This window comes from Methanoregula sp. (genome assembly GCF_028679125.1).
Lineage (GTDB): Archaea > Halobacteriota > Methanomicrobia > Methanomicrobiales > Methanospirillaceae > Methanoregula.
This window is the reverse complement of the sequence record NZ_JAJRCG010000012.1, coordinates 1-56,082: the sequence shown is the minus strand read 5'-3', so window position 1 is coordinate 56,082 and position 56,082 is coordinate 1. Positions and strand designations below refer to the sequence as shown.

The following is a 56,082-nucleotide window of genomic DNA, read 5'->3' as shown; positions in this document are numbered from 1 at the left end:
TGGCTTTCTGCGGCAAAATGGACGATCGCATCTACCGGGATTTTTTTGAGGGTTGCGTCAACCAGCGCCTGGTCGCAGATATCCCCCTTGATGAATGTATACCCCGGTTGTTTGTCGATTCCCTTCAGGTTATCCGGGTTACCGGCATAGGTAAGAACATCATAATTGATAATTTCCAGATCCGGATGCGCATCGAGCATATGTCGGATAAAATTGCTGCCGATAAATCCTGCGCCACCGGTGACAAGGAGTTTCATGGTACTTCTCTCCATATGCGGAGTTATCCGTGCTTCAGTCCCGGAATGAGTCCCCAGTCATAGGGAATTTCCGGTGAATCCGGAGGAAGACGGTACTCGTCAGGCTCTTTGTAGTTATACGGCATCGTGGGAATACTCATAAAAAAAGCAGTCTCGGTTCCGATCGCCTTGAAGCCATGATAGACCCCGGGGGGCACACTGATGAGGATCGGATTTTTCTCACCAACAAAAATTTCCATCAGTTCCCGGTATGTCGGGGAATCTTTTCGGGCATCGTATAATGCGACTTTCATCATGCCATGGACACAGGTAAAATTATCGGTCTGTATCTTGTGGTAATGCCATCCCTTCACAACATTGGGATAGGCTGTGGTGATATACACCTGGCCGAATTTTTCAAAAATAGGATCATCGCACCGCAGGATCTCCATGAGCCAGCCCCGCTCATCCGGAATAACCCGCAGGTTTTTTAAAATGACCCCTTCAATGGATTTTCCCATAGTGTATTGTTTGACGTGAGTACATAAAAATACTAATTACAAAAGAATCCGTTCAGTTCCACTTAAAACAAATTATACAATTCTTGAGATCTCATGTACCTTTTTACACAGTTTTTCTGCAAACACTGATATATCAAATTCCTGTGCCCTGGCGATACATGCATCATGATACTGATCCGGTTTTTCAGATATCCGGCGGATTGCAGAAACAATGGCCAATGCATCAGGATTTACCAGCGTGCCGGTATCAGGAGTTACGGTCTCCCGGAACCCCCCGGAATTCACGGCAACGACCGGCTTACCGCTCGCCATTGCCTCAAGAGGGGTGAGACCAAAGTCTTCGTCCTTTGCAGTGCAAATTATTCCCCGGCAGTGTGCAAGCAGGTTACGCAATTCCGCATCGGGTATTTCACTGAGAAATGATACGTTAGTCGGCATATCCGATTGAATTTGTTTTGCATACGGTGCTGAATGATCGCCTTGGGCAAAACCCCCGGCAATCACAAGTTTTTGTTCCGGCATGACCTGGAAACTCTCAATTTGCAATTCAATCTGTTTCTCCGGGTACAATCGGTTTACGGACAACCAGAAATTACCATATTCTGAAAAATAAAATTTTGATGAATTTATCGGGGGATAAATAATATCCGATTCCCGGTGGTAAAATTGCCGGATTCGCATCTGAACATTATGCGAATTTGCAACAATGTAATCGATATGCGAGACAGACCTCCGGTCAGCAATACGGAAAATCCATACATATCCCCGGAAAAACACCTGTTTGAAAAATGACAATCCTTCCAGAAAGGTTGAATAATTGTCGTAAAATGCCCTTACTGGAGTATGGCAGTACCACAGGTTTGGATGGTGCCGGTTCGAAGCATAATGTGCCCAGTTGCCACTGAAAATGAACAGGTCATAGTTTTGAGAAAAATTACAGAAATAAAATTTCAGTGTAGCGGAGATCTGCTTGAGCCCGGGAAATTTCACCGTCTTCCCCAAACTGATAACCCGAACGCCAGCATCAATCTTTTTTACCGCATCGGTATCGGTAGTGATGATATCCGCATCGAGGATCTTCGCCATCTCGATAACTACTTTCTCGCCCCCGCCAATGGCTCCGAAATAATCATGGAAGATGGCAATTCTCACGGTTCATTCCCGGGACCTTAGTCCCCTTTCCACCATTTCGTCGGGAACTTCTTTGCAATGATCGCATCGCCTTCGCCGGGCACTTCAAGGCCCGCGACCCGGAGGTCGGCATCGACCATGATCTTCACGAGATCGCCGAACTTTATCTGGGGTTTCCATCCAAGGGTCCTGTCGGCTTTACTGGCATCGCCACTGAGCACGTCAACTTCCGTGGGCCGGAAATATTTCTGATCGATCTTAACGTGCACATCCATATCCAGGCCGGCATACGCAAACGAGGCCTCCAGGAACTCCCTGACCGAATGTGTCTCCCCGGTGCCGATGACAAAATCATCCGGAACTTTTGCCTGGAGCATCCTCCACATTGCCTCCACGTACTCCGGTGAGAAACCCCAGTCCCGCTTTGCTTCCAGGTTCCCCAGGTACAGGTGCTCTGCTTTCTTTGCAAGGATGGCTGCGATCCCCCGGGTGATCTTCCGGGTCACAAACGTCTCGCCGCGACGGGGGGATTCGTGGTTGAAGAGAATACCGTTTGTGACAAACATATTGTATCCCTCGCGGTAATTCCGGACCATCCAGTACGAATAGACTTTCGCACAGGCATACGGGCTTCGCGGAACGAATGCGGTCTGCTCGTCCTGGGGGGGTTTGGCCCCGCCAAACATCTCGCTGGAGGATGCCTGGTAAAACTTGATGGGCAATCCACTCCGACGGATCGATTCGAGGATACGCGTGGTGCCAAGCCCCGTAACATTCCCGGTGTACTCCGGGATATCGAAGCTCACCCTGACGTGACTCTGCGCCCCAAGGTGGTAAACCTCATCAGGCTTGGTATTGTAGATGATATTAGCGATCTGTTCGGAATCCGAGAGGTCCCCGAAATGCAGGAAAAATTTGGCGCCGGATTCGTGCGGGTCGACATAGATGTGGTCAATCCTTGAAGTATTAAACGTCGATGCCCTGCGGATAAGGCCATGGACCTCGTAGCCTTTTGAAAGCAGTAACTCCGCGAGATAGGATCCATCCTGCCCTGTAATGCCGGTGATGAGTGCTTTTTTCTGGCGCGTCATGCAATCATTCCCTATTTTACTCTCAACATATTCAAAATGCAACAGATCACGAGTATTGTACCCGTCATTCAATTATTTTTCCGTGTGGCAATTCCTGCCGCATGCGAAGATCCCAGTAATGATACATGGACTCCAGGCTTTTCTCAAACGGGATCTCCGGCTTCCAACCCAGATCACGCCGGATCTTCTCGTTGCTGCCGATGATGCGGGGGTTATCGATCGGCCGCATCTGTGCCATCTCCTCATGTACCTTCACGTCGATTCCTTTCATAGCTGAAAGCAGGGTTATAATCTCATTAATGGTCCTGCCTGTACCGCTACAGACATTGTATATTTCACCGCGTTTCCCTTTCGAGAGGAGGAGATCATATGCTACCACGACGTCGTGAACATCAACAAAATCGCGCACAATGGAGCCATTACCAATATGAATTACCGGATCCTGGAGTCCGTGGGCAATCTTCACAAATTGTTTCACTATTGCGCTTACCACGAAACGGTCTGTCTGGCCGGGGCCGCAGTGGTTGAAGGATCGCGTGCAGCAGATATCGAGACCGTACCCATCCGCATAGATTTTTGCTAATTGCTCTTGGGCAACACGGGCAACGGCATACGGATTGGCAGGATGCTGGGGGGTCTCTTCAGAAAGGGGCAGGTTCTCTTCGGATACTACGCCATACTGCTCCGAGGATCCGATCGAGAGCACGCGGGCCCCGTTGTCATTGAGCCGGACCGTGTCGATAATATTTAAGAAAATATTGGTATTGTTCATGAACGAAAAGACCGGCGTTTTCCAGCTCTCTGCAACGGAACTCTGTGCGGCCATGTGGAGGATATAATCCGGCTGGACCTTTTCAAGAAATGATTTTATTTTGGGGATATCTAGCAGGTCAGCTTTGTGGAAATAGTGGTTTGTAAGAAGTTTCGGTCTGGCAGGAACAAAATCCCATGCCGGCTGCGAACGGCTGATGCCATGGATCTCGAGATCCTGCCGGTTACGCGTCAGGAAATCCACCATGTGGCCCCCGACAAACCCGCTGATACCGGTGATGAGGAGTTTCTTCATGAGTGCTCTCGGTGCATCAGAAAAATGAATGTACTCATCTCTTGTGTATTGAGAGGTGTCTTCATTTTTCAATACCATAAATATTATTTTTTTCTCACATGAACTTTGGCATATTCTGACAGGATCTCCGAAAAACCCGTATGAATCCCATGGATTTATTCAATACGAAAACTATTGTTTTATACAATTCAGACTCCTGCCTGCTGGATCTCTCATGATACCCTCATCTATTCCCGGTTCTCCGGTTGATATCTCCGTTGTCCTTCCCGCGCTTGATGAAGAACGCGCTATCGCAGACTGCATCCGTAAGATCCAGACTGTATTCCATGATAACGCAATCAATGGCGAGATCATTGTTTCGGATTCGTCCACCGACAAAACCGGCTCAATCGCCCAATCCCTCGGCGCAATCGTCATAAAACCGGAAAAATCCGGATATGGTAATGCGTACCTTGCCGGGCTCCACCATGCCAGGGGCCGCGTCATCATTCTCGGTGATTCCGACAATACGTATGATTTTTCCCAAATCCCACGCCTGCTTGCCCCGCTTGACAATGGCGCAGACTTTGTCATCGGATCCCGGTTCAAGGGGACAATCCTCCCCACCGCCATGACACCGCTCCACCGCTATATTGGCAATCCCCTCCTCACGTGGATGATCAATGTCATTTTTGGAACGCAGTATTCCGATACGCACAGTGGCTTCCGCGCGATCACCCGCGAAGCGCTCGATCGTCTCGCGTTAAATACCGGGGGCATGGAGTTTGCCTCGGAAATGCTGGTGATGGCAGCAAAAGAGCAGTTGAAGGTCGTGGAAGTGCCGATCGATTATTATCCCCGGCTCACTCCCTCAAAACTGCATAGTTTTGCGGATGGCTGGCGGCATATCCGGTTCGTCCTGCTCATGAAACCCCTGCCGTTTGTCGCAGTTCCCGGCCTCTTGTTCTTACTTATCGGAGCGCTGCTCATGGGCTTCTTTTTCTTCGAAGGGAATGTCGAATCCTCGCACCTACACACGTTCATTCTCGGTGCAATTCTCGTCATGGGCGGCCTCCAGGTCATCCTCACCGGCTTCCTGATGAAGACCTATTCGGTTGTCCACGGGTACGAGAACAAAGCCGGTATCATCGTGAGCCTGATGCAGTACAGTAACCTGGAAAAATTCCTTGTTCTTGGATCCGGCCTGTTTATTGTCGGGGTACTCCTCGGGATCAACATCGTGATCCAGTGGTTCTCGGTGAGTTTTGGTTTCCTGTCGGAGATATCCACCGCTATCGTCGCATTAGTCCTTATCACGAGTGGCATCCAGGTCTTTCTCTTTGCAGTGTTCCAGAGTATGATGCTCTTAAACGAGAACAATGGCCATGCATAGGGAGCAGGGATGAAGATCGCACTCGTCTACGATGTCATCTACCCCTATGTGAAAGGCGGCGTGGAGAAGCGTGTCTGGGAACTGGGTGTGCGACTCGCGTCGCGGGGCCATGAAGTCCACCTGTTCGGCATGAAATACTGGGATGGAGATGATATCCAAAAAAAAGAGGGGGTGATCCTGCATGGTGTCTGCCCGTCATATCCACTCTATTCTGACGGACGGAGAAAAATTCCTGATGCTTTGATATTCAGCATCCGCATCTTCCCTGCGCTGGTACGGGAGAAATTCGATATCATCGACTGCCAGCAGTTCCCGTATTTTTCCTGCATTACCGCCCGGGCTGCGGCAGCGATACGGCATACACCCCTTGTCATCACCTGGCATGAAGTGTGGGGCGAATACTGGTACACGTATCTCGGGTGGAAAGGATGCTTCGGGAAACTGACGGAACGGGTTGTTGCCCTGCTGACACAAAATAACGTGGCGGTATCGGAAACGACCGCACAGAATGGCAAATCTCTTGGGATACCGGTGGCCACAATCATCCAAAACGGGATCGATCTCTCCCGCATGGACTCCATACCGCCCTCTCCGGAAGATTCCGACCTGATCTTTGTCGGAAGGCTGATCAGGGAGAAACATGCCGACATCCTGGTGGATGCAATGGCGATCCTCATCCGGGATCATCCGGATCTCCGGCTGCTGATCGTGGGTGATGGACCCGAATGGGATGTGTTACGGCAACAGGTCCGCGTGCAGGGACTCAAGAGAACTATCCGGATGGCGGGTTTTTTTAATAATCACGATGACGTTCTCGCAGCAATGAAATCCTCGCGGGTTTTTGTTCTTCCCTCGACACGCGAAGGGTTCGGCATTGCTGCACTCGAAGCGCTCGCGTGCGGGTTGCCCGTGGTGACCGTGGATCATCCCGAAAATGCGATCTGCGACCTGGTCACGGAAAAGACCGGTTTTCTCTCGTCATTGTCCCCCGACTCTCTTGCAGCATGCATAAAAAAAGCGCTTGTATCAGGAATAATAATAAGACCGGCATGTATCGCTGCCTCAAAATCATTTGACTGGGACGCGGTGGCTGTCCGTGCGGAACAGTACTACATGACCGTCATCAAAGGATACCGGGATGAATAATTGTTGAATTTTTTTCTCTGTAGAAACGCACATGAACTCCCGGTTCGCACCCGAATCATGAAAATTGTGAGAATGTAATTTGGGGAGGGCTCCCCCCACAGGGGTATCTCCTCGCGCCGATCAGTGACCATAGGTAAATAAAAAACGCATCGCGCTCTCAAAAGAGATCAAAACGTAGTCGTTGCACCCTTGCAACAGAACTGTTTCACGAAATTCCGTGAGGGGAATTCGTGAACGCTGGTGACAACAATCGTTCCCTTCCCGTACCGGTGCTCAAGGATTACCGGCGCAGATCCGTCTGTCCCGACACAGGTTCCCTCATATTCCGGGAACGACCCGTCGCATTCGATATGGGCAGGATCATATTCATCGGCAATGCACCGGGCAACCGAGTCTCCCAAGAACGAGATGCTTCGCGGGTGACAGTCGTGACGGTAGGTCACCCTGAATGGCAACCAGTCGTAGGCATCCGGCCTGGTATCGGCAGCGCCATACACAAGGAGATTTCCGCCCTGTTCGACAAACCTTTCGATACGGGGGGATGATGCACGGAGTGCCGGGAGCAGGTTCGAGTACCGGGCATTGCCAAACCCGGTCGGGATGACCAGGCAGTTGAATGACCCCCGGAAGAAGGGGGCCGCAAGCATCTGTGGTGTGACAATCTCGCAGACGATCCCGCAGTCTTCGATCAACCGGCTGAAATGCTGGGGCGAGTCCCAGACAAACCCGGCCCGGCAACTCATCCCTTGATCACTCCGACCGGCGTGAGGCGGGCCACGAGCCGTGAGATACCGGCCTCATGGACAACCCCGACCACCTCGTCGCTCGGCTTGTATACATCCGGTGCCTCATCGGCAATCGCATTGTCGTGCGGGGCCCGGACAATGATTCCCTGCTTCAACAGGTTCTCCGTTACCTCCTTTCCGGTCATTTTCTTCTTTGCCTGCGAGCGGCTCATGACCCGGCCGGCTCCATGGCAGGTACTGCCAAAGGTCTTCTCCATGGCAGTTGCGGTACCCCGTAGCACATAGGAGGATGTCCCCATGCTGCCGGGGATGATGACCGGCTGGCCGATCGTTGAGAGTTCCGGGGGAATATCTGCCGAACCCGGGCCGAATGCCCGGGTGGCGCCCTTGCGGTGGACGCAGACCCGCATGGATTTGCCATCGACGACATGGTCCTCGAACTTTGCCACATTGTGGGCAACGTCATAGACAAGCGGCATATCTTCATAGGCGATCCGGAACATCTTTGAGAGCACCCTGCGCGTCTCGTGTGTGATCATCTGGCGGTTGGCCCACGCATAATTGGCCGCCGCTGCCATGGCGCTGAAGTAATCTTTTCCCTCAGGGGAGGTGAGCGGTGCGCAGGCAAGCTGCCGGTCGGGGAGCTTGATCTGGTACTTTTTCGTTGCGGCTTCAAGGAGTTTGAGGTGATCGGTGCATACCTGGTGCCCGAGACCCCGGGATCCGCAGTGGATCATGCAGCAGACCTGTCCCTCCCGGATCCCGAATGCTTTTGCAGCAACGGGATCGAAGATCTCGCTGACAACCTGCACTTCAAGGAAATGGTTGCCGGATCCGAGGGTGCCGCCCTGGGGAATGCCCCGCTGGCGTGCCTTATCCGATACCGTACTGATGGATGCCCCTTTCATGCAGCCGCTCTCCTCGCACCGCACGAGGTCACGCGGAAGACCAAACCCGTTCTCAACTGCCCATCGGGCCCCTTTCACCATCATCTCTTCAAGAGCGCGGGCCGGCAGTTTCTTTGCACTCTTCGCGCCAACTCCCGTAGGTACGGCGTTGAAGAGCTGATCGATTAAGTCCCGCCTGCCGCTGACATCCTTGAGCGAGAGGGGCGTTGTGATGAGCCTCACGCCGCAGTTGATATCGAACCCGACGCCGCCGGGCGAGATGACCCCGGACTCAAGGGAAAAGGCAGCAACGCCGCCGATGGGAAAACCATAGCCCCAGTGGATATCCGGCATGGCAAGGGAATGTCTGATGATCCCGGGCATGGTAGCAACATTGGCAAGCTGCTGCAATGCACCGGGTTCAAGCATGTTCCCGAGGGATTCTGAAAGGAAGAACCTTCCCGGGACCCGCATGTCGGGAATATATCCCACCGGCACCTCCCATTCGATGTTACTGATTCGTTTCACGCCTTCTATCATCGTCTCACCCTGCCGCAGATCTATACATCAAATATGATATCCAGCATATATCCGTTCGTATCGCGGGTAATGGACAACCCGGAATAGGAGATCCCCTTCACTTCACTCCCGCCGGCGTGCCGGACCCGGTCAAACAGTTCCCCGTCAAGAACCGCGTGCAGCGTGGTTCCGTGGATCCTGATATCTGCGCCCGCAAAGACCAGGCCGTCGACTTCCGAGATGAAGAGGATCTCAGAGAGGAAATCCGCGAGGAGTTCTTCATCATCAGGAGCTTCAATATCCACCTCCCGCAGGATACCGCCCTCCCGATCATCCCCGTACATCACCTGCATCAGCGCACGGAGGGCCTCGGAAAAGAGGGTTTCAAGCGTCGGCGCATGCGCCCGGATCTTCACATCCGCCGTATGCGGAAGTTCCTCAAAACTCATTCACGGTCATACCCGGCAAGATCATTGTCATCAAAGAACGGGATCATATCCATATGGATGTGGCTGAGAAACCGTGCCTGGTGGATTGAGACATAGATAGTGTGGTTACCCGCTTTCAGAAGAAGATCGGTATCTTTGGGGGGCTTGACCTTGACGGGCAATAATACCGGGCCTCCGCATGAAGTGCTGATACGGAAATCACAGTCCCGTTTATTGATATAAGAGATAACTTCAGGAACAACCATGACACCGCTCATGTCGGCGTTGTCAGAAGAATGCATGTGCATGATGCTAATAGCATAGGAATGGCAGAGTAAAAACCATTGTGGATCCGAAAAGGGAGGTTATACAACCCCGACAATTCCGGTCACAATGTCGACATACTTTTCCTTGAGCTCGTAACTGTTCACTCCATCGGTTTTCCGCGTTGCACGGAGAATGCCGATGCGGGAAGCAATGATACCGACCATGGAGGCAATCGCATGGAACGTAACGGAGAACTGTTTTTGCAGTTCAGATACGATTTCCGCGATCGTGATCGATTGGTTTTTTACAAAGAGCCTGAGGACTTCGCGCCGGATCCCGGTCCTGTCACGGGACAGGTATGACCGCAACCTGCCCTCAATCACTCTCTTGATCTCGGAAGGAGATCTCATAGTTGTAGTGTCAAAGGTCACGGTATATATATTTTGTCATTTTGCGCGATTTTAAATCCCCAATAGCAGATTGGAGCATTTTAAAAAGAAACAAAAATTTTCTGCGCAATCCGGAAAATCTGTGTCCGCGCGAATCCGGTTATGACGGTATTTATCGGTATATCATGGGGTGATTTCCTGATAACTATTTAATCGAACATTAACAGATGAATACGCTATGGGATTGATCAACTACAATATCGAGAAATACACTCCCAAACAGTTGGTAGTAATCCCGCTTGTACTTCTGGTAATCTCCGTTGTCTTCATCGCTCTCAACATGATGACAACAGGGATGCCGGTTACGCCCGGCCTGGATTTTTCCGGAGGTACAGCGGTAACCATCAGGACAACCGAAACGCATGAACAGCTGCAGACCGTGTTTGCCGATTACCCCCTGGCAGAGATCAGCGACATGAACGATGCCAAATTCCTGAAATTCGGCACCATGGATGATGCCAAGTCCCGGTCCCTGGCAGCACTGGTCAGCCAGAAATACCCGGATGCCAGCATCAACCAGATCAGCGAAACTTTCGGCAAGACGTTGCAGTACCAGGCATTCATTGCCCTGATCTTTTCGTTCATCGGCATGGCAATCGTTGTCTTTATTTCGTTCCGTACCTTTGTCCCCTCAGTTGCCGTCGTCCTGTCCGCATTTGCCGACATGGTGATGACCGCAGCGGTGATGAATGTCCTGGGAATCACCCTTACGCTCGGTACAACCGCGGCGCTCCTGATGCTCATCGGTTATTCGGTGGACAGCGATATCCTGCTCACCAACCGCGTGCTGAAACGCCAGGGCAAGCTGAATGACAAGCTTACCGGGGCATTCCACACCGGTATCATCATGACGTCAACCACCCTGGCCGCGATCTCGGTCCTGTTCATCGTATCATGGATCGGGTCCATCCAGATCCTCATCGAGATCTCAGCCGTCCTGCTCATCGGTCTCGTTGCCGATATCATGAATACGTGGCTGACAAACGTGGGCATCCTTAAGTGGTATGTCCTGAAAGGAGGCGGGAAATGAACTCAAAGGAGATTAAGGGGATCTTCACGGACTGGAGAGTTGCCATCCTGATCATCCTCATCGTCCTCTCTCTTGTCGCAATCTACCCGCATATCGACGAGAAGGGCGATCTTGCAACCAACCTCCAGTACGGGCTCGACCTCCAGCAGGGGGCATGGATCCAGCTGGAACTCCGTGGAGAAGTTGTCGGGTACACCACGGATCTCCCGGTCAATGATTTCGTCACCAACCTGTCCACAAATCTCAATGCTGAAGTCGAACAGGTTGATGCCAACCATCTTGAGATCCGGAAATCGTTCACCCAGCAGGAACTGGAAACACAGTTCAGTAATGCCGGCGGGAAACTCACCAGCTACCAGCAGGGTGTTTCCAAGACCACGGCCGGAGATGTGAAGACCGTTCTTGAGACCAAGATCAATTCAATGGGGACCAAGGACGCCAAGGTCAACACGCTCGCCGGTCTCAACAATGTGGTCCGGTATGTCCGGATTGAGCTGGCCGGTGTCAATATGGATGAAGCCCAGCAGATTGTCGGAAAGCAGGGCAAATTCGAGATCCGTATCCAGTCCGAAGGAAACCAGACCGAGCACGTGCTGTTCGGTGAACAGATCTCCAGTGTCCAGATGCCGGCCCAGACACCTGCCGGAAGCAATATCTGGGGTGTCCAGTTCACCCTGAACGAGGCAGGGTCCACGGCATTCCAGGATGCTGCGATCAAGTACGGCGCAACATCGGATCCTGAAAAACACGAACTGCTCATGCTCCTCGACAACAAGACGGTCTATTCCGCCCCCCTGAACACGAAACTTGCCGCGTCCCTGAAGACCGAACCGGTCCGCGAGCTGGTTGCAACGACCGGGAGCGGAACACAAGGATCCCAGCAGGCAACCAACCTTGAAGTCCATCTCCGTGCCGGGGCATTACCGGTTGATGTGAATATTGCCGGTTCCGGCAGCACATCGGCTCCCCTCGGCGAGCGGTACAAGATGTTTGTCATCATCGCGGGTATCCTCGCCCTGATCACCGTGGGACTGGTCATCTATTACCGGTACCGTGAAGCGGGCATCGTGCTCCCGATGGTGCTGATCAATGCATCTGAAGTGCTCATCCTGCTCGGGTTCATTGCGGCGATCAAGTTCCAGCTGGATCTGCCGACAATCGCCGGACTGATTGCCGTGGTTGGAACCGGTATCGACCAGCTCGTCATCATCACGGACGAGATCCTGCATGAAGGAAAGGTGCCGTCACCGAACCTCTATCTCAAGCGGCTGGCCCGGGCACTCACCATCATCATTGCTGCAGCAGCAACGGTCGTCATTGCCATGGTCCCGCTGGTCCTGATGGATCTCTCGACCCTCAAGGGTTTTGCCATCATCACGATCCTCGGTGTGCTTGTCGGTGTTATCATCACCCGGCCGGCATACGGCAAGATCATCATGGAGATCCTCTCCAAGTAACAATACCATAGATTTATCTTTTTTTCATCCACAACAATTCCGGGTACGTTCGAATGAGCAAACCGGTATTGTTTGATTTTTTCGCCACATGGTGCGGTCCCTGCAAAATGCAGACCCCCATTTTAGAGGAACTGGCAAAAAAGATGGGTGATGCGGTGGAGATCCGGAAGATCGATGTGGACCAGAACATGGATCTTGCGGAAAAATACGGGATTCGCGTTGTCCCGACCCTGATCATCGAAAAGGACGGAAAAGTGATCCAGTCCCTGGAAGGGGTCACGAACGCGGCGACGCTTGAAAAACTATTATTGCCGCTGGTGGGATAAGTGAAGATCGGTATTGTCGGGGGCACCGGCGATATCGGCGAAGGTATGGCATTGCGCCTTTCGCCCCTGTTCGATGTGATGGTCGGTTCCCGGGAACCGGAGAAGGCCGAGGCAACCTGCACCATGGGTCGCGACGTGATGAAGAAACGCGGAGGACCCTGCTCGCTCACGGGAGTTACCAACCAGGGCGCAATCGATGCCGCAGATGTGGTTATCCTCGCCATCCCCTTCAAACATGTTGCCGGTACGCTGTCTACGCTGCACGGGTTCGAGAACAAGATCGTGGTGAGCCCAGTCAACCCGATGGAAAAGACGGACCACTTTATCTTTGTACCCCCGAAAGAAGGATCTGCGGCGCTCATGATCCAGAAGATACTGCCAAAAGAAGCCCGGATTTGCTCAGCGTTCAACACGATTGCCGCAAACAAGTGGAAGGCCCTTGATGAGGAGCTCAACTACTCGGTGCCGGTCACCGGTGACGATGCAGAGGCGAAGAAGACCGTCATGGAGATCGTGAACAGGGTCTCCCGCTTCAGGGCGTTCGATGCCGGTCCGCTCGCGTCTTCCTGCATGGTGGAATCGTTAACGCCGCTCCTGCTCAATATCGCCCGGTACAATAAGATGCGGGATGTCGGCATCCAGTTCATTTAAAATCCGTCAGCTCGTCCAGGCCCTGGAGAGCAGGTACGGGAAGATCCCGTGGTGGCCCGGGGACTACGACGAGGTGATGATCGGTGCGATCCTTACGCAGCAGACCCGGTGGGCGAACGTCACGAAGGCTCTTGACGAACTCCGCCGGAGGGATCTCTCAACCCTTGCCGCGATACGGGTCGCGGATATCCGGGGTATTGAAGAGGCAATCCGGTGCACCGGGTTTTACCGGATGAAGGCCCAGCGACTGAAAAATCTTGCAGTATTTGTGGAAGTGACCTGCGGCGGTATCGATATGATGGCGGCAATGTCAACTCCTGCCCTTCGCGAAGGGCTGCTGTCTGTGCACGGGATCGGCGAGGAGACCGCAGACAGTATTCTCTGTTACGGGTTCTCCCGCCCGTGTTTTGTGATCGATGCCTATACGGACCGGGTGGTGCGGTGTATTGGCGTGACCGAGCCCCGCAACCGGCTGAAGCCGTTGTTCGAGCACGTGTTGCCAAAGACTGATGAAGCCTGCCGCCAGACCCATGCACATATCGTGGAATATGCAAAAGAGTTCTGTGGAAAGAACAGGTGCGATGCATGTATACTCGTGAATTCGAACGGATAGGAAAGCGGCTCTTTGCCGAGCATCTCGTGGGTGGGAACTTCGGCAACATGAGTGTCCGCGATGCGAACAAAGGTTTTCATATCAAACAAACCGGTGATTATCTGGATGCGGTCAGCGGGCTGGTCTTTGTCCCGTTTGAGGGTACGGTCCCAAAGAATGCCTCCAGCGAGTACCGGGTCCATCTCGCGGTGTACCGGAATTCCCCGCACATGGCGATTGTCCATGCGCACCCCCAGGCCGCGATTGCCGCTTCGCTTGTCATGGACCGGGTTATCCCGGAAGACAGCGAAGGCCGGATGTTCTGCCCCGAGATTCGTGTTGTGGGGGGTGCACCGGGATCGCAGGAGCTTGCGGATAATGTGGCAGCAGTCCTTGCAAAACAAAAACTGGTGATCGTGAAAGGGCATGGTACCTTTGCCGCGGGAAAAAACCTTGACGAGGCATACCAGTTTACGTCTCTTGCCGAACACTCGTGCCGGGTGCTTGCGCTGAAACGAAGTTTCCAGTCCCTCTGACAGGGCCGGTCGGCAACCACGGTTCCGGAAAAATCCGGATTTTTTTATACGGTTTTGTCATTATCTGGTTTTTACCGGAGCATGATCGAACACGGTTACAATGGCTGCGACCCGGTTCTGACAGGGCCACTCAACCGGTGCCGGGTATCCGGCGTGTCATGGATCACGTAATCCGTTCGGATACAAGGAGCGGGTGTCTTGTTTCATGACGGATAGATACCCCCCTCTGACGTGAGATGCGAGGACTCCGGTGCCGGGTTTTGTTAGGTCCGGAAGATTTTGGGAAAATATTCTGGAAAATTTTTTCCGGATTTTTTTATTTCCCGAATTTTTTTTGCCGGGAAAAATTTGAAAATCTTTGAGTTTTTTTTTAGGATAATCAGAATCTCATGGGATGTTTTCCTTTTTTGAGCAACGTATTGCCATGGGCAGGAAGAATAAGGTGCAGATGATATTTTTTATTAAGATCTTTCGAAACTTCGGAGATTAATCTCTTGTCGAACGTAACAAAATAGTTCGCCCGGACGGAGATGGCGGTTGTCAGTAATATTGCATCCTGCGTCTTGACACGTTTGAATGTGAAGATCAAAGAAGCCACTATTTCAGAAAAATTGTCGCCTTTTTCTTCCGGTTCATCGGATAACGGTAATATCGTGTTGTTTCCGAATAAGATATCGAACTTGTTTTCGATCTCCTCAAATACAGTCTCCATTGAATCACCGGGAAGGTCAAGGGAATTTTTCTCCTCGCTCCACCGGGACAGAGGGGTACCATTTTTAAATAACAGGATACTCCGCATTTCATCACGGACTGCCGAAAAAACTTCATTCATTGCAAGATAGGAAAAATAAAACTCGTCCTGAAACCCTTCGGATTTCATGTCAATAATTCTCTGGATAAATTCGATCGATTGTTTATGACGGTTCAGATAGATCTCCCGGAAATCTGCAGGGATTCCATATTTTTTAATAAGAAGGTCCAGAACACCGGAGTCCGTTATCAGCCAGGGAACAAGAGTATTGGTGTCGATGCACCACCGGGAACCGGAATCCGCCAAATGTTATCTCCCGACTTTCTTTTTGGGTTTCCATAATCCCTTGATCTGTCCGGCCTCACCATTTACAGTCGAACGCTGCCGTAACTCATAATATTTTCCGGTGACAGGATTATGGATTCGTTTTGTTGCCATAGCACTGAACATTACTTCTGTTTCAACACTATTATTTTTTTCTAAAGATGCACGTTCCGGTTAAACGGATGTTTGAGGGAGGGGGGTGCCGGGTCATCGTATACGAATTTTTTACAGTATCTTCAAGAAAAAATGGATGGAAACCGGTTTTGAAAAAAAACCGGGATGATTCTCACGATAAAAAATTATTTCCCGCCAAACAGATTCCGGAAAAACCTGGCGATCGGATCCAGGAGGGTCTCGTGTGTTCCGGTCTTCTGGAGCGTTTCTTCAACAACGGGCGCTGCCATCGTTGCATTATCATCCGCAGCGGGTGCGGGAGCGGGCGTTGCCGTTGTCACCGGGGAGGTGGTTACTGCGGTCGTGAGACGGGTTGCCGGTGTAACCCGGGGATTTTCCCGTTCTGCAATAATCGAAATAGTGGACCGGACTCTCGGGGTGGAGGCCGTTACGTATGTCGGAGACCGGGGGCCGAGTTGCCCGATCGTCCACCGGGTACCGGATTGCCAGAGTGCGTACACCGTGCCGGACGAATCCGTGGCAATCGCAATGTTCCTCCCGCCGGTCCTGCACGATGAAAGAAATTCCCCGGCCGGGCTGAACGTCTGGATCCGGGAACTGGCATCGGATACGTACACATTGCCCCAGTAATCAAGAGCAACACCGGAAGGGGCGGTGAACTGCCCGCTTTCGGTTCCCCCGCTGCCCCAGGTTGTGATGACGGTCCCGTCACGACTGATCTTCTGTATCCGGTTGTTGCCCGTATCCGCAACATACATCGTGCCGGATGAATCGATGGCGATCCCCTCCGGTGCAATAAAATACCCGTTCAGGGATCCATACGATCCCCAGGTCACCAGGTACTGGCCGGTTGAATGGAATACCTGTATCCGGTCATTGCCCGTATCCGCAACATACACGTTGCCGGACGAATCAACAGCAATTCCGACGGGAGAGTCAAACTGCCCGCTCTCGGTCCCCTCACGGCCCCAGAGGAAAAATCCCCGCGAACTGATCTTCTGGATCGTGTGGTTCCCGGTGTCTGCAACATACACCGTGCCGGACCGGTCTATTGCAATACCCCGGGGGGCTTTGAACTGCCCGTCCCCGGGCCTCTCACTTCCCCAGGAAAATAAATACTTCCCGGTTTCACTGAACACCATGACCCGGTTGTTTGCGCTGTCAGTCACATACACATTGCCGTAGGGATGGATGGCAAAACCGGCGGCTGTTACATTGGATAACCCGTTCCACGATCGGATAACCGGGCAGGTCTCTTCTGCCAGAACTCCCTGCACCAGTACGATGAGGAGGAGAATAACGAGGGTGATCCTCCATGAACGCCAGGTAACTGAAAAAAACTGAATGATCGGTCAGCACTCCCGCATCTGCATTTATTTAAAGAGGGTAATGAACGATTAAATATATTCTGATATGTCTATGAGTCGCACAACCGGAATAGTTTCATACGGGATCTCCGCGGACAGTGCAGGGGCGCATGGGTATTTTTCACGACTGATGATGCCCTCATCAAAGTTATTGAGAAGCACGCGGATAAGATTACTGTTGAAACAAAAAATCCTGTAGAGTGGTTTATGGAGGTGACAACTGATGGAAGCAAAGACGCTCGATGAAATCCGCATTCAGGGATTCGATGTGCTGGTGAAAAATCTCGGTCCTGCGGACGCGATCCGTTTCATCCAGAGTTATTCCCATGGAAGCGGGGATTATACAAAAGAGCGCAAATCCTCGCTGGAGAAGGATTTCGATACGGTTGTTGCCGGGATCATGGAGCGCCGGAAGACAAAATCCCGGCTCTGATTTTTTCTGTTCAGTAACCGATTCTTGGCCTGATTTCACGATGGAGAACATCCCATTCGAAGATTTCTTCGGAATCTTCTTTAGACTCAATTCTCCGACGGAGAACTACCCCTCTCCGACGTGAGACCCCCTGCCAAAACAGGGCTTCTTTTCATTTTCCCGCACCAGAGCCCGTATAGAACGCGATCGGCCCTCCAATAGCGTCTATTTGCGCACTTTGAAATCTCCGACGGTGAAAATCCAATCGGAGCCCGTATAGCCCGATAAAATCTCCCCAGTTTACCGTTTTTGGCGAATTACGCACTTCCGGGCGGGTCCGGGTCAGTTAGCCGACATCATTCTCCGACGGTGAATTGTGATTAGATGAGTCTATCTTCCCCCGGGTATTCCGCAGGGATGATCTCCGACGTGAACTATGCGGTTACGTCGTAGACTATCCTGCCGGACCCCCTGTTCAGTGAAAAACTCCAGGAGTTTTGCATCAAACAGGGGGTCGTTCGATCCCAAACCGGGCTCGTATAGGGCTCCGTTCCGGAAAACTGGGGATTCGGGGCACGTATAGGGGCCGGATTGGGGAGGGTCTTCATTGCGAAACAGGGGGTCCGGGGGGTGGTTTTCTGAGAGGGTTTACGGGGGGGTGGCGGGGATTACGGTGCCCGAGTTTTGTTGGAGCCGGGCCGGGAAAATTTTTTGAAAAGTTTTCTGAAAATGTTTTGTACGCGGAAAATAGTTTCGAAAAAAAATATGCGGGAAAATTAATTTATTTCGCTGATGGCAGACGATATGGATTTCACGCTACATTCAGAATAAATTATTGATGTAAAAATTTTGTTCCGATTTTTGCAATAACTTCACGGGCATGTCTCAATTCTGCCGGTGTAGGTGGAATTTTTATTTTTGAAAGAGCAATTTCATCGGTATTCCAAAAAAACCGTTCGTTATAATCTTCCTTGGGAAGGACATATTCTGGTTTTTTTGCTTGATGAATAGCTCTCGCTCTTAACGCATGAGCGACCACAATTTTATCCTTCGCTCCTGCAATGCAACGGCCAGGTCTTTCTCTGGCAATGCGGTGGCCCAATTTATTTACTCCGTTTGACCGAGCCTGAACTTCCGTAATGGTGTTCACATTCGATTGAGTAAATGTTCTGATTTTCGCTGCCATTTTAGCCACTACTGAATATAGTTCTCTTTTTTACATAAATAAACGTAATTGTCCTGCTATCTTCTTCATAAATCCGATGTGAAATAATTCGCCACGCAGTATGTCGTGGAAAAAGAATTTCATGTGCTTCCCCGTCAATAAACAATGCCTTTTCATTTACTAAACAATCGGTGATAAAAATTATGTTGTGCTGTGATTCGGTATTTGTAAATTTTTTCAGGGCGATTTGAATATCAACAGTCCACGATTCAAATCCGGGATTCGGATCGATGGATGAAAAACCCTTGGCAAGTTTGTCTTTTATTTCTTTGGCATAAGGGCCCCAGACCGCTCGAAACAATTGTGGGTTTTCATCACTTTGAAGATCTGAAATAGTTTGAAATTGATGTTCGGATAGTACCGATTTTGCAATTATTCCGTCGAGAGATTGAACAATATACCCTACCTTTTCTCGGGATTCTTGCGGAATTGTATCAGGATTTTTCAGGTAATTATTTATGCAAAAACCAAATGTTATCCAATCCGATATTATATCTTCATCGGGGTTCATTTTTAAAAATTCCAATGTGGATATTGAGATGTGTCTTTTAAAAATGGTTATTTTAATAATAAATTCATTTGCATTTGATTTTGTCAGCTGAACGATTTTAAGATAGCAGCTCTGGAGTCCAGGATGATACCTGTCAATAAATATGGGGGGAAAGAGAGCCGACAAAGGATCACTGTCGGGAGCAGCTCAATAACCCGGATTTTAATCCCATCGAATTCGATGGGATTAGAAAACAGGCAGGACTCAACAGTTTCATCCTCACTGCACGACAATGGATCGGGAAAACAAACGCCCATGGTATCAAGGCAAAACCCGGACGGTATGGCGGTACCTATGCTCACAAGGATATCGCGTTTGAATTCGCTTCCTGGATCTCGGTGGAGTTCAAACTCTACCTGATCAAGGAATTCCAGCGACTCAAGGATGAGGAACGCAAACAACTGGGTTGGGATATCCGGCGTAACCTTGCAAAGATCAACTACCGTATTCACACGGATGCGATCAAGGAGAACCTGATCCCAAAAGAGCTCAATCCGGCTCAGATCAACCGGGTGTACGCATCAGAAGCCGATCTTCTCAACATGGCCCTCTTCGGGTTCACCGCAAAAGAATGGCGCGACAGCAACCCGGACAAGAAAGGAAATATCCGGGATTACGCCGATATCTCGCAGATGGTCTGCCTCTCGAATCTTGAGAACCTGAACGCACATTTTATTGGCGAAGATATTCCCCAGCCCGAGCGGCTGGTAAAACTGAATGCAATCGCGATCCACCAGATGACCCTGCTCACACAGGACGCGACGGCACGGTTGATCAGCGGGCGATCATAAGTCCGGAGTTCTGGGTTAGTGAGCGTGAGAACGTTCTGGGTTTGGGAATTTTATAACTTTTTTTTGGTTGCGGCAGATCCACTGCAAGAGGCGGTAGGAAGCCGAGAATAATTCTCATTTTCAAATTATTTCGATTCATTAAATCCGAGAATAAATCTATATTGTCGAAACCTTCTCGCCTCTTAAAAAACGAAGAAAATCACGTGGATCGACGAAATCACAATCTTTTTTATCAATATGAATACTTTTAAGAATTTTTCCTTTAGCTTTTTTTGCATCAGTATTTGCGTTTTTATTCAGTCTTTTTGAGACACCGCATGCTCTAACAATAATATTCTCACAATATTTCTTATTGCGAAGACAATTGTATAATGCCATTTTTTTATAAGTATTGATGATTTGATCTGCTGCTCCATCAAAATCGGTCCCTTTTAATTCAGTTAGGACTAAAAAATGTTTGCCGGTTAACAAATCTTTGTAATAAACCAGCAAATCACAGATCCGCTCTCCATCGTGATTCATATTGAATTCATTTCTGAACGGAGTTTGGATATGTCCATCCTCATCAATTCTAAAAAAAATTATTTGTTCGCGAGATGGATCAGGTGATATAGCAATTCTAGGACTATTGTCCGCATCTTTAAAGGTTGTTCCTTGATGAAAACACGAAGTCACTAATAAATTGAAAGTCACGAATGTCCCCGCCTTTAAACATCATAATAAATTTCTGCAATGTCCTCTGCGACTGAGCTAAAAGATTTTAAATTGATATTTCCTTTTTTGTCAATTATTTTCTCAACATTCTCATTATCGTTAGTAAATAGATAAACTGACACGTCTTCTTTTGAAATAAATGCATTACTGTTTTTTAGATAAAATTTTTCAATAACTTTTTCTTCAGTTTTTTTGGGATAAGCTCGCATTAGATTTTCTAAATGATTGACCATGTATGGACTATGAGTTACCATAATCACGCTAACTCCATTCTGAACCAACATAACCAAAAATTCCATAAGCTTTGCTTGGTTTTCTGGATGTAGATTCATCTCGGGTTCATCGATTAAGAGCAAATCTCGTGATTGAATTAAATAACGCAAATACAGGGTAAGTGGAGCTAAGTCTTTTACTGTAGACGAGGTGACAGCTAATTCAAGATCCAAATCCGCTGCTCGTCCATGCCTATAATAGAGAGAATCGGATAGTTGACCTTCCCCTTCTTTATATTCAAATTTGCCACCTAGGACTTGTTTTTCAAGAATATCTGCAAGATCTAAAAACTTTTTATTTGAATTATTTGTTCTCTGGTGGGTAATTTTTTTAAGTTTTTTCTCACTTTGCAAACTTGCTAGCGATGAGATCAGTTTTGATATTGGGAATGGTAATATTCGTTCATCTTCTGCAGTTTGTTTTTCTTCTTTGGAATTATCCACTATTCTCTTATCAATATGGAAGGCATCTAAAAACGCCATTATCCCTGTTCTTTCGGCCGGGAGATACAAATTGTCTATGTACAATGATCTATGAATAACTTGGAAAATTGAACCATAAACAAACATCCTAATAACTTCTTTAGGTAAATCACTAGATGAACGATTTTCTGAGAAATAGAAGTACAGTATTGTTTCATCTCTATTTTTTTTAATATTAATTAGTCCTTTTTTATCTGTCCCTTTTGGATATGAAAGGTCAATTTTTCGAGACAATACGTTTTTTTTCATCTCTTCAAAATCATCACTAATATTTACGGAAATTTTTACGTCCTCAAAAATCTTCTTATTTGTTCCCATCATAGGATTTAACCAGATCGGAGAGAATTTTGATAAATTCGAATAATATTTTTTTGCATACTCATTAAAAAAATCCACTATGTCAATTTTTGCGTTACCCTGAGCAAATAATTGATCAAGCAATTGTTCAATCGGAGGATATTTTTCCTTTAACTTACCGTTCGAAAAATGAGAACGATAGGTCAGCCAACTTTCTTGCCCAAAAAGTCCACATATTGTATATGCAACCCATGTTTTTCCAGTATTATTTTCACCGATAAATACAGTGAGAGGTTTGAGATCAATATTCGCTCTTTTTGCTGCTCCTAAATTCTGTATTTCGATTTTCATGATTTATCTTTTCCTCGCGAGAGGGGTTTGATTTTCCACCATATTAGAGTCCTCTTATACTACATTCCGATAAAACAAACGATTTACTTTCTAGGTTAAATTTTCTTTGGATGTATATAAGATCTAACGCAACAGAAATCAAACCTTCGATTAAATATTTCGAAATGTTATCGGCTACTTTTTCACTATATTTCTTGTTATTGCTTATATCCAAAAATATGCTCATCCTTTCAGCGATCATCAAGTAATCTATGGAGTCATTTTATTTTTAATCGACAATGAAAGAGATATCTCTACTAAAATATGCATAATTCTCTAAGTTTTCTGGTACAATAGATCTGACCCACCCCTCCGCTCATCCTCACGCCCGTTCCCCCACCCAACACGAAGTATCTGGCAAAAACAACCTGCACAAAAAAGGCGACATCACAAACTTCGGCGAAAAAGCATTCCAGCAAACCGACGAAAAACTTCGACGCCATCGCACAAACACCGGCAAAAGATCGAAACCAAAACAACACGTTACTGAGCTTCAAACAAACAACGGGCAACCACTCTAACAAAAACAGCCCACTCTCACTCACCGACTGTGTCCTCTGATAACGCCGGCCGTTGAACCGGCCGGAGCGAGTATGAGTCGGCGAAAAATTCCCGGAGAATTTTTTTATCCGAGTCCATGCCAGAAAATTTTCCGGCGCCCGATCATGAAGATATGTGGTTACAACCCCCCACAATCGCCAGAACATATATGGCTATAACCCATCACAAACCATCCGACAGGGGACTGCCCACGCGGCGGGGGCTGTAAGCCCCCAAGAGCGTCAAACCTCCTCATGTTTTTCCAAAGAAAAAAAGTCTCGGAAAAAATCTCTACAGCACGCACACGCTGCAATCCTGCCCCCCGCACGGAATATTATCAATCTTCCACTTCAGCGCCCACATCTTGATCCCCCGGATCACATCCACCAGCTCAAGACCGCTTGAAGTCAACGTGTACTCACTCTTCACAGGAAACGTTGAAGCATCCACCCGCCGGGTAACAATCCCCTCCGCTTCCAGTTCCCGGAGACGCTCCGACAAAATCTTCTGCGTAATATCGCCAAGCGAATCCTTCAGCTCCGAAAACCGCCGGGTATGCTGAGGCCCCTTGTACAATTCAAGAATAATCAACAAAGTCCACTTCTTTGTCAGGTACTTCACGGTCATGTTGACCGTGCACGCTTCGTCCATGGTATAGTTTCTGAAACTCTTTCCTATTTAACCATAGTATACAAAAGAAACCTTGTAGTAAAAACATACGAAGGAGTCGAACCATGTTCTGTTACCAGTGCGAGGAAACCGCAAGAGGAACCAGCTGCACCGTCAAAGGCGTGTGCGGCAAGGAAGGCGCAACCGCCGGCCTGATGGATGTCCTGATCTATGTCTGCAAGGGAATCTCCGAGCGCAACATCGCCGCGGCAAAGACCGGCAAAGAAAACAAAGACGCCGGCATCTTCATTGCCGAAGCCCTGTTTGCCACGCTGACCAACACGAACTTCGATGACGCCCGGCTCACATCGCTCATCACGAAGGCTATCGCCATCCGCGATGCGCTGCCGCCGGCGGCCGGGGAACCGGACGCCTGCACGTGGAAGCCGCGCAATGATGCGGAGATTCTCGCAAAAGCTGAACAGATCGCAAAAGACGCAGCAGGCAACGATGATATCCGGTCCTTACGGGCCCTCCTCCTCTTCGGCCTCAAGGGCGTTGCTGCGTATTACCACCACGCGGCCGTGCTCGGGTACACCGACGCGAAGATCACAGACTTCATGCAGAAAGGACTCGCGTCCACGCTCCACGATCTCCCCGCGGGAGAGATGACCGCGCTCGTGCTCGAATGCGGCGGTGTGGGTGTCAGCACGCTTGCCCTGCTCGATACCGCGAACACGAAGACCTATGGCAACCCGGAGATCACGAGCGTGAAGACCGTACCCGGCACGCGTCCCGGCATCCTGGTCACCGGCCATGACCTGAAAGATCTCCAGCAGCTGCTGGAGCAGTCGAAGGGCAGCGGGGTCGACATCTACACGCACGGCGAGATGCTGCCGGCCAATGCCTACCCGGTCCTGAAGAATTACACGCACCTCTACGGCAACTACGGGAGCTCGTGGTGGCACCAGAAAGAAGAGTTCGAAACATTCAACGGCCCGGTGCTCGTCACCACCAACTGCATCGTCCCGCCAAAGGACAGTTACAAGGACCGGATCTATACCACCGGGCCCGCCGGATACCCGGGCGTGAAACACATTGCTGCCGGAAAGGACGGGAAGAAAGATTTCTCGGCCGTCATCGCCCATGCAAAAACCAGCCAGCCCCCAACGGATCTCAAGGCCCCGGGCCGTGACCTCATCACCGGCTGCGCCCACGGGGCAGTCCTCGCGATCGCCAGCACCGTCATCGAGGCCGTGAAGAAAGGCGACATCAAACGCTTCGTGGTCATGGCAGGCTGCGACGGGCGGCAGAGCGAGCGCCAGTATTACACGGACTTTGCGCAGGCGCTCCCGAAGAACACCGTCATCCTGACCGCGGGCTGCGCAAAGTACCGGTACAATGGCCTCGACCTCGGCACCATCGGCGGCATACCCCGGGTCATCGATGCCGGCCAGTGCAATGACTGCTACTCGCTGGTCGTGATCGCCCAGGCGCTTGCAAAAGCATTCAATGTCGGGATCAACGAGCTGCCGGTCTCCTACAACATCGCGTGGTACGAACAGAAGGCAGCGCTCGTCCTCCTGGCCCTGCTGAACCTTGGCGTAAAAGACATTGCGCTCGGGCCAAAACTCCCGGCATTCGTCTCGCCCGGTGTCCTGGACGTGCTCGTAAAGAACTTCGGGATCAGGAAGAACAGCACGGTCGAGGAAGACCTTGCCCGCATGGTCCCTGCATGATCCCAAAGCATACCGCTATAATCCCCGGAGCACATATCCACAGACAAGGAACCGCTATGGCAGAACCCCGTGAGGAACAGGCAGGCGCTGAAACGAAGCGCAAGGAACTGGCAGGAAAAGTCCTGGCAACGAACGACCTCGTCCAGTACCAGGAAGGGACGGTCGCAAGCCGGATGATCGTCTTCAAGAAGACCGGCACCATCACGCTCTTTGCGTTCGATGCCGGCGAGGGGCTTTCGGAACATTCCGCCCCGTTCGATGCCATCCTCACCGTCACGGATGGCGTAGCGGATATCACGATCGCCGGCACACCGTTCACAGTCAAAGCCGGGGAGATGATCATCCTCCCCGCGAACATCCCGCACGGCGTGCAGGCAAAGCAGCAGTTTAAGATGACGCTGACCATGATCCGGGAGTAAACGATATGGCGGAATTCAGCATTGAACACGGGAACAAGCAGGATAAGAAGCGCGAGGAACTGAAAGGAAAAGTCCTGGCCCTGAAAGATCTCGTTGACTATGCGGACGGCACGGTCGCAAGCCGGATGGTGATCAACCGGAAGAGCGGCAGCATCACGATCTTCTCCTTTGACGAGAACGAGGGACTCAGTGAGCATACGGCCCCGTTCGATGCCGTGGTCACGATCCTTGACGGCGAGTGCGAGGTCTGGGTAGCGGGAAAAACATTCCCGATGAAGACCGGCGAAACGATCATCTTCCCGGCGGGTGCCCCGCACGCCCTCTCGGCCATCACGAAGTTCAAGATGTCGCTTGTCATGATCAAGGAGTGAGTGGATGGGCGGCAACGAGAGCGACGGGAATTACTGCACGATCTGCGGCGGCATTCCCCCGGACCGGATCACGACCAAGAGGGTCCTGATCGATGGGAAGGAGACCGGCATCGATCACCTCGACTGGATCGTTGACGAAGTGAAGAAACTCGGGATCACGAACGACACCCGGCTGGCCGAAGAGCTCCTGAAACGGGTGCAGCAGTTCAATTACGTGCCGACAAAGAAGACGGACGTGTACGCAAGCGGGCTGCTGGCCGAATACAAAAAGTCACGGGAAAAAAGAGATTAGATCCCCTGCGGGATGCCGAACGAGTCTTACTTTTTTGGCTCGATCTTCTTGCCTGCTTCGGCCTTTGCCTTTTCAATATCGGCCTTCGCCTTGTCCACTTCAGCCTTTGCCCGGGCAAGAATATCGTCAAAGGATTTCTGGACCTGGACCGTTGTCTCTTTCACGGTCTTCTCGATATGCTTCTTGCCCTCTTCCGTTGCCACGAGATCGTGCGTGGCCTTTGCAAGGTCATCCATGGCGGAGATGACCGATTTGGTTGCGGCGGCAAGGCGGATATCAATCGGCTCCTCTGGTTTTGCTGCTGGGGCCACGGGTTCTTCCACCCAGACGCCCTTGTCAAAGTGTCCTTTCTTTTCGGTCATGGTAATCACTGAATACTGATATGGATTATCATTCTTTTATAATGCAACTACAAAAGCCTTCCACACCGGAGGAGGGCCCGGCCATGCAGATCCCCCGGGGGATACGAGAGGATACGCCCGCACGGTCAGTCTTGTCCCCCGGATCGTTTCCGGTAATACCCGGCAGGGACAATCATCTCGAACCTGCTGCCGCTTCCCGGCTCACCGGTCTCGTACATGGTGATGCAGGTTATTGCGAGGATCTCCCGTATCAGGAAGAGGCCAAGACCGGTATTCCTGCCAAAGCCCCGGGTGAAGATCTTCTCTTTCTGGTCCGCGGGGATGCCGGGTCCGTTGTCTTCACAGATAATACGGAGCACCCGTTCCTCTTCAATGCAGGTAAACCGGATTACTGCATGGGGTCCTGCATAGCGCAGGCTGTTGTCCATGAGATTGAAGAAGACCTTCTCAAGAAGCGGATCGGCAAGGATCTCCATGGAAGAGAAGGCACCCTCGAATGCAACAGACGGGATCTTCAGGGGGTGGCGTGCACGCTGGATCGTGGCACACAGGTTCTGCCACTGGGGCGAACTGACACCTATGTTCTGGTAATCGCGGGTGAACAGGATCTGCGAGTAGATGGTATCGGAAACGTGTTCGCTGCGCAGCAGGTATTTCTTCACGCTCGCATTCTCTGACTGCTCCTCAGCAAGGGACAGGTAGGAGTTCAGGACCGTGAGCTGGTTGAGGATGTCGTGCCGGGTGATCTCGTTCATCAGGTTCAGTTTCCGGTTGATGACTTCGAGATTCCGTTCAGCGATCTTCTGCCGGGTGATCTCCGTTGATATGACCGTTACGGCAGTGATCGTGTTGCTCGCGGGATCGAATACCGGGTGGAGTTTCCGGAGGAAGTACTTCTTGTCCCGTTCGTACTCGTCCTGCACGCCGCTCTTTGTGGCAAGCACCCGGCTCACTTCCGCCCGGAATGCCGCAGTTTCATCCGGGGTATGGAAATCACCGTACGTCTTTCCGGCATAAGTCTCCGGCAGCAGTCCCCTGCGGAGGAGATGCCGGGTATTGATCAGGAGATACCGGAGATCCCGGTCAACCGTATAGATCGAGTCGTCGACCGATTCCACGAACGTGCGGTACTGCATCTCCGAGTTCCGCAGCCGCTCTTCGGCTTCCTTCTGGCGCATGAGGGCTTCCTGCGATCTCTGCTGCTCCCGGTGCATGGCCGACAGGGGAACTGACATGATGATAATGGCGATGATGCTGGTAAAACCGATCGTGATAAGATGGGATTCCCAGATCGTCACCGCCGGGAAGATGACCTGCTTGGCCAGCTCGAACATGGTCATCAGTGCGGCCATGAAGAGAAAGACAAGAGCAAGCGTCGTGTGCAGCCGGGTAAAAAGATTGTCAGGGATCGTAAGTACGCGTGGCAAAAGTATGCTCCCGGTTATCTCCCGTTACCCATGGGTCCTGTGTTCATAATACCGGTGGGTTGTTCACCGGCCGGCTGCCGGACTGCCGAGAGCCGGGCAACGCCGAACCGGGGGCTGAGGGTGATGTGGACCCGGAAGATCACCGGGCCGATCAGGACATCCCGGGATACCGATTCGGTATGGTTCTTCTCCATCCCCCGCAGGATATCCCGGATATCGGAGGGAAAGAACTCTTCCAGCGTGCCCCGGCTCCCGTAGCGGACCATAGCATCGATCGCGGCGTCGTTGAAGTACGTGATCTGGCACTCCCGGTTCAGTTCGATCACCGGCGTCAGTTCCATATGCGGAAACGGCGCCGGGTCCGGTAACCCGCGGGTCACGTCCATTCTCCGCGAGGGATCGGTCATCATGATCATGTGGCCGAAATGGAGATTTCCCCGGTCAAGGGGAGCGATGTGAATGGTGTATTCGAGCGCGATCCCGTTCTTGTGCCGGAACCGGGTGGTAATTCTCGAAGTGCCATGGTTCAGGAGGTCTTCATGGATTTTTGCACCAATGCGCTCGTAGGTCTCCTTGTTCTCATAGAGGTCCCGGAGGTGCATACCGCGGAGCTCTGCCGGCGTGAAACCGAGAACCTTTGCAAGCGATCCGTTCACCCACTGGAACGTCCGGTTCCGGACAAATGCAATGCCATTGGGCGATGCCCGGAGGATTGCCTGGAGGATCTCGTGCTTCTTCTTCAGTTCCGCATCGGCCCTCCGCTGCCGGACTGCCCGGTGTATTTTATGCAGGAGTTCAGCGTACTGGGCTTTGGGCTCCCCGCCTTTCTGGATGTAGGAATCCGCTCCCCCGTTGAGGGCTTCGATCACGACCTCTTCCCGCCCCTTGCCGGTAAAGATGATGAACGGGATGGACGCATCCGTCCTGCGGACTTCCCGGAGAAAGGCAAGGCCGTCCATCTCCGGCATCTGGTAATCGGAGACGATGGCATCGTACGGGGTATGTCTCATGAGTGCGAGTGCCTCAACAGCGGACGGGGCGACCGTGACCTGGATGCCCGGCGATCGCTCAAGAAAGACTTTCCCGACATCGAGAAGAACGTCTTCGTCATCCACCAGGAGGACGGAGATGGGGTGCGGGGCATCCGCTGATACGGCCGGCTGCCGGCTGCTGCTCACCGCGTCCTGCGGGGTAACGCCCCCGGCCTCATGCGTGATCCGGGTGCTGTCCTGAAAACTGGTTACGTGATGTGCTGCTCGTTGAAGTGCAGAGTGTAGCATGGTATCCTCTTCGCAGGATTTCTGATGGTGTCAATTGAGCCGGGGCCGGTCAGTGGATCTCGATCCGTTCGCCGGTCTGCATGTAGTGGACGTTCTCGGCGATCTTGCAGGCATGGTCCGCACAGCGCTCGAGGTACCGGGCGGCCATGATGTAGTGCGTGCAGCGCGAGATGTTCTTGGGATCCTCCATCATGTACGTGATGCCCTCGCGGAAGATCGAGTGCCGGAGCGCATCGATCGTATCGTCCCGTGCCGAGAAATCCCCGATGAGCGCGATATCCTCCTCGTCATAGGCTTTCACCGCATCGTCGACCATGTCGATGACGAGATCGGCCATGTGGGGGATGCTCATCAGGTTCGCGATGTGGGGCTTGTCGGAGATCTCCCGGACGATATTTGCGATCACCTTGCCGTACCGCCCGATCCGGAGCGATGCGGTGATGACCTTGAGCGTGCAGGCAATGACCCGCATGTCCTTTGCCATCGGCTGGTTGAGGGCAATGAGCTGGTAGCAGTGCTCTTCGATCTGCACTTCCATCCGGTGGATCTCGTCCTTCTGCGCAATGACCGAGGCGGCCATCTCCTTATCCTGCCGGATCAGGGCATCGACCGCGATCCTGAGCATTGACCGCCCGAGTGCCGCCATCGCAACCGTATCCTTCTTCAGGCTTTTGAGTTCCGTGTGAAATTTTTCTGCCATGTTCCACCTACCCGAACCGCCCGGTGATATAATTTTCCGTGAGTTCTTCCTTCGGGTGCTCGAAGATCTCCTTTGTCTTCCCGCATTCGATCAGTTTTCCGAGATACATGAACCCGGTATAATCGCTGACCCGGGCTGCCTGCTGCATGTTGTGCGTGACGATGATGACCGTATACTCGGTCTTGAGCAGCTCGATGAGGTTCTCGATCTTAGCGGTTGCAATCGGGTCGAGGGCCGAGCAGGGCTCGTCCATCAGGATCACTTCGGGCTCGACTGCGAGCGTCCGGGCAATGCAGAGCCGCTGCTGCTGGCCGCCCGAGAGGCCGAGCGCCGAATCATTGAGCCGGTCACATACTTCGTCCCAGATCGCGGCGTGGCGCAGGCTCTCTTCGACAATTTTATCGAGCTCTGCCTTGTCCTTCACGCCATGGACCCGCGGGCCGTACGCGATATTCTCGTAGATCGATTTCGGGAACGGGTTGGGCTTCTGGAAGACCATGCCGACCCGTTTCCGGAGCGTGACCACATCGGTATCCGGTGCGTGGATGTTCTCGCCATCCAGTGCTATCTCGCCGGTGATCTTCACGTGGTCGATGAGATCGTTGAGCCGGTTGAAGCACCGCAGCAGCGTCGACTTCCCGCAGCCGGACGGGCCGATCAGGGCCGTGACCCGGTTCTTCGGGATCGTCATGGAGACACTCTGGAGCGCGTGCTTCCCGCTATACCAGAGGTTGAGGTTGGTTGTGGAAATGGTACAGTTTTCAGACATACGGTTACCCCCGTGACTTGTTCTGGAAATGGGTTCTCACCAGGATCGCGACCGAGTAAAACCCGATGACAAGGATCAGCAGGACCAGCGCCGTGCCGTACTGGTTGGTGGATGCGCCGGGCACATTGGTGGCAAGGATGAAGAGATGGTACGGCAGGGCCATCACCGGCGCGAAGACCGAGTCCGGCAAAAAGCGCTGCGAGAAGACAACAGCCGTGAACATGATCGGTGCAGTCTCGCCCGCTGCCCTCCCGATCGAGAGGATGGACCCGGTAACAATGCCGGGCACGGCCGGCGGGAGGACGACCCGGCTGATCGTCTGCCATTTGGTTGCCCCGAGCGCAAGGCTTCCCTCGCGGAGGGCCTGCGGGATACTTTTTAAGGATTCCTCGGTGGTCCGGATAATGGTCGGGAGTACCATCAGGGCGAGCGTGACCTGGCCGGCCAACATCGAGACCCCCACGTGGAGATAGAGAACGATGAAGGCGAACCCGAAGAGGCCAAAGACGATCGATGGCGTCCCGTTCAGGAGGTCGACACCAGTCCGGATCAGCCGGGTGATCCTCCCCTCGCGGGTGTATTCCACGAGATAGATCGCGGCCCCGATCCCCAGCGGGAGGGCGATGGCGATCGCCCCGGCAACCAGGCAGAGCGTGCCGATGATCGCCGGGTAAATGCCCCCTGCCCGGCCGAGATCCCGGGGCGGCTGGGTCAGGAACTCCCACGAGAGTGCAGGAAGGCCGTTGACCACGATGTCCTGCAGGATGATGACAAGGATGGCAAGGACGATGACGGCCGACGCGATGATCAGGCCAAAGGAGATCTTCTCGATCTGCTTCTGCGAGAGCCGGTCCTTCCCATAATACCAGGCACCTGCGGCAAGCAGGACCAGGATGACCAGGTACCACGGGAGCGCGGCAACGAGGAAGACCAGCAGCAGGAGCACGAGCGCGATCTTCAGGAACCGGGCAAACGATGCTTTCAGGTACTCCGGGATGAGGGACTGTCTGCCGGACCGGGCAGTCTGCCCTTCATGGAGATGGCGCAGGATCGCAACGGCCGAGAGGTTGATGATGAGCGTGATGAGGAGCAGGACGACCGCGACTCCGAAGAGTGCGCTGTAGTGCTCGCTCCCCACCGCAACCTCCCCCATCTCGATGCCGAGCGTGCCGGTGAGTGTCCGTACCGGGGATAGGATGTTCCAGATAGGATCCGGGATGATCGCTGCATTTCCGGCAACCATCATGACCGCCATGGTCTCGCCCACCGCCCGCCCGATGCCAAGGATGATCGCGGCGGCAATGCCCGAGAGGGCGGCGGGCACAATGACCCGGCTGATCGTCTGCCAGCGGGTTGCCCCGATGGCGAGCGATCCCTCCCTGTACTCGCGGGGCACGGCGCTGATCGCGTCTTCTGATACGCTGATGATGGTTGGCAGCGCCATGATGCCGAGCAGGACCGATGCCGCGAGCCAGGTCTCCCCGGTCGGGAGATCGAACGTGACCCGGATAAAATTCGTGAGAATGATGAGGCCGAAGAACCCGTACACAACAGACGGTATGCCCGCGAGGAGTTCTATGGCCGGCTTGAGAACCTGTTTCACCCGGGGGGACGCAAGTTCCGATATGTAGATTGCACAGCCGATGGAAAGCGGGACGGAAAATACCATGGCACCGAGCGTGACCAGGAGTGTCCCGACAATGAGAGGGTAGATCCCGTAGAGGGGTTCTGCCGCGGTCGGGGCCCAGGTCATGCCGGACAGGAAGTCGATGATGCCAACCTGTGCAAAGGCCGGGTATCCGTCCCGTAACAAGAAGAGGAGAATGAACGTGACGACAATGACTGCAAGAGATGCTGTGCAGAAGAATACGGTTTTTATCGCCTGCTCTTTCAGCAGCGAGGCGCGGGCCGTGCGGGAGGAGACGGTATGTCCGGGTTCTTTGTAACTACCGGTGATCATGGTGGTTCGCCTCCGTTGTCAAAAATGGGTTGTGATCTCCTCTCCTTCAACTCAGGGTCACGTAGCCCTCATCGGACACGATCTTCTGGCCGTCCGCACTGAGGATGTAATTGATGAAGTCGCCGGTAAGGCCGGAAGGCTGGCCGTTGGTGATCACGTAGAGGTCACGGGAGACCGGGTAGGTTTTGGTTTTGACGTTCTCAAGGGATGCCGGAATAATCTTGTTGGCATTGTACCAGATCGGGAGTGCCTTGACGTCACTGCTGACGAACCCGATGGAGATGTACCCGATGGACCCGGGGGTCTGTGCAACGGTCTGGAGCACGGCGCCATTGGAGTTCTTCTCCAGCATCTTGCTTGTGGGTGTTGCTTTCAGGAGAACCGTCTCATCGAAGTAGGTGCGGGTGCCCGAAGCGCTGTCGCGGCCGATGATCACGATCTGGTTGTTGGTGCCCGGAACATCCGCCCCGGTAATTTCGGACCACTTGGTGATCTTGCCGAGATAGATTTTCTTTGCCTGGTCGAGCGTGATGTACGGGATCGTGTTGGCCGGGTTGACGACAATCGCAATGCCATCCTGGGCAACCGTGGTGATCACAAAGTTCGGGTACTTTGCTTTCTCGGCGCTGGTCACTTCACGCGACGTCATGCCGATGTCCACGGTCTTTGCACCGATTGCCTGGATACCTACACCCGATCCGCCCCCGGATATCTGGATGTCCGCATCCGGGTGGGTGGCCATGTACTGGTCGGCAGCTTTCTGCACGATGGGGAGGACGGTGGTAGACCCGCTGATCTTGATCGTCTGTTTCTGGCCGGTTGATGCCACGGCTGTGGTTGCTGCCGGTGCAGCGGTTGTTGCCGCAGCCGGGGAAGAGACTGCCACCGGGGTAACCGCATCCGCCACAGGGGTTGATACGGCAGGTGCCTGGGTGGCAACAGCCTTTGTCGATTCAGCGCCGGTACATCCCGCAGTGATCGCGAACAGGAAGATCGCGATGAGACTGAAGGTGATTGTCAGGTATGAACTCCGTTTCTGATTCATGGTGTTCTATCATCCATCCATCGCCTGACTATATACTGATTGTCGACATAGACTATATTAGTATATATACAAGATAGTGAGATATAGAGAGACATAGATTTATCATACTTCTCGGGAAATAGAGTGAGACCATGGAGATCCGGAGAGTGCAGGTGACCGGGGGGTCGTCATTTGTCGTGACGCTCCCTAAGGACTGGGCGGACGGACAGAAGATCAAGAAGAACGATCCCGTCGGGCTCATCGTCCAGACGGACGGGACGCTGCTCGTGACCACGAAAGTGACCGATGAGCCGGTCCACAAGGTCAGGGAGATCGACAGCACCACGATCTCCGATCCGGCATTCCTCTTCCGCATTCTTATCGGGACGTATATTACCGGCTATACCATGATCCGGATCACCACGAAACAGCGGTTCCCGCCCTTTGTCCGGGCAGTTGTCCGGGATTATACCCAGATGACCATCGGCCAGGAAGTTGTCGAGGAGACGGAGACCGTCATCGCGATAAAAGACCTGCTCAACCCGGCGGAGATGCCGTTCGACAACACTATCCGGCGGATGTTCGTGATCGTCAAGAACATGCACGAGGACGCGATCGCGGCTCTTGAGACGCAGAACAAGACGCTCGCGGAGGATGTTGTTGCCCGCGACACGGACCCGGACCGGCTCAACTGGCTGGTTGCCCGGCAGACCAACATGCTGATGCAGAACGCCAGCCTCTCCCGCAGGATGGGTGTCTCCCCCACCATGGCGATGCATTATTTCATGCTCAGCCGGATCATCGAGCGGGTCGGGGACCATGCCGTGCGGATCGCGGAGAATGTCCAGCCGATTGCCGGGTTCGATCTGGACAGGAAAATAACGAGCGCCATCCGGAAAGCGAGCACGATGTCGATGGAGATCTTCAACAAGTCAATCGTGTCCTTCTTCAATTCCGATATGAAGGACGCCCACCGGAATATCGAGTCCATCGCAGCACTGGAGAAGATCTGCGGCGACATCAACAACATGGTCCTGAAACAGGACACGATGATCGCCATCCACGTGGGCTACATTGCCGAAAGTATCCGCAGATCGGGCGAATATGCCGGGGATATATCGGAGACTATCATCAACCTGCTCATGGAGCAGGAACCGGAGATGACGAAGGGAAAAGCCCGGAAATAAGGGCCGCTCTTTTTACCCGGCATACCGGGATGAGTGACAAAAAAATAGTGACGCTGCAGCGTTCTCACGTCTGTTTGAAAATCTGCCGTGCCATGGCAACTCTCTCGTCGAAACCGGGCCCTTCGAGTTCTGCCACAACGGATTCGAGGACCGTTGGTATGTCGATGTGCTGGGGGCATTTTTCTGCGCACAGTCTGCACTGGACGCACAGGGATGCAAACTCGGGCGTTCCGATGCCAACGGCGCCGCCCGCCCGTGCAGCGTACATGAATTTTTCCTCATCGGAATTATCCACCATGTACAGGTTGTTGTACTCCTCGAAACACAACGGGATGTTGACACCTGACGGACAGGGCATGCAGTACCGGCAGCCGGTACAGCCCACTTTCATCAGTTCACGGTACTTCTTCTCCACCGTATTTACCAGCAACAGTTCCGCTTCCGTCAGCGAATGGGGGCGGGCCTGGTCTGCCACCGTGAGATTCTCCCGGATATGTGTCTCGTCATTCATCCCGGAGAGGACGACCGTGACTTCCGGATGGTCCCGTATCCAGCGGAAGGCCCATTCCGCAGGAGTCCGCTGTACCGGGGCATTGTCCCAGATTGTTTTCACCGCAGGAGGTACTGACCTCGTCAGGTTCCCTCCCCGGAGGGGCTCCATGATGATGACACCCAGACCTTTGGACGCTGCGTATTCCAGGCCCGCGGTACCGGCCTGGTTCTTCTCGTCAAGGAAGTTGTACTGGATCTGGCAGAAGTCCCAGTCATAAGCATCCACGATCCGGTTAAAATCCTCCCCTGCACCGTGGAAGGAGAAGCCTGCGTTCCGGATGCGGCCGTCGGCCTTGGCTTTGTCGAGGAAGTCCGCCACGCCTAACTTCTCGACCGTATCCCACAGGTCGCCAACAAGCGCGTGGACAAGGTAATAGTCGATGTGGTCGGTCTGGAGTTTCTCCAGCTGGGCATCCAGGAATTTATCCATATCCTCCCGCTTTTCGATGAGCCATGAGGGAAGTTTTGTCGCGAGTTTTACTTTTTCACGGTACCCGTCCGCAAGGGCACGACCCACGAACGGCTCGCTCTGCCCCATATGGTAGGGCCATGCGGTATCAACATAATTTACACCATGATCGATTGCCGAACGCAGCTGCTTTCTGGCCCGTTCTTCATCGATCGATCCATCCGCTTTTGAGGCAAGGCGCATGCACCCGAACCCGAGAATGGAGAGTTCATCCCCGTTTTTTGGCATTTTCCTGTACAGCATTTATTCACCCGGTTTTCTGGCGATTCTGGTAATCAGTGGTAATTTCCGATTCAATTATTTTGTTCTTTTAAAATCTCATCCCGCTGTCCTGCAGCCACCCGGCAACCTCATCCCGTGCATTTTTTACATCGCCGCCACGAACCGCAAGGCCTTCCTTGACGGCAGACTGCGGGCAAATCTTCCTGATATCTGAAACACTCCGCCCGAGACCACTCCCCTCGTGCGTGCAGAACGGGACGATCGTTTTTCCGGCGGGGTCATATTTCTCAAGGAAGGTGAAGACCGGCATCGGCATCGTTCCCCACCAGTTGGGATAGCCGAGAAAGATCACAGCATAGGAATCCGGGGTTTCCAGATGACGGGTAAGATCCGGCCGGGCATTGGCGCGAAGTTCTTCCTGTGCAACTTCGGTGGTTTCCGTATAGTCTGCGGGATACGCGTGTACCGCTTCAATAGGGAACAGGTCGCCTCCCGTCATTTCCCGGATCATTTTTGCTATGACTTCGGTGTTGCCAGCGGGCAGGTCCACGATCGTCCCGTTGACATAGTTGTTGCCCGGGCGCGAAAAATACGCGATCAGGCATTTTGCATCATTTCCGTTTACGTTCTTCACGTTCATCCTCTGGGGGATCTCACGTCCCCAATGGGTCACCATACATTCTTCATCGGTCACGGGTCCCGGCCATCCGGTGTCATCCGGCCATGCATTCACACACTTTTTCCCATTTCATACGCACGAGCCATCTCCGGTTTTCCCCGGATATCGCCGGCATTCGTCACGCCTTTTCCGCAGATGATCCCTGCCACCTCAGCATGGGGATAGCAGGAGAGAGCTGCCCTGAACCCATTGATAGTACCCTCCATGGCTCCCGGCCCGGTGTCCGTGCTGGTGGCGATCAGGTACACTTTCTTATTCGAGATCTCGGTGTATCGCGGACACGTCCTGTCAATCAGCACTTTCATCTGGGCATCCATGTTGTAGAAATAGACCGGGGTCGCCAGTACAAGAACATCTGCCCGAATCATTTTTTCCAGGATTTCTCCCATGTCATCGTCATGGACACATTCTCCCCCGTTGCTCTGACAGGTCAGGCAACCAGTGCAGAAATTGATGTTCTTATCCGGTACATGGATTTTCTCTGCCTGGTTCCCGGCTTCGATTGCACCTTTCATGAACTGGTCGCATAACAGATCTGAATTTCCGCCCTTCCGGGGACTGGCTGATAAAATTAACACTCTTTGACTCATTGCTCCATCCTCCAACCGATTCTGTCAGTATCGCCTGTGTAATTGTAGTATATATCAAATATGTATGACAGATATAGTGCATACAAACACATATGTGACATACTAACAGATTTGATACTATGAGCGCCACGCCGAAAAAATACAAGTACAGCTGGGGGATCGAGGCAACGCTGGACGTGATCGGGGGCAAATGGAAGCCGCTGGTCATCTACCAGCTCAGGGACGGGACGCTGCGCTTCAACCAGATCGTGGACCGGGTAACGCCCCGGATCACCCAGAGGATGCTGACCAAAGAGCTCCGCGAACTGGAGACGGACGGCCTTGTGATCAGGAAAGTCTACCCGCAGGTACCTCCCAAAGTGGAGTACTCGCTCACGGAGACCGCACAATCCCTCATCCCGATCCTCGACCAGCTCTGTGACTGGGGATATGAGCACATGAATGACGACATCGAGTTCAAGTGCGAGGAATAAAAAAGCAATTCTCTCCGGATTTTTTACCGGTTATACCGGGTGCTTTTCACTTCCGCTGCTCTTTCCATTTCCCGATATTTTTACACTCATGATCGAACGGGAGCCGGTGCCGGTCGCAATAATAGCGGCGGCAGTATTCGCAGAAGAACGGGAGGTACACCCGCTCGCCGCAGACCGCACAGGTTTCGTACAGGGGATACTCCTTCTTCTTCCTGAACCCTGAAAAGAAGCGGGCAACCCGTTCGCCAATTCCCATAAAGGATTTGTTTGCTGCACCGGCTGAAAAACGTAATCCGGTTCCCGCTGTCTGCACTCCGGCTATTTTGCGGTGAATAATCAGTTATGTATGGTTCTGATCCGGTTCTATGCAGCGCATAACCAGAACCGGTGGATAATCCGGCCCGGGCTTCCCTGCACCGGAGCCCGGGATCCGCCTGCATGGGGAGTACGGGGCTCCTGCCGGTCCCGTCACTGCCCGTTGCCGTTCCGGAACTCGTCCGGTGTCTTCTCCCGCTGCTCGTGCTCTTCGATCAGCCGGCTCACTTCGTCCTGGACTTTTTTCTTGTCATGCACGCCCGTGAACAGGATCCGGACCCCTTCCTTGTCATCCTTCAGGTAGGCAGCTTCATCGTACAGGATGAGGAGGATCTCGCCATCCTTCCCGAACGTATGCTCCTCGCATTCACCCTGCATGTACCGCGCCCGCTGCTCCTTGGTCGGTGCGGCATACTTGTTGTCATAGCGAAAGATTCCCAAAAATGATCTCCCGATCAGGATCATCTGCCGGCGGTATTAATGATATTGGCGGTATCCCAGGGTCACCCGGAATTCCGGTGGATCCGATGGTACATTCACAACGGTTATTATCCCAAAGCCAGAGAAACCACACAAGGAGAACCCATGCCGGAACCGGAGAAGAAAAAGTCCGAACTGAAGATCGCGGGTACCCACTACACCATTTGGATAGATTGATTAATAACTTAATCGTTAAGTAACTAATTGATTAACTGATATGAATATGAAACCTGCTGCCCCTGAAATGCCGGAATTGTACCGGATCTGGATACGGATCTGGCATAAAATGAATGTCATGGAAAATATCCCCAATAATTTCGGGGTTAACGAATCACTCACGTTTTCCGAGATCCATGCAATCCAGGCAATCGGGAACACCCCGGAGAACAATGTCAGGATCATCGCGGATATTCTCGGAGTTACACCATCAGCAGCATCTCAGGTAGTCACCAGGCTGACAAAACGCGGGCTGGTGCGTAAAGTAAGGGGAATCCGCAATGAAAAAGAGGTTTCACTCGAACTGACGAAAAACGGTAGGGTTGCCTATCGCAGCCACGAGGAGATCCACGCACAAACCTATGCCCGTATCGTTGGACAGATCGGTACCCTGAGTGCAGAGGAGCGGGCATCCATGGCGCGGATCTTCAGCGCGTTCGAATTGGTATATGAGGAACGTATTGAGGAACTCACACAGGTGTCAATACCAAAAATACAGCCATTGAAGGAGATCTGATTTATGCCGGAACCGGAGAAGAAAAAGGCCGAACTGAAGATTGCGGGCATGCACTGCGCCATGTGTGCCGCGGGTGTCGAGGAAGCCCTGTCAAAGGTCGGGGATGTCAAGAGCGCACAGGTGAACTTCGGGACAGAGAAGGCCCACGTGGAATTCGATCCTGCAAAAGTCTCGCTCCAGATGCTGGAGAAGGCGGTGAAGGACGCAGGCTATGATGTGGCAAACAGCGAAGTCGTGATCACGGTCGGGGGCATGATGTGCGCCACCTGCGTCGAGACCATCGGGGCCGCCCTCCGGGCCCTGCCCGGGGTTGTCGCGGTGACGGTAAACCTCGGCACCGAGAAGGCATACGTGACCTACAATCCCTCGCTTTCGGATATTCCGGACATGAAGAAAGCGATCGAGGACGCGGGCTACCAGTACCTCGGAATTGCCGGCGAGGTGAGCGAGGAGGCGGAGAAGAAAGCACGGGATGCCGACCTGCATGACAAGTTCGTCCGGTTCATGATCGGCTTTGCGGTCAGCATTCCCCTGATGATCGCAATGTACCTGCCGCTCCCGATCTCCATGCAGGCACTCTCCTACGCGATGCTCATCATCTCAACACCGGTCTTCGTCTTTGTCGCGGCCCCGATCTTCCGGGCTGCCTGGATCTCGCTCTCGCACAAGACGCTCTCGATGGACGTGATGTACGCGATGGGCACGGGCGTATCGTTTGTCGCGAGCGTGATGGGCACGTTCGGCATTGTCCTCACGCACGAGTACATGTTCTATGATACGGCCATCATGCTTGCCGCATTCCTGATGCTCGGGCGGTTCCTCGAGGCCCGGGCAAAGGGACGGACATCGGACGCGATCAAAAAACTGGCCGGTCTCCGGGTGAAGGTCGCAACGGTCACCCGCAACGGGATCGAACAGGAGATCCCGGTTGAGGATGTTATCGTGGGCGATCTCGTGATCGTGAAGCCCGGCGCAAGCGTACCGGTGGACGGGATCGTAGTCGCGGGCGAGAGCTATGTAAACGAGGCGATGATCACCGGTGAACCGGTGCCCCCGCTGAAAAAAGCGGGCAGCCACGTTGTCGGAGGCACGCTGAACACGAACAGCATCATCACCATCCGGGCCGAGAAGGTCGGGAGGGATACGGTACTTGCACAAATCATCCAGCTCGTGGAGGATGCGCAGGGCTCGAAGCCGCCGGTCCAGCGGATCGCTGACATTGCCGTGGCGTACTTCATCCCCGCGGTTCTCATCATCGCTTTTAGTTCGTTCGTGCTCTGGTATTTCGTCTTCCACGAGACAGCGCTCTTTGCCCTGACCGCCCTCATCTCCGTGCTCGTGGTTGCCTGCCCCTGTGCCCTCGGGCTTGCCACGCCGACCGCAGTCACCGTTGGCGTAGGCCGGGGAGCAGAACTCGGGATCCTGATCCGGAACGGTTCGGCACTCGAATCGGCCGGGAAGGTGACCACCGTTGTTTTTGATAAAACCGGGACGCTGACAAAAGGAACGCCCGAAGTGACCGATGTCGTACCTTCCGGTATCTCAGAAGATACGCTGCTCGCACTGGCCGCCGGTGTCGAGAAGAACTCGCAGCACCCGCTGGCTGTTGCCGTGGTCCGGGCAGCGCAGGACCGGGGCGTGAAGATCGAAGAGGCCGGCAATTTTGATACCTTCGGAGGAAAAGGAGTCTCAGCAGTGGTGCTGGGCGAGACGGTGCTAGTAGGCAACCGGGCGTTTCTCGGCGAGCGATCGGTGACGATCCCTGACGTGATCGATTCCCGCATCACGGAACTTGAACTGGAGGGAAAGACCGCGGTCCTTGTTGCTGCCGGTGGGAAAATTTCCGGCGTGATCGCAATTGCAGATTCCCTCAAGACAACAACAGGAGATGCGATCTCCCGGCTCAAGCAGATGGGAATCCATGTTGCCATGATCACGGGAGACAACCGGCGGACTGCCGACGTAATCGCCCGCCAGGCCGGGATCGAAACGGTCATAGCGGAGGTGATGCCGCAGGACAAGGAAACCGAAGTCCGGGCCCTGCAGGCACGAGGAGAAGTCGTTGCTTTCGTGGGCGACGGGATCAACGATGCCCCGGCCCTTGCGCAGGCGGACGTCGGCATTGCCATCGGGAGCGGCACCGATGTCGCCATCGAGAGCGGGGAGATCGTGCTGGTCCGGGACGACCTGCTCGATGCCGTAGCCGCCATCCAGCTCTCGAAGAAAGTGATGGGACGGATCAAGGGCAACATCTTCTGGGCCTTTGCCTACAATGCGGCACTCATCCCGGTTGCGGCCGGGGTTTTGTATCCCGCATTCGGGATTATGTTCCGTCCGGAACTGGCAGCACTGGCGATGGCCGCGAGTTCGGTTACCGTTGTCTCCCTCTCGCTCCTGTTAAAAAAGTATATACCCGATGCAAAGAAAGTCAGGTGACTGAGGTGTATCATGGCGATTGACCCGATCTGCAAAATGACCGTTGATGAGAAGACGGCAAAGTTCACGAGCGAACACAAGGGAAAGAAGTATTATTTCTGTGCCCCGGGCTGCAAGAAGAAGTTCGATGCCGATCCCGCGAAGTACGTGTGATCATCCGGGCCAGATCATCCGCGCTAGAGCGGATATTTCCCCAGATTGTTCTTTTTTTCCCGGATTACGAGGAATATTGATATAGAAATACTCAACAACCCTTTTTAAAGAGTCCATCGGAATCCAGTCACAACTACGGTGAACATATGTCGTTCTTCGTCATCAGTCCTGAACTATATGCATGGGTCATCCTTCCCCTGCTCATCTTCCTTGCCCGCATAGCCGATGTGAGCATGGAGACCATCCGGGTCGTGTACATATCGCGGGGGATCAAGTACCTCGCTCCTATCATCGCATTCTTCGAGATCATCATCTGGCTGCTCGCCATGGAAGTTGTCTTAAAGGATCTCTCGAACGTGGCGAATTTCATGGCCTACGCGTTCGGGTTTGCCTCCGGGACCTATATCGGGCTTGTCATCGAGGAGAAACTTTCGATCGGTACCGTGATCCTGCGGATTGTCACAACAGAAGAATCCACCGATAAGATCGTGGCATTCCTTGAAGCGGAACACTATGGTGCTACGAGACTGGATGCCCAGGGAACCCGGGGCAGCGTGCGGATGATCCTCTCGCTGGTCAACCGCACGGATGTACCGCGGATCACGGAGCATATCGAAGATACCAATCCCGGGGCATTCTTTTCGATTGAAGATGTCCGGTACGTAAACCAGGGCGTATTCAGGCCAAAACAGCCCCATGCATTCTCGGGACTCTTTGAATCGCTCACCCATTCCCATAAAAGGAAATAATTTTTTTTGGTTATCCGGATTGAGATCCGGTATTTTTTCATGTGCATGATATAAAAAGCAGTGAAACATAAGCTCACTGGAATAAAACCCTGGACGCGAGTGTGCCAGGGACATAACCGGGACCGCGACATGAAGACCGAGATGCCCTTATCCAAACCAATCCGGAGGTTCATCACCCAGACGGAAGAACTTCTCGACACGGAGATCTCGCTCTTGCGGCAGCCGGAAGCAGATCCGGCCGGCACCCTGGTCGATCAATATACGTACGATATTGACACGAACGTCATCATCTTTCCCGCACAGTATATCGGCCTGCTCAAGGACTTCGTCATCGCAAAACACTGCACGCACCTGCTCATGAAAGGCGCTGCAACGAAACTCTCTGCGTACAAGGTCTGTTCGTATGATCAGGATTCCGTGTACCGGGGCATGCGCCAGATCTATATCGATGCGCTCAAGGACGAGGCAAAGAAGGAGAACAAACTCCCGGTCCAGAAACTCATCCAGATGCTCTTCATCCTCTTCACCCATTTCAATGACGATGTCAACGAGATCCCGTGGAATGCGATCAACAATGCCAGCGTCTATCACCGCATGCCCAAGATCCGCAAGACCCAGCTCTACCATATCATGAAGGAGAGCAAGCATGACATGGACGAGATGATGGAGCAGGAGACCATCATCCCCCGCCGGTATTTTGTCATGAACAAGGCGATGTTCTATGCCCGCGACATGTTCCTGGCTAAGACCCTTCCCGCAGATGAACTGATGCCGGTGCTGAATATCCCCCAGATGAAAAAGTTCAACCATCTTGAGGTCAAGGAGATGCTGACGACACGGTGGACGCAGACCGCATGGTACCAGTCCAAGGTCTTTGGCGACAACATGCTCGAGATCATTGACAAGCCGCTCGGGCTGGTGAAGTGGGATGAAGAGCCAACCCTGGAGTATTTCCATGACCTCTACAAGGTCGGGGTTCTCGTAACCGACAACCTCCTCTCGTACATGACCATGCGGGACTGGTTCTCCTGGGAGACGCCAAAGCACCTGATCACTGCCAATGAGAACAAAGATGAGTACGAGAAGAAGGCATTAAAGAAAATATTCGGGGATCTCTTGTCCGATGTATGGGAGGATTCATGAGCCCTCTTCCCAAAAAACAGCGAGGCTGGTGAACTATGCCAGGCAAGGAAGTACAGGAACTGTTGAGAAAAGGAAAATCCTACGCAACGCGGACGAAATTCAAGGATGCCCTTTTTTACTACAACAAGGCGCTCGCGCTGGAACCGGGTTACCCGGAGAGCCTGGTTCTCCGGGCATCAGTCTATATCGATACCGGAAAATACCCCGAAGCGCTTGCAGACTGTGACAGGGCATTGTCACGGGACAGTAATTATGCCGATGCCTGGTCGAAGAAAGCGCTGATCATGTTCTACCTTGAACGGTTTGAGGATGCGATCCAGGCCAGTACCCGGGCAACCACGCTGAACGGCAACGATGTGTCGGCATGGTACATCAAAGGGGTCTGCCTGGACGAGATGGGCAGGAGCGATGAGGCCCAGGAAGCGTACGGGAAATCCCTTGAACTGGAGATCATCCTCGATATCCAGGCAGAGAGTAAAAAGGTCCGGGAAAGATAATTTTTTTTTGGTGATTGTGTACCATCCACCAAACGTGCGATAAACCTGAAACAAAATTTTCATTACCGCTCTTGGGGGCCCCGGCAAGCCTCCGCCCCCGCCGCTCGGGCATCCCCCGGTTGCGATAGTGCCGTATTACCTGTACCTGTGTGTGCCCCCAATTAAGGTAATGCCGAGGCATCGCAATGCTTCCTGTCCCCCTCGGGGACTGCCAGCGCAAGAGGCGGACTGTTTTTTGTGTTCTCCGGAGCGCAAATCTAAAAAATCCTGAATTGGCTCAATACTAACCATGGGTTCGTGGTGGACTTTACCTAATCACCTTTTTTTATAAGGACTGGGGCAGGCGCACGGTACGGCATCTGCTGCAACAGAAAGCATTATGAAACGCTAAACCAATGGCACTTCAAACGGAGGAGTCCGGATGATTTCCAAAACGGTAGAATCTGCACTGAACCGCCAGGTCAACCGCGAGCTGTACTCTGCGTACCTGTATCTGGCAATGTCCGCCTGTTTTGAGAGCGCAAACCTGAAGGGATTCGCGAAATGGATGCGCATCCAGGCAAAGGAGGAGCAGGCCCATGCCATGAAGATCTACGACTACCTGCTTGCCCGCGGGGGAAAGGTTTCCCTTGAGGAGATCGAGGCACCAAAGGTGAAATGGACTTCGGCCGGTAAGGTCTTTGAGGAGGTCTGTGCCCATGAGCAGAAAGTGACGGGCATGATCAACAATCTCGTTGATCTCTCCATGAAAGAGAACGATCATGCCACGTTCGAGATGCTCCAGTGGTTTGTCAAAGAGCAGGTGGAGGAAGAGGAGCATGCAAGCGCGATCCTCGCGCAGATCCAGATGACTGGCGATGTACCCGGCCATCTCTTCTATCTCGACCACCATCTCGCGAAGCGGGAATAATTTCGGAATCTTTTTCCTTTTATACCTCATTGGTCATAATTCGATGATTTGATGCACTCGGTTCTTGTCGTCGATGATGAAGAAGAACTGCTTGACGTAATGCGATTGTTTCTTGAGCGGGCCGGCAGCATGACCGTCCGGACTGCGGCATCTTCAAAAGAGGCCCTGGATATCCTGGAGGATCAGTCTTTTGACGCACTGGTTCTCGATTACTACATGCCGGAGATTACCGGTATCGAATTGCTGAAGATCCTCCGTGCAAAGGGGGATACGACTCCGGTGATCGTGTTCACCGGGATTGGCCGGGAGAATGCAGCGATCGAGGCGCTCAACAACGGGGCGGACTTTTTCCTAAAAAAGGGCGACGGCCCGGTCGTAGAACTCCGGGAACTGGTCGATATGATCAACCGGGCCGTGGACCGGAGATTCCTGGGAAAGTCCATGGGCATGTCGCAAAAAGTCATTGCCGATACGATCAGTTTTTTCCCGGAGGCCGCGTTTGCCATCGATCATGAAGGCAAAGTACTTGCATGGAACGAGGGCATGGCTGAGATTACCGGTACCGGTCCCGGGGATCTGATCGGGAAAGGGAACCTGTGCTATTCGGTTCCGATTCTCGGGCAGAAGGGCCCGGTGCTGGGCGACCTGATCTTTGAACCAGACGAGACGATTGTAAAAAACGGGTATACGATCATCACCCGGGACAAAGATACGGTGCTGGCGTGGACGTTCACCCGTGGAAACAACGGGAACAAAAAAGCATTCTGGATGAAAGCAAAGCACCTGCACGATACCAAAGGGGCATTCATTGCCGTGATCACGATGATCCGGGATATCACCGTGGAAAAGAGCAGGGAGATCCGGGAACTGGCAACTTCCGTCCCGGACCTGGGGAGCCTGCCGGATACCCCCGGTCCGGCACAAGGCGGAATGCTCGGCAGGATCTTCGGGAAAGCCAAATCAATCCACAGGGATGCGCTTTACCTCTCCTTCCGGGAAGGAAAATATGATGAAGCAATCCCCCTGTTCACCCGGGCCATTGAAACTGACCCGGCATTCGCGTTTGCATGGCATGACCGGGGGGTCTGCTTCCGGGAACTGGGAAGGGATGAGGAGGCCCTGCGGGATTTCAACCAGGCAGCGAAGCTCCTGCCGGATGACGAGGAAGTGTTGTTCAGCAGGGCGGATCTCCTGAATACGATGGCGTTGCAGCGGGGAGAGGCAAAAATTTTCAATGCCGCAATCCGGGCCCTGAACCGCACCCTCGAGGTCAACCCGCACCATGCCCGTGCATGGAACAGCCTTGGCATCTGCATGAAAGCGATGGGACAGAGCGAGACGGCTCAGCAGTATTTCGATCGCTCCAATGAACTGATCAAGATGGGCTGGGAACGGTATAAAAAACGGAATCTTGAGGGCATGGTCTGATCGCGAACCGGGAGAAAATATCTTAAGGGAATCAGCATAGCCTTAAGGGAGTGATCTCAGTGAAGAGCCCAGTTTATTTTGCCAGCATCCGTGCCCATTCCGATCATGAGAGCACAACGGAAAAAGTGCGGAGGCTGTTCGATCGTGCCGGCTTTCAAAACCTGATTGCGCCGCAGGACAAGACTGCCGTCAAGCTCCATTTCGGCGAGACGGGGAGCGACGGGTTCATCAGCCCGGTCTATGTCCGGCAGGTTGTGGAGAAGGTACAGGAGTGCAGGGGTCTGCCGTTCCTGACCGATACGAACACGCTGTACCTTGGCGGCCGCACGAATGCCGTTGAGCATATCGGGACCGCAATCCACCACGGGTTCGATTATGCAGTGGCCGGGGCGCCGGTCATCATTGCTGACGGACTCACCGGGAAAAATATCCGGAAGGTCGCCATCGGGAAGAAGCATTTCGATGAAGTGTCTATTGCCGGTGACATCGCGGCAGCCGACAGCATGATCGTATTGAGCCATTTCAAGGGGCACTGCGTTGCCGGCTTCGGGGGCGCGATCAAAAATCTCGCCATGGGATGCGCTGCCCCGGAGGGGAAGCGGGCCCAGCACAATGCCCGCCCGTTCACGATACCGGAGAAATGCACGGGGTGCGCATCCTGCATGAAGGTCTGCCCGAACAAGGCGATTACCGTAAAAAAGAAGAAGTCGGTCATCACGCAGGAGCTCTGCATCGGCTGCTTCGAGTGTATGCACGCCTGCCCGGAACATGCGATCGACATCGACTGGGAGACCGAGATCCCGCAGTTCATGGAGCGGATGGTCGAGTACGCGTACGGTGCTGTCCAGGGAAAGGAGAACAAGGTCGGGTACATGAACTTCCTCATACGGATCACGCCGGAATGCGACTGCTTCCCGTTCACCGATGCGCCGATTGTGCCGGATATCGGGATCCTTGCTTCAACCGACCCGGTGGCGATCGATGCGGCAAGTTTCGATCTCGTCAACCAGCAGCAGGGATTTATGGATTCGATGCTCACAGCACACCACCACACGGGAGAGGACAAATTTACCGGCGTGCATGCGCAGACGGATGGGTTCAGGCAGGTAACCTATGCCGGGGAGATCGGTATGGGATCCAGCAGGTATGATCTCATTAAAATCTGATTTTTTTTGAAAAACCAGTTTTTAAAAATTTCTCATTTTTTGCACTTTTACCCTGCAATATAAGGAAAAAGTAGGTGGAAATGCACTTCCATCATCGATAAAAATCGAAAATCTTATAAGAGGGTGGAAAGCAAGCGCTTATTACCCAATGAGTTTTAATAAAAATTAAGTTTGAGAATTATTATCGCTCAGACGGTACCTTCGCATTATCGAGGGAAATTTTGCAATTTCCATGGAGTGTCATTATGAATCTTAGACAACCCAATGCCAATGAAGCGACCGGGACTGTAAACCGCTCGCGGAGTGTTGCTCCGTGCTCCGGTATCTGTACCCGCTGCATGGATGGCTGCAAGGGCAGCTGTGAGATCTGGCTTTCTTCTTTCAGAGGACGGGAGGTTTTATACCCCGGCCCGTTCGGCGAGATCACCGCAGGTGCCGACAAGAACTACCCGATCGATTACTCGCACCTGAACATCCAGGGATATGCACAGGGCGCCAAGGGGCTTCCCGAAGGCACCGAGATCGGCCCGGACTCAGCGGTTTTCTCCTCCGTTGACACCGAGACCGAGTACGGCTGGTCCAAGAAAGTCCAGATGAAAGTCCCGATCTTCACCGGTGCGCTCGGCTCGACCGAGATTGCCCGGGCAAACTGGGAGCACTTCGCCGTTGGTGCCGCGATCTCCGGTATCACCCTCGTATGCGGGGAAAACGTCTGCGGTATCGACCCGGGCCTCAAGCTTGACGCAAAGCACAAGGTCAAGGAATCCCCCGAGATGGACCGCCGGATCAACACGTACAGAAAATTCCAGAGCAAGTACGGTGAGATCCTCGTCCAGATGAATGTCGAAGACACCCGCCTCGGTGTCGCCGAGTACGTTGCAAGCAAGCACAACCTCGACACCATCGAGCTCAAGTGGGGACAGGGCGCCAAGTGTATCGGCGGCGAGATCAAGGTCAAGAGCCTGGAACGCGCCATCGAACTCAAGAAGCGCGGCTACATCGTCCTCCCCGACCCGACGGTCAAGGAGAACCAGGCAGCATTCAAGGCCGGCGCCATCAAGGAGTTCGAGCGCCACTCACGCCTCGGTTTTGTCACGAAGGAAGGATTCCTCGAAGAGATCGACCGGCTCCGCGACATCGGTTTCAAGCGGGTAACGCTCAAGACCGGGGCGTACTCCATGGTTGAACTCGCCATGGCACTCCGCTACTGTTCGGAAGCCAAGATCGACCTTTTGACCATCGACGGTGCACCCGGCGGAACTGGTATGAGCCCGTGGCCGATGATGAACGAATGGGGTATCCCGACGTTCTACCTGCAGGCACTCACCTACGAGTTTGCCCAGAAACTTGAGAAGAAGGGCTACCGCGTGCCCGACCTCGCCATGGCCGGCGGATTCTCCGATGAGCCCGGCGTCTTCAAGGCACTCGCGATGGGCAGCCCGTACTTCAAGGCGGTCTGCATGGGCCGTGCCCTCATGATCCCCGGATTCGTTGGCAAAAACATCGAGAAGTGGATCAAGGACGGCGAACTGCCGAAGTCCGTCTCCAAGTATGGCAGCAGTGTCCAGGAGATCTTCGTCTGCTACGAGGAGCTCAAGGAGAAATACGGCAACAAGATGAAGGAGATCCCCATGGGTGCAGTCGGTATCTACACGCATGCATCGAAATTCCGCACCGGCCTCCAGCAGCTCATGGCAGGCAGCAGGAACTTCAACCTCTCCACCATTACCCGTGATGACTTAATGGCACTGACCGAGGAAGCGGCCGGGGTCTCGGGCATCGAGTACGTCATGTCCGCACGGTATGACGAGGCAATGGGGCAGCTGCTCGACTGATCGCTGACATATCAGTCCGGTTACGTCTGCGCCGGGATAATCCCGGCAAATCTTTTTTGAAATGATTCGGCTTGACCAGGCCACGGTCCGCCGGGAGATCCAGCCCGGTGCAGGTCCGTTGTCTCCCCTATCCAGCAGAATTTTCCTTATTATCGATCAGATCCAGGGCAAAGCAGAGATCCTCTACGAGTTCCTCAAGGAGCCGGATCTCCCGGTCATTAAAAAAATTCACTTCGGCAGCATAGAACCGTATTGCCCCGATCGCTTTCCCCCGGCAGATGAGGGGAAGCGCTGCCGATGAGCGGTACCCCCGACGTGCCGCCTCATGCCGGTAGTTCTCCATACGGGGATCGGATGCAATATCATTGCTTATCATGGGCCGGCCCTCGCGGATCGCAGTCCCGGTCAGTCCCATCCCCGCAGGGATGTTGTCCGTGCTCACGGAGATGTTACTCAGATACCCTTCCTCGTACCCGCAGGCAGCTACCGGGATGACATTATGCGTTTCCCCATCGATCATGCCGATCCATGCCATGAGGAATTTTCCTTCGTCAATCGCGATCCGGCAGGCTTCCACGAGAAGTTCCTGCCGGTCGCGGATATGGATGACTGCCCGGTTGATACGCGACACGACTGCGTAGAGCCGGTTTAAGTGCAGGATCGTCTCGCTCGCCTGGCGGCGTTCGACAGACCGGGTGATCATATGGACAAGTTCAGCGAATTGCGATTTCGGCCCCCCGCCTTTCTGGAGGTAGTGATCCGCCCCTGCGTTCAGGGCCTCGATGACGACCTCCTCCCTTCCCCGGCCCGTGAAAATGATGACCGGGAGTGTCGGCCAGGTTGCCCGGATCTTTTTTAAGAATTCAATGCCATCCATCTCGGGCATCTGGTAGTCAGAGATAATCACATCATACCTCCGGGTCTTCATACGTTCCAGGGCAGCCGGAGCAGACACAAGGGTATCTACCTGGAATTGTCCTGTCCGCTCCAGGTAGATCTTCGCGATTTCGAGGAGAATTGATTCATCATCAACATAGAGTACCGAAATCATTGATGACCTCACGGTATGATCGATAAGTCTATGAATATTCCCGGACCGGCAGGGATCCATTTCCCGGGCATATCGCCCGGGTTATCCCCGCCGGGACATGATGGCGTCCCCGTGTTCCTGCGTGTCGGAAAAAAGGGCCAGCCCGGGATTCATACGATGAATCGCCCGGCCAACCGGCTGGCAGGTGCATGCGGAAGGAAATGGTTGTAAGCCCGGTGAGATGAGAGTGTCCTTCCCGCTGGCAATAAGGGAATATCCCGCTGCTCCGGCCGCAGCCATACCGGGGGGCGGGTGGTTCAGCAACAGCCCCCTGCCGGCCTTTTGAGCAGCACTTTCACATCATGAAGCGCGGTCTGTTCATGGGTGAGATCGTACCCGAGCCGCTCGGCATCAACCTCAATCCATGGGGGAACATGATCGCAGGTGATCTCCAGCTCGGTGAACGCGCCGGCCTGTACGAACGTCCGGAGTACCTGCTTGCTACTCATCTCAGGACGCTTTCCCTGGATCTCGCGGATGGAGATGTAATATTTCCCGGGCGAAATCTCAAGCGGGGCCGGGATGTCGGCACCGTCTGGCAATGGGATTTTTGCTTCCTGCTCCTCCTTTGCCTCCAGCCAGACCGTACCGAGGAATTCAGAAGGGCTCCCGGCAATCTCGAAGACCTGGCATTCCGCCTTCTCCAGTTCGAAGAAGGAGGCCCCGCTCGCCGAACGGGCAACGAAGGTCCGGCAGGTCCCGAGGAATGCGATGAGTTCCCCCATCCGCCTGCGCAGGCCGGCAAGCCCGCCGTCTGATTCGAGCGAGAACGGGAGCCGGCGTTCCGCGAGCCAGGTTCCGTTCACCCTGCGATACACAATGACCGTGCCCGGTTCGCTGAGCGGGACGGTCCGGCCGTCAATGCCGGTAATGACCGCAATCTCTGATATACACATACCCTTCTCCTGCGTTACAGGGCGAGACGCCCCACGGGATTTCCCCCTTCGATGTGCGAGTCGAGGATCTCGGGTACGTCGTCGGCAGTAACCGAACCGTACCAGATATTGTCGGGATACACGACCACGACCGGGCCCTGCTCGCAGATACCAAAGCAACCGGTGTTGGAGAGAAAGACCTCCCCGCCGATGCCGCGTTCTTCGATCTCTTCCTGGAACTTTGCCATCACCTCAAGGCCCGCCTTGGTGTGGCAGAACCCTTTCTGCTGCCCGTTGGGACGGGAGCTGGTACAGACAAAGATATGATGGGTGGGTTTTTGCATTTCAGATACCTTCCATGATTTCTGTTCTGTTCGTCTCTTCGTACCGGAGCCGGCGGTACGAGCCGTGTTTCTGCTCAAGCAGCGTGTTCGTGATCCGGTCGAGGAGCGCAAGCGTTCCCGCGTAACCCACGGAGAGAATACGCTGGCCGCCGACCCGGTCGTGGACGGGGAAGCCGGTCCGGACAACCGGGATGCCGTGCCGCTCGGTGAAGAACTTCCCGCCGGAATGACCGATTGCGATATTCGCGCCGGCCCGGAGTGCCGCTGCTTCAATTGCGGCAAAATCCGTTTCTTCGAGGACCACGGGCTGTTCATCCAGGCCCGGGAGGAGCGGTTCGAGACATGAGGCCAGCCGGCTTGCACGGGTTCCGCTCGCGATGACGACCGGGGCGATGCCATTCTCGGTGCAGGCCCGGGTGAGGGCATACACCAGTTCCGGCTCGCCGTAGATGACAGCCCTGCCCTCCGCATTGTGCTTGTGGGCATCGGCCATGGCATCGAGAAGCCAGCCACGTTCGTTTGCAAGGGATTCCGGCCGGGGATGCCCGCTGATCTTTTCGAGAACGGCAAGGAGCTGGTCGGCTGCCTCGATCCCTACCGGAAGCGGCAGGGTGACGAGCGGAACGCCGTACTCCTGTTCGAGCCAGAGGCCGGGCGAGAGATTGTCCGGGCAGGTGGCGCCGAACTGGATCGTGAGCGGGGCGCCGGGCATGGCCGCGATCTCCTCGGGTCTCGTCCCGCCGGCCGGGATCTTCTGGTACCGCCCGGCAAACGGGCGGTCAAGGGTCAGGGAGTAGTCGGGGATGAGAGTAATCGCAAGACCCATGAGGGTGAAGATTCTCTGGATCTCCCGGATGTCTGCGGGGCTGATATGCGGGACTATCACGTTGATGCACCGGTGCGGTCCCGAGGGCCGGGCATAGTGGGCGATGACCGCTTTTGTCGCGGCCCAGTACCCTTCCGTGTGGCTCCCGCTGTAGCTCGGCGTAGGCACCGCGATGATGTCGGGGCAGCCCGTTGCCTGTTCCGTCTGGTAATCGCGGATGATCCGGTCCAGGTCCTCACCCATGGTCTCGGCAAGGCAGGTGGTCAGGACGCCTACCACGGACGGGGCATAGACCCGGCGCATGTTGTCGAGCGCCTTCTTCAGGTTCGCTTCCCCACCGTGGATCGTCTGTTTCTCGTTGAGCGAGGAGGAGGCAATATCCACCGGCTCGTTGAAGTGGTTGACGCAGGTGAGGCGCATGTAGGTGCTGCACCCCTGCGAGCCGTGGACGAGCGCCATTGCTCCCGCGATCCCCCGGAACGCGATGATGGCTCCAAGCGGCATGCAGTGCTGGCACTGGTTCTTGTTCACCTGCCGGACCGTACCGGCATTTCCGGCGGGTGCCATCAGGCACCTCCTGTCGGGGTCCGGAGGTACTTCCAGACCGGTGAGCAGGTGCTGATGTACACCTCGCGGGCAAAGTTCACGGCGCCGTCGAACCCGGCAAGGCACTCCTTGCGGTCATGGTTGTGGTCCACGAAGCCGACACCCAGTTTGTAGGCGAGTACGCGTTCCTTGACACCGCCGGCCATGACATCGACTTTTTTCTCGATAAGGAACCGTTCGATCTCGGCCGGGTTGGTGTCGTCGACTACGATCGCCCCCGCATCAAGAAGACTGGTGATGGTGGCGTATTCCTCTGTTTTGCCGGTCTGGGTACCGGTCAGGACGATCACCATCCCGAGCTCGCGGAGCTGCCGGATCAGGGCAACGGCCTTGTAGGCCCCGCCCACGTAGATCGCGGCCCGTTTTCCGGCCAGTTTCTGCCGGTAGCGTTCGATGGCCGGGCGGATGCGGGCAGTCTCCCGCTCGATGATCCGCTCGGTCCGTTCCGTAATCACCGGGTCATCGTAGAACCGGGCGATCTTCCGCAGGCTCTCCGAAGTGTTCTCCGCGCCAAAGAAGTTGACGTCCATGAAGGGAGTGCCGAACTCTTTTTCGAGCTGCTGGGCCACCCAGTGCATCGAGCCCGTGCACTGTACAAGGTTGAGACACGCACCGGGCGCCTGCTTTAAGGCCGCCACGGTCGAGTCTCCGGTGAAGGCGACATTGATCTCAATGCCCATCTCGCCAAGATAGCGCCGGGCCAGCCACATCTCGCCGCTCAGGTTATACTCGCCGAGGAAGTTGAGTTTCTGCGTCTTCTCGATCTGCTCCCCTTCTTTTGGCGTGATGAGCCGCATGAGGGCAAGGGCTGCGGCACGGTACCCGACCACCTTGTTGCCGGAGATGAAACCGCTCGACTCGACTGGGATCACCTCGGTGTTGTGGTGGCGCGTGGCCTCTTTGCATACCGCAACGATGTCGTCACCGATCATGCCGGTAACGCAGGTTGCGTACACGAAGATTGCGGGGGGGTGGTATTTCTCCACGATCTCATCGATACAGGCGGCGAGTTTCTTCTCGCCGCCAAAGACCACGTCCCGCTCCTTCATGTCGGTCGAGAAACTGTTCCGGTACATCTCCGACCCGCTCGACAGGCTGCCCCGGATGTCCCAGGTATAGGCAGCGCAGCCGATCGGGCCGTGGACCAGGTGGACCGCATCCGTGACCGGGTTTAAGACAACACGGGCCCCGCAGAAGACGCAGGCCCGTTGGCTGACGGAGCCGGCCAGGCTGTCGTCAGCGCAGTGGATGCTCTTCCTGCCCGTTCCGGCAGTCAGGATGGAGTTCTGGCGTTCGCTGATGCATGCCCCCTCTTCTGGTGGGAGAGAGATGGTTTCCATGATATCTCACGTCCGGATAATTCCCACTATAACACGAGTTCGAAATCCTCATCCAGGCAGTCGCGATCCCGGCGATCCAGGAGCGCGTTTGAGATCTGTTCGATCAGGCGCAGGCATCCCCGGTAGCCGACCACCGGCATGAGCGGGTGGACGGCCCGGTCCAGGATGGGAAAGCCGAAGCGGACGAACGGGACATCCTCGGCCCGGGCAATATACTTGCCATACGAGGTGCCGATCAACAGATCGACCGGGGCCTCTTTGATCCATTGCTGGAGCTCGAAGAGGTCGCCTTCCGCTTTCACCCGGGCGCCGGTGACTCCTGCATCGTCGAGCATCTTTTTTACCCCGGTCTCGAATGCCTTGCCGGGCGTACCCGTGAGGACGTACACCGGGACCATGCCCATGGCGAGCAGGAATTCAGTGAGCGCGATCACGTGGTCGGGATCGCCGAAGATCGCAACGCGTTTTCCCTGGTAGTGGAAGTGCGTGTCGATCAGCGTATCGATGACCTGCCCGCGTTCGAGCGTGAGCGATGCCGGGATCTCGACCCCGAACCAGTCCCTGATCGCCATGATGAAATCATCCGTGGCCTTGATGCCGATAGGCAGCCTGAGCGGAATACCGGTGACACCGCATTTCTCCTGCAGCACGTCCGCAGCATCGTGCGATGCGAACGCACCGAGCGCAAGGGTGACTTCCGAGTTGCCGGAATCGCGGATCTCGGCAACCGTGGTGCCGCCATCGGGATACATCTGGTACCGGCTCGTCAGCGGGGTGTCGAGCACGCCCGACGTGTCCGGGAACATGATCATTTTTACACCCAGCAGGTCCACGATGCGGCGGATCTCCCGCATGTCGCCGGGATTGACAAAGCCGGGCAGGACGTTCATCTGCGATTTTTTTACGGCACTATCGGACTGCGCAAGATACGAGACCATGGCCTTGCACATGCCGGAGAATCCCGTGATGTGCGAGCCCTGGTAGCTCGGGGTGTTGACGTGGATGACCACTTTTCCTTCCGGGACCTCTGCCTGTTTGATGATGTTGGGGAGATCGTCCCCGATCGTCTCGGAGAGGCAGGTGGTGTGGACCGCCATGATCTCGGGATTGTAGATCGCAAACACGTTTTTTATCGAGGTCTTTAAGTTGGCCGCACCGCCAAAGACCGAGGCGCCTTCGGTAAAGGAACTGGATGACGCGAGCACCGGGTCCCGGAAATGCCGGGTGAGGTGCATGCGGTGGTACGCACAGCAGCCCTGCGAGCCGTGGCTGTGGGGCAGGCACCCGTGGATACCGAGCGCGGCATACATGGCCCCGAGCGGCTGGCAGG

Annotated in this window: 62 protein-coding genes (1 of these 62 only partly in view); 26 read left to right on the top strand and 36 right to left on the bottom strand. The window is 53.9% G+C overall.

Annotated features, from left to right (window positions below; genetic code table 11):
* The 5 genes from rfbB to LUQ43_RS09205 form a co-directional block, all read right to left on the bottom strand.
* Positions 1-257: the 5' portion of a dTDP-glucose 4,6-dehydratase gene (gene rfbB, locus LUQ43_RS09225; RefSeq protein WP_299966616.1), read on the bottom strand. It extends 709 nt beyond the left edge of the window; the window shows 257 of its 966 coding nt (coding positions 1-257); the start codon lies at positions 255-257; its stop codon lies off the left edge, out of view.
* A gap of 23 nt (positions 258-280) precedes the next feature.
* Entirely contained in the window at positions 281-757 is a 477-nt protein-coding gene (locus LUQ43_RS09220) for a dTDP-4-dehydrorhamnose 3,5-epimerase family protein (protein WP_299966613.1), read from the bottom strand.
* Positions 758-829: 72 nt separating this feature from the next.
* Entirely contained in the window at positions 830-1,909 is a 1,080-nt protein-coding gene (locus LUQ43_RS09215; RefSeq protein ID WP_299966611.1) for a glycosyltransferase, read from the bottom strand.
* 17 nt (positions 1,910-1,926) lie between these two features.
* Positions 1,927-2,979: a GDP-mannose 4,6-dehydratase gene (gmd, locus tag LUQ43_RS09210; protein ID WP_299966608.1), complete on the bottom strand. Its 1,053-nt coding sequence runs from the start codon at positions 2,977-2,979 to the stop codon at positions 1,927-1,929.
* A gap of 64 nt (positions 2,980-3,043) precedes the next feature.
* Positions 3,044-4,045, bottom strand: a complete 1,002-nt coding sequence (locus LUQ43_RS09205) for a GDP-mannose 4,6-dehydratase (protein ID WP_299966605.1) — start codon at positions 4,043-4,045, stop codon at positions 3,044-3,046.
* 214 nt (positions 4,046-4,259) lie between these two features.
* Here LUQ43_RS09205 and LUQ43_RS09200 point away from each other — a divergent pair, with 214 nt between their 5' ends.
* Positions 4,260-5,417: a glycosyltransferase family 2 protein gene (locus LUQ43_RS09200; RefSeq protein ID WP_299966603.1), complete on the top strand. Its 1,158-nt coding sequence runs from the start codon at positions 4,260-4,262 to the stop codon at positions 5,415-5,417.
* Positions 5,418-5,426: 9 nt separating this feature from the next.
* Positions 5,427-6,563 (top strand): glycosyltransferase family 4 protein, encoded by a 1,137-nt coding sequence (locus LUQ43_RS09195; protein ID WP_299966601.1) that lies wholly within the window; start codon positions 5,427-5,429, stop codon positions 6,561-6,563.
* Positions 6,564-6,730: 167 nt separating this feature from the next.
* On the opposite strand, the gene LUQ43_RS09190 is transcribed toward LUQ43_RS09195, so the two are convergent.
* The 5 genes from LUQ43_RS09190 to LUQ43_RS09170 are packed head-to-tail and all read right to left on the bottom strand — an operon-like array spanning position 6,731 to position 9,820.
* Entirely contained in the window at positions 6,731-7,306 is a 576-nt protein-coding gene (locus tag LUQ43_RS09190) for a hypothetical protein (RefSeq protein ID WP_299966599.1), read from the bottom strand.
* A complete protein-coding gene (locus tag LUQ43_RS09185) occupies positions 7,303-8,736 on the bottom strand; it encodes an RtcB family protein (RefSeq protein ID WP_299966596.1) in 1,434 nt (477 codons plus the stop codon). Before LUQ43_RS09185 ends, LUQ43_RS09190 begins: the two co-directional genes overlap by 4 nt.
* Before the next feature lie 20 nt (positions 8,737-8,756).
* Positions 8,757-9,164, bottom strand: coding sequence for an archease (locus LUQ43_RS09180; protein WP_299966594.1), 408 nt, complete (start codon positions 9,162-9,164; stop codon positions 8,757-8,759).
* Positions 9,161-9,451, bottom strand: coding sequence for a hypothetical protein (locus LUQ43_RS09175; RefSeq protein WP_299966592.1), 291 nt, complete (start codon positions 9,449-9,451; stop codon positions 9,161-9,163). Before LUQ43_RS09175 ends, LUQ43_RS09180 begins: the two co-directional genes overlap by 4 nt.
* Before the next feature lie 57 nt (positions 9,452-9,508).
* Positions 9,509-9,820, bottom strand: a complete 312-nt coding sequence (locus tag LUQ43_RS09170; protein ID WP_299966590.1) for a DUF2551 domain-containing protein — start codon at positions 9,818-9,820, stop codon at positions 9,509-9,511.
* Positions 9,821-10,037: 217 nt separating this feature from the next.
* Between LUQ43_RS09170 and LUQ43_RS09165 the strand changes: the two genes are divergently transcribed.
* The 6 genes from LUQ43_RS09165 to LUQ43_RS09140 are packed head-to-tail and all read left to right on the top strand — an operon-like array spanning position 10,038 to position 14,451.
* Positions 10,038-10,889, top strand: a complete 852-nt coding sequence (locus LUQ43_RS09165) for a protein translocase subunit SecF (protein WP_299966587.1) — start codon at positions 10,038-10,040, stop codon at positions 10,887-10,889.
* Positions 10,886-12,346: a preprotein translocase subunit SecD gene (locus LUQ43_RS09160; protein ID WP_299966585.1), complete on the top strand. Its 1,461-nt coding sequence runs from the start codon at positions 10,886-10,888 to the stop codon at positions 12,344-12,346. The genes LUQ43_RS09165 and LUQ43_RS09160 overlap by 4 nt, the downstream gene beginning before the upstream one ends.
* 53 nt (positions 12,347-12,399) lie before the next feature.
* Entirely contained in the window at positions 12,400-12,672 is a 273-nt protein-coding gene (gene trxA / locus LUQ43_RS09155) for a thioredoxin (protein ID WP_299966582.1), read from the top strand.
* The gene (npdG, locus tag LUQ43_RS09150) at positions 12,673-13,323 is read left to right on the top strand and encodes an NADPH-dependent F420 reductase (protein ID WP_299966580.1); all 651 of its coding nucleotides are present in this window, start codon (positions 12,673-12,675) and stop codon (positions 13,321-13,323) included.
* Entirely contained in the window at positions 13,301-13,936 is a 636-nt protein-coding gene (locus LUQ43_RS09145) for a Fe-S cluster assembly protein HesB (protein ID WP_299966578.1), read from the top strand. The genes npdG and LUQ43_RS09145 overlap by 23 nt, the downstream gene beginning before the upstream one ends.
* Complete coding sequence (locus LUQ43_RS09140) at positions 13,909-14,451, top strand: aldolase (RefSeq protein ID WP_299966576.1); 543 nt, start codon at positions 13,909-13,911, stop codon at positions 14,449-14,451. Before LUQ43_RS09145 ends, LUQ43_RS09140 begins: the two co-directional genes overlap by 28 nt.
* A 379-nt stretch (positions 14,452-14,830) precedes the next feature.
* On the opposite strand, the gene LUQ43_RS09135 is transcribed toward LUQ43_RS09140, so the two are convergent.
* Together LUQ43_RS09135 and LUQ43_RS09130 are read right to left on the bottom strand one after the other, a co-directional pair.
* A complete protein-coding gene (locus LUQ43_RS09135) occupies positions 14,831-15,508 on the bottom strand; it encodes a hypothetical protein (RefSeq protein WP_299966574.1) in 678 nt (225 codons plus the stop codon).
* Positions 15,509-15,825: 317 nt separating this feature from the next.
* Positions 15,826-16,938: a 6-bladed beta-propeller gene (locus LUQ43_RS09130; RefSeq protein ID WP_299966572.1), complete on the bottom strand. Its 1,113-nt coding sequence runs from the start codon at positions 16,936-16,938 to the stop codon at positions 15,826-15,828.
* A gap of 313 nt (positions 16,939-17,251) precedes the next feature.
* On the opposite strand from LUQ43_RS09130, the gene LUQ43_RS09125 reads away from it, so the two are divergent.
* On the top strand, positions 17,252-17,461 hold the full coding sequence (locus LUQ43_RS09125) for a hypothetical protein (RefSeq protein ID WP_299966570.1): 210 nt from the start codon (positions 17,252-17,254) through the stop codon (positions 17,459-17,461).
* 811 nt (positions 17,462-18,272) lie between these two features.
* Here LUQ43_RS09125 and LUQ43_RS09120 read toward each other — a convergent pair.
* Positions 18,273-18,635 (bottom strand): hypothetical protein, encoded by a 363-nt coding sequence (locus LUQ43_RS09120; RefSeq protein WP_299966568.1) that lies wholly within the window; start codon positions 18,633-18,635, stop codon positions 18,273-18,275.
* On the bottom strand, positions 18,628-19,176 hold the full coding sequence (locus LUQ43_RS09115; RefSeq protein WP_299966566.1) for a hypothetical protein: 549 nt from the start codon (positions 19,174-19,176) through the stop codon (positions 18,628-18,630). The genes LUQ43_RS09120 and LUQ43_RS09115 overlap by 8 nt, the downstream gene beginning before the upstream one ends.
* A gap of 140 nt (positions 19,177-19,316) precedes the next feature.
* Here LUQ43_RS09115 and LUQ43_RS09110 point away from each other — a divergent pair, with 140 nt between their 5' ends.
* On the top strand, positions 19,317-20,006 hold the full coding sequence (locus LUQ43_RS09110; RefSeq protein ID WP_363318511.1) for a KilA-N domain-containing protein: 690 nt from the start codon (positions 19,317-19,319) through the stop codon (positions 20,004-20,006).
* 156 nt (positions 20,007-20,162) lie between these two features.
* On the opposite strand, the gene LUQ43_RS09105 is transcribed toward LUQ43_RS09110, so the two are convergent.
* The 3 genes from LUQ43_RS09105 to LUQ43_RS09095 form a co-directional block, all read right to left on the bottom strand.
* Positions 20,163-20,699, bottom strand: a complete 537-nt coding sequence (locus LUQ43_RS09105) for a hypothetical protein (RefSeq protein ID WP_299966564.1) — start codon at positions 20,697-20,699, stop codon at positions 20,163-20,165.
* Positions 20,700-20,713: 14 nt separating this feature from the next.
* Positions 20,714-22,123 carry an AAA family ATPase gene (locus tag LUQ43_RS09100; protein WP_299966562.1) on the bottom strand — a complete coding sequence of 470 codons (1,410 nt, stop codon included), beginning with the start codon at positions 22,121-22,123 and terminating at the stop codon, positions 20,714-20,716.
* An 870-nt stretch (positions 22,124-22,993) separates the two neighbouring features.
* Positions 22,994-23,353 (bottom strand): helix-turn-helix domain-containing protein, encoded by a 360-nt coding sequence (locus tag LUQ43_RS09095; protein WP_299966560.1) that lies wholly within the window; start codon positions 23,351-23,353, stop codon positions 22,994-22,996.
* An 83-nt stretch (positions 23,354-23,436) separates the two neighbouring features.
* Here LUQ43_RS09095 and hcp point away from each other — a divergent pair, with 83 nt between their 5' ends.
* The 4 genes from hcp to LUQ43_RS09075 are packed head-to-tail and all read left to right on the top strand — an operon-like array spanning position 23,437 to position 26,132.
* The gene (hcp, locus tag LUQ43_RS09090; RefSeq protein ID WP_299966558.1) at positions 23,437-25,050 is read left to right on the top strand and encodes a hydroxylamine reductase; all 1,614 of its coding nucleotides are present in this window, start codon (positions 23,437-23,439) and stop codon (positions 25,048-25,050) included.
* 56 nt (positions 25,051-25,106) lie between these two features.
* Complete coding sequence (locus LUQ43_RS09085; protein WP_299966556.1) at positions 25,107-25,469, top strand: cupin domain-containing protein; 363 nt, start codon at positions 25,107-25,109, stop codon at positions 25,467-25,469.
* 5 nt (positions 25,470-25,474) lie between these two features.
* Positions 25,475-25,840, top strand: coding sequence for a cupin domain-containing protein (locus LUQ43_RS09080; protein WP_299966554.1), 366 nt, complete (start codon positions 25,475-25,477; stop codon positions 25,838-25,840).
* Positions 25,841-25,844: 4 nt separating this feature from the next.
* A complete protein-coding gene (locus LUQ43_RS09075) occupies positions 25,845-26,132 on the top strand; it encodes an NAC family transcription factor (RefSeq protein ID WP_299966552.1) in 288 nt (95 codons plus the stop codon).
* 26 nt (positions 26,133-26,158) lie between these two features.
* On the opposite strand, the gene LUQ43_RS09070 is transcribed toward LUQ43_RS09075, so the two are convergent.
* The 7 genes from LUQ43_RS09070 to LUQ43_RS09040 form a co-directional block, all read right to left on the bottom strand.
* The gene (locus tag LUQ43_RS09070; RefSeq protein WP_299966550.1) at positions 26,159-26,494 is read right to left on the bottom strand and encodes a hypothetical protein; all 336 of its coding nucleotides are present in this window, start codon (positions 26,492-26,494) and stop codon (positions 26,159-26,161) included.
* A gap of 125 nt (positions 26,495-26,619) precedes the next feature.
* Positions 26,620-27,921, bottom strand: a complete 1,302-nt coding sequence (locus LUQ43_RS09065; protein ID WP_299966547.1) for a sensor histidine kinase — start codon at positions 27,919-27,921, stop codon at positions 26,620-26,622.
* 14 nt (positions 27,922-27,935) lie between these two features.
* Entirely contained in the window at positions 27,936-29,201 is a 1,266-nt protein-coding gene (locus tag LUQ43_RS09060) for a response regulator (RefSeq protein WP_299966545.1), read from the bottom strand.
* A gap of 49 nt (positions 29,202-29,250) precedes the next feature.
* On the bottom strand, positions 29,251-29,901 hold the full coding sequence (phoU, locus tag LUQ43_RS09055; RefSeq protein ID WP_299966543.1) for a phosphate signaling complex protein PhoU: 651 nt from the start codon (positions 29,899-29,901) through the stop codon (positions 29,251-29,253).
* Positions 29,902-29,908: 7 nt separating this feature from the next.
* On the bottom strand, positions 29,909-30,670 hold the full coding sequence (gene pstB / locus LUQ43_RS09050; RefSeq protein WP_299966541.1) for a phosphate ABC transporter ATP-binding protein PstB: 762 nt from the start codon (positions 30,668-30,670) through the stop codon (positions 29,909-29,911).
* Positions 30,671-30,674: 4 nt separating this feature from the next.
* On the bottom strand, positions 30,675-32,630 hold the full coding sequence (gene pstA, locus LUQ43_RS09045; RefSeq protein WP_299966539.1) for a phosphate ABC transporter permease PstA: 1,956 nt from the start codon (positions 32,628-32,630) through the stop codon (positions 30,675-30,677).
* A gap of 46 nt (positions 32,631-32,676) precedes the next feature.
* Positions 32,677-33,675, bottom strand: coding sequence for a phosphate ABC transporter substrate-binding protein (locus LUQ43_RS09040; RefSeq protein ID WP_299966536.1), 999 nt, complete (start codon positions 33,673-33,675; stop codon positions 32,677-32,679).
* A 131-nt stretch (positions 33,676-33,806) separates the two neighbouring features.
* On the opposite strand from LUQ43_RS09040, the gene LUQ43_RS09035 reads away from it, so the two are divergent.
* Positions 33,807-34,841: a phosphate uptake regulator PhoU gene (locus LUQ43_RS09035; RefSeq protein ID WP_299966534.1), complete on the top strand. Its 1,035-nt coding sequence runs from the start codon at positions 33,807-33,809 to the stop codon at positions 34,839-34,841.
* 64 nt (positions 34,842-34,905) lie between these two features.
* On the opposite strand, the gene LUQ43_RS09030 is transcribed toward LUQ43_RS09035, so the two are convergent.
* The 3 genes from LUQ43_RS09030 to LUQ43_RS09020 form a co-directional block, all read right to left on the bottom strand.
* Positions 34,906-36,105 carry an aldo/keto reductase gene (locus LUQ43_RS09030; RefSeq protein WP_299966531.1) on the bottom strand — a complete coding sequence of 400 codons (1,200 nt, stop codon included), beginning with the start codon at positions 36,103-36,105 and terminating at the stop codon, positions 34,906-34,908.
* 67 nt (positions 36,106-36,172) lie between these two features.
* Positions 36,173-36,760 carry a flavodoxin gene (locus LUQ43_RS09025; protein WP_299966528.1) on the bottom strand — a complete coding sequence of 196 codons (588 nt, stop codon included), beginning with the start codon at positions 36,758-36,760 and terminating at the stop codon, positions 36,173-36,175.
* Between the two features lie 53 nt (positions 36,761-36,813).
* Complete coding sequence (locus LUQ43_RS09020; RefSeq protein WP_299966526.1) at positions 36,814-37,353, bottom strand: flavodoxin family protein; 540 nt, start codon at positions 37,351-37,353, stop codon at positions 36,814-36,816.
* A 119-nt stretch (positions 37,354-37,472) separates the two neighbouring features.
* Between LUQ43_RS09020 and LUQ43_RS09015 the strand changes: the two genes are divergently transcribed.
* Positions 37,473-37,826 (top strand): helix-turn-helix domain-containing protein, encoded by a 354-nt coding sequence (locus tag LUQ43_RS09015; protein ID WP_299966523.1) that lies wholly within the window; start codon positions 37,473-37,475, stop codon positions 37,824-37,826.
* Positions 37,827-37,872: 46 nt separating this feature from the next.
* Here the strand turns inward: LUQ43_RS09015 and LUQ43_RS09010 are convergent, their stop codons facing one another.
* Positions 37,873-38,082 carry an AN1-type zinc finger protein gene (locus LUQ43_RS09010; RefSeq protein WP_299966521.1) on the bottom strand — a complete coding sequence of 70 codons (210 nt, stop codon included), beginning with the start codon at positions 38,080-38,082 and terminating at the stop codon, positions 37,873-37,875.
* 212 nt (positions 38,083-38,294) lie between these two features.
* Positions 38,295-38,582, bottom strand: a complete 288-nt coding sequence (locus LUQ43_RS09005; protein WP_299966519.1) for a hypothetical protein — start codon at positions 38,580-38,582, stop codon at positions 38,295-38,297.
* Between the two features lie 256 nt (positions 38,583-38,838).
* On the opposite strand from LUQ43_RS09005, the gene LUQ43_RS09000 reads away from it, so the two are divergent.
* The 10 genes from LUQ43_RS09000 (at position 38,839) to LUQ43_RS08955 (ending at position 49,671) form a co-directional block, all read left to right on the top strand.
* Positions 38,839-39,354 (top strand): MarR family transcriptional regulator, encoded by a 516-nt coding sequence (locus LUQ43_RS09000; RefSeq protein WP_299966516.1) that lies wholly within the window; start codon positions 38,839-38,841, stop codon positions 39,352-39,354.
* Between the two features lie 3 nt (positions 39,355-39,357).
* Complete coding sequence (locus LUQ43_RS08995; protein WP_299966514.1) at positions 39,358-41,790, top strand: heavy metal translocating P-type ATPase; 2,433 nt, start codon at positions 39,358-39,360, stop codon at positions 41,788-41,790.
* Between the two features lie 12 nt (positions 41,791-41,802).
* Positions 41,803-41,943 (top strand): YHS domain-containing protein, encoded by a 141-nt coding sequence (locus LUQ43_RS08990; RefSeq protein WP_299966512.1) that lies wholly within the window; start codon positions 41,803-41,805, stop codon positions 41,941-41,943.
* Between the two features lie 146 nt (positions 41,944-42,089).
* On the top strand, positions 42,090-42,692 hold the full coding sequence (locus tag LUQ43_RS08985) for a DUF5698 domain-containing protein (RefSeq protein ID WP_299966510.1): 603 nt from the start codon (positions 42,090-42,092) through the stop codon (positions 42,690-42,692).
* A gap of 129 nt (positions 42,693-42,821) precedes the next feature.
* Positions 42,822-43,835 (top strand): hypothetical protein, encoded by a 1,014-nt coding sequence (locus tag LUQ43_RS08980; protein WP_299966508.1) that lies wholly within the window; start codon positions 42,822-42,824, stop codon positions 43,833-43,835.
* Positions 43,836-43,870: 35 nt separating this feature from the next.
* On the top strand, positions 43,871-44,332 hold the full coding sequence (locus tag LUQ43_RS08975; protein ID WP_299966506.1) for a tetratricopeptide repeat protein: 462 nt from the start codon (positions 43,871-43,873) through the stop codon (positions 44,330-44,332).
* A gap of 421 nt (positions 44,333-44,753) precedes the next feature.
* On the top strand, positions 44,754-45,242 hold the full coding sequence (locus LUQ43_RS08970) for a ferritin (RefSeq protein WP_299966502.1): 489 nt from the start codon (positions 44,754-44,756) through the stop codon (positions 45,240-45,242).
* Between the two features lie 51 nt (positions 45,243-45,293).
* Positions 45,294-46,670, top strand: coding sequence for a response regulator (locus LUQ43_RS08965; RefSeq protein WP_299966500.1), 1,377 nt, complete (start codon positions 45,294-45,296; stop codon positions 46,668-46,670).
* A 59-nt stretch (positions 46,671-46,729) separates the two neighbouring features.
* Positions 46,730-47,836 (top strand): DUF362 domain-containing protein, encoded by a 1,107-nt coding sequence (locus LUQ43_RS08960; RefSeq protein WP_299966498.1) that lies wholly within the window; start codon positions 46,730-46,732, stop codon positions 47,834-47,836.
* Between the two features lie 245 nt (positions 47,837-48,081).
* A complete protein-coding gene (locus tag LUQ43_RS08955; protein WP_299966496.1) occupies positions 48,082-49,671 on the top strand; it encodes a glutamate synthase-related protein in 1,590 nt (529 codons plus the stop codon).
* Between the two features lie 127 nt (positions 49,672-49,798).
* Here LUQ43_RS08955 and LUQ43_RS08950 read toward each other — a convergent pair whose 3' ends face one another.
* The 7 genes from LUQ43_RS08950 to LUQ43_RS08920 all read right to left on the bottom strand — a co-directional run.
* Positions 49,799-50,722, bottom strand: a complete 924-nt coding sequence (locus LUQ43_RS08950) for a response regulator (protein ID WP_299966494.1) — start codon at positions 50,720-50,722, stop codon at positions 49,799-49,801.
* A gap of 81 nt (positions 50,723-50,803) precedes the next feature.
* Complete coding sequence (locus tag LUQ43_RS08945) at positions 50,804-51,025, bottom strand: hypothetical protein (RefSeq protein WP_299966491.1); 222 nt, start codon at positions 51,023-51,025, stop codon at positions 50,804-50,806.
* Positions 51,019-51,657 carry a Fe-only nitrogenase accessory AnfO family protein gene (locus tag LUQ43_RS08940; RefSeq protein WP_299966488.1) on the bottom strand — a complete coding sequence of 213 codons (639 nt, stop codon included), beginning with the start codon at positions 51,655-51,657 and terminating at the stop codon, positions 51,019-51,021. The genes LUQ43_RS08945 and LUQ43_RS08940 overlap by 7 nt, the downstream gene beginning before the upstream one ends.
* 14 nt (positions 51,658-51,671) lie before the next feature.
* Positions 51,672-51,980 (bottom strand): 2Fe-2S ferredoxin, encoded by a 309-nt coding sequence (locus LUQ43_RS08935; protein ID WP_299966485.1) that lies wholly within the window; start codon positions 51,978-51,980, stop codon positions 51,672-51,674.
* Position 51,981: 1 nt separating this feature from the next.
* On the bottom strand, positions 51,982-53,373 hold the full coding sequence (locus LUQ43_RS08930; RefSeq protein ID WP_299966483.1) for a nitrogenase component 1: 1,392 nt from the start codon (positions 53,371-53,373) through the stop codon (positions 51,982-51,984).
* Complete coding sequence (nifE, locus tag LUQ43_RS08925; RefSeq protein WP_299966480.1) at positions 53,373-54,752, bottom strand: nitrogenase iron-molybdenum cofactor biosynthesis protein NifE; 1,380 nt, start codon at positions 54,750-54,752, stop codon at positions 53,373-53,375. Before nifE ends, LUQ43_RS08930 begins: the two co-directional genes overlap by 1 nt.
* A gap of 26 nt (positions 54,753-54,778) precedes the next feature.
* Positions 54,779-56,082: nitrogenase component 1 (locus LUQ43_RS08920; protein WP_299966477.1), on the bottom strand; the 1,304-nt coding region annotated here is incomplete at its 5' end.

What these genes read in the sequence shown, in the direction of transcription:
- LUQ43_RS08990 (WP_299966512.1), top strand. Translation starts at nt 41,803, where the DNA reads ATGGCGATTGACCCGATCTGCAAAATGACCGTTGATGAGAAGACGGCA.
- LUQ43_RS08985 (WP_299966510.1), top strand. Translation starts at nt 42,090, where the DNA reads ATGTCGTTCTTCGTCATCAGTCCTGAACTATATGCATGGGTCATCCTT.
- LUQ43_RS08980 (WP_299966508.1), top strand. Translation starts at nt 42,822, where the DNA reads ATGAAGACCGAGATGCCCTTATCCAAACCAATCCGGAGGTTCATCACC.
- LUQ43_RS09195 (WP_299966601.1), top strand. Translation starts at nt 5,427, where the DNA reads ATGAAGATCGCACTCGTCTACGATGTCATCTACCCCTATGTGAAAGGC.
- LUQ43_RS09100 (WP_299966562.1), bottom strand. Translation starts at nt 22,123, where the DNA reads ATGAAAATCGAAATACAGAATTTAGGAGCAGCAAAAAGAGCGAATATT.
- phoU (WP_299966543.1), bottom strand. Translation starts at nt 29,901, where the DNA reads ATGGCAGAAAAATTTCACACGGAACTCAAAAGCCTGAAGAAGGATACG.
- LUQ43_RS08950 (WP_299966494.1), bottom strand. Translation starts at nt 50,722, where the DNA reads ATGATTTCGGTACTCTATGTTGATGATGAATCAATTCTCCTCGAAATC.
- LUQ43_RS09035 (WP_299966534.1), top strand. Translation starts at nt 33,807, where the DNA reads ATGGAGATCCGGAGAGTGCAGGTGACCGGGGGGTCGTCATTTGTCGTG.
- LUQ43_RS09010 (WP_299966521.1), bottom strand. Translation starts at nt 38,082, where the DNA reads ATGGGAATTGGCGAACGGGTTGCCCGCTTCTTTTCAGGGTTCAGGAAG.
- LUQ43_RS08940 (WP_299966488.1), bottom strand. Translation starts at nt 51,657, where the DNA reads ATGTGTATATCAGAGATTGCGGTCATTACCGGCATTGACGGCCGGACC.
- LUQ43_RS08930 (WP_299966483.1), bottom strand. Translation starts at nt 53,373, where the DNA reads ATGGCACCCGCCGGAAATGCCGGTACGGTCCGGCAGGTGAACAAGAAC.
- LUQ43_RS09025 (WP_299966528.1), bottom strand. Translation starts at nt 36,760, where the DNA reads ATGGTGACCCATTGGGGACGTGAGATCCCCCAGAGGATGAACGTGAAG.
- LUQ43_RS08975 (WP_299966506.1), top strand. Translation starts at nt 43,871, where the DNA reads ATGCCAGGCAAGGAAGTACAGGAACTGTTGAGAAAAGGAAAATCCTAC.
- LUQ43_RS09185 (WP_299966596.1), bottom strand. Translation starts at nt 8,736, where the DNA reads ATGATAGAAGGCGTGAAACGAATCAGTAACATCGAATGGGAGGTGCCG.
- hcp (WP_299966558.1), top strand. Translation starts at nt 23,437, where the DNA reads ATGTTCTGTTACCAGTGCGAGGAAACCGCAAGAGGAACCAGCTGCACC.
- trxA (WP_299966582.1), top strand. Translation starts at nt 12,400, where the DNA reads ATGAGCAAACCGGTATTGTTTGATTTTTTCGCCACATGGTGCGGTCCC.
- LUQ43_RS09015 (WP_299966523.1), top strand. Translation starts at nt 37,473, where the DNA reads ATGAGCGCCACGCCGAAAAAATACAAGTACAGCTGGGGGATCGAGGCA.
- LUQ43_RS08970 (WP_299966502.1), top strand. Translation starts at nt 44,754, where the DNA reads ATGATTTCCAAAACGGTAGAATCTGCACTGAACCGCCAGGTCAACCGC.
- LUQ43_RS09160 (WP_299966585.1), top strand. Translation starts at nt 10,886, where the DNA reads ATGAACTCAAAGGAGATTAAGGGGATCTTCACGGACTGGAGAGTTGCC.
- LUQ43_RS09125 (WP_299966570.1), top strand. Translation starts at nt 17,252, where the DNA reads ATGGAAGCAAAGACGCTCGATGAAATCCGCATTCAGGGATTCGATGTG.
- LUQ43_RS09180 (WP_299966594.1), bottom strand. Translation starts at nt 9,164, where the DNA reads ATGAGTTTTGAGGAACTTCCGCATACGGCGGATGTGAAGATCCGGGCG.
- LUQ43_RS09020 (WP_299966526.1), bottom strand. Translation starts at nt 37,353, where the DNA reads ATGAGTCAAAGAGTGTTAATTTTATCAGCCAGTCCCCGGAAGGGCGGA.
- pstB (WP_299966541.1), bottom strand. Translation starts at nt 30,670, where the DNA reads ATGTCTGAAAACTGTACCATTTCCACAACCAACCTCAACCTCTGGTAT.
- LUQ43_RS09200 (WP_299966603.1), top strand. Translation starts at nt 4,260, where the DNA reads ATGATACCCTCATCTATTCCCGGTTCTCCGGTTGATATCTCCGTTGTC.
- LUQ43_RS09145 (WP_299966578.1), top strand. Translation starts at nt 13,301, where the DNA reads ATGTCGGCATCCAGTTCATTTAAAATCCGTCAGCTCGTCCAGGCCCTG.
- LUQ43_RS09075 (WP_299966552.1), top strand. Translation starts at nt 25,845, where the DNA reads ATGGGCGGCAACGAGAGCGACGGGAATTACTGCACGATCTGCGGCGGC.
- LUQ43_RS09095 (WP_299966560.1), bottom strand. Translation starts at nt 23,353, where the DNA reads ATGGACGAAGCGTGCACGGTCAACATGACCGTGAAGTACCTGACAAAG.
- LUQ43_RS09030 (WP_299966531.1), bottom strand. Translation starts at nt 36,105, where the DNA reads ATGCTGTACAGGAAAATGCCAAAAAACGGGGATGAACTCTCCATTCTC.
- LUQ43_RS09175 (WP_299966592.1), bottom strand. Translation starts at nt 9,451, where the DNA reads ATGCACATGCATTCTTCTGACAACGCCGACATGAGCGGTGTCATGGTT.
- LUQ43_RS08935 (WP_299966485.1), bottom strand. Translation starts at nt 51,980, where the DNA reads ATGCAAAAACCCACCCATCATATCTTTGTCTGTACCAGCTCCCGTCCC.
- LUQ43_RS09085 (WP_299966556.1), top strand. Translation starts at nt 25,107, where the DNA reads ATGGCAGAACCCCGTGAGGAACAGGCAGGCGCTGAAACGAAGCGCAAG.
- LUQ43_RS09080 (WP_299966554.1), top strand. Translation starts at nt 25,475, where the DNA reads ATGGCGGAATTCAGCATTGAACACGGGAACAAGCAGGATAAGAAGCGC.
- LUQ43_RS09070 (WP_299966550.1), bottom strand. Translation starts at nt 26,494, where the DNA reads ATGACCGAAAAGAAAGGACACTTTGACAAGGGCGTCTGGGTGGAAGAA.
- LUQ43_RS09165 (WP_299966587.1), top strand. Translation starts at nt 10,038, where the DNA reads ATGGGATTGATCAACTACAATATCGAGAAATACACTCCCAAACAGTTG.
- LUQ43_RS09000 (WP_299966516.1), top strand. Translation starts at nt 38,839, where the DNA reads ATGAATATGAAACCTGCTGCCCCTGAAATGCCGGAATTGTACCGGATC.
- LUQ43_RS09040 (WP_299966536.1), bottom strand. Translation starts at nt 33,675, where the DNA reads ATGAATCAGAAACGGAGTTCATACCTGACAATCACCTTCAGTCTCATC.
- gmd (WP_299966608.1), bottom strand. Translation starts at nt 2,979, where the DNA reads ATGACGCGCCAGAAAAAAGCACTCATCACCGGCATTACAGGGCAGGAT.
- LUQ43_RS09115 (WP_299966566.1), bottom strand. Translation starts at nt 19,176, where the DNA reads ATGAACCCCGATGAAGATATAATATCGGATTGGATAACATTTGGTTTT.
- nifE (WP_299966480.1), bottom strand. Translation starts at nt 54,752, where the DNA reads ATGGAAACCATCTCTCTCCCACCAGAAGAGGGGGCATGCATCAGCGAA.
- LUQ43_RS08955 (WP_299966496.1), top strand. Translation starts at nt 48,082, where the DNA reads ATGAATCTTAGACAACCCAATGCCAATGAAGCGACCGGGACTGTAAAC.
- LUQ43_RS09190 (WP_299966599.1), bottom strand. Translation starts at nt 7,306, where the DNA reads ATGAGTTGCCGGGCCGGGTTTGTCTGGGACTCGCCCCAGCATTTCAGC.
- pstA (WP_299966539.1), bottom strand. Translation starts at nt 32,630, where the DNA reads ATGATCACCGGTAGTTACAAAGAACCCGGACATACCGTCTCCTCCCGC.
- LUQ43_RS09140 (WP_299966576.1), top strand. Translation starts at nt 13,909, where the DNA reads ATGTATACTCGTGAATTCGAACGGATAGGAAAGCGGCTCTTTGCCGAG.
- LUQ43_RS09205 (WP_299966605.1), bottom strand. Translation starts at nt 4,045, where the DNA reads ATGAAGAAACTCCTCATCACCGGTATCAGCGGGTTTGTCGGGGGCCAC.
- LUQ43_RS09170 (WP_299966590.1), bottom strand. Translation starts at nt 9,820, where the DNA reads ATGAGATCTCCTTCCGAGATCAAGAGAGTGATTGAGGGCAGGTTGCGG.
- LUQ43_RS09060 (WP_299966545.1), bottom strand. Translation starts at nt 29,201, where the DNA reads ATGCTACACTCTGCACTTCAACGAGCAGCACATCACGTAACCAGTTTT.
- LUQ43_RS09220 (WP_299966613.1), bottom strand. Translation starts at nt 757, where the DNA reads ATGGGAAAATCCATTGAAGGGGTCATTTTAAAAAACCTGCGGGTTATT.
- LUQ43_RS08995 (WP_299966514.1), top strand. Translation starts at nt 39,358, where the DNA reads ATGCCGGAACCGGAGAAGAAAAAGGCCGAACTGAAGATTGCGGGCATG.
- LUQ43_RS08965 (WP_299966500.1), top strand. Translation starts at nt 45,294, where the DNA reads ATGCACTCGGTTCTTGTCGTCGATGATGAAGAAGAACTGCTTGACGTA.